45 protein-coding genes (1 of these 45 running past the window's edge) are annotated in these 47,146 nt (G+C 47.4%); 26 read left to right on the forward strand and 19 right to left on the reverse strand.

Going from position 1 to position 47,146, the window contains the following annotated elements:
* The 3 genes in view from IC229_RS21640 to IC229_RS21650 are tightly spaced (each overlapping or abutting the next) and all read left to right on the forward strand, a layout consistent with a single transcriptional unit that may run on beyond the window.
* Window positions 1-101, forward strand: the 3' end of a protein-coding gene (locus IC229_RS21640; protein WP_190889105.1) for a viral A-type inclusion protein. It extends 352 nt beyond the left edge of the window; the window shows 101 of its 453 coding nt (coding positions 353-453); its start codon lies off the left edge, out of view; it ends in the stop codon at window positions 99-101.
* The gene (locus IC229_RS21645; protein ID WP_190889106.1) at window positions 40-735 is read left to right on the forward strand and encodes an SCO family protein; all 696 of its coding nucleotides are present in this window, start codon (window positions 40-42) and stop codon (window positions 733-735) included. Before IC229_RS21640 ends, IC229_RS21645 begins: the two co-directional genes overlap by 62 nt.
* The gene (locus IC229_RS21650; RefSeq protein WP_190889107.1) at window positions 732-1,154 is read left to right on the forward strand and encodes a c-type cytochrome; all 423 of its coding nucleotides are present in this window, start codon (window positions 732-734) and stop codon (window positions 1,152-1,154) included. Before IC229_RS21645 ends, IC229_RS21650 begins: the two co-directional genes overlap by 4 nt.
* Before the next feature lie 42 nt (window positions 1,155-1,196).
* Here IC229_RS21650 and lptC read toward each other — a convergent pair whose 3' ends face one another.
* Genes lptC through IC229_RS21665 form a run of 3 tightly spaced genes read right to left on the reverse strand, consistent with a single transcriptional unit; the run spans window position 1,197 to window position 3,871 of the window.
* Window positions 1,197-1,796, reverse strand: coding sequence for an LPS export ABC transporter periplasmic protein LptC (lptC, locus tag IC229_RS21655; protein ID WP_190889108.1), 600 nt, complete (start codon window positions 1,794-1,796; stop codon window positions 1,197-1,199).
* 13 nt (window positions 1,797-1,809) lie between these two features.
* Entirely contained in the window at window positions 1,810-3,108 is a 1,299-nt protein-coding gene (locus IC229_RS21660; RefSeq protein WP_190889109.1) for a hypothetical protein, read from the reverse strand.
* Entirely contained in the window at window positions 3,068-3,871 is an 804-nt protein-coding gene (locus IC229_RS21665; protein WP_190889110.1) for a type III pantothenate kinase, read from the reverse strand. Before IC229_RS21665 ends, IC229_RS21660 begins: the two co-directional genes overlap by 41 nt.
* A gap of 632 nt (window positions 3,872-4,503) precedes the next feature.
* On the opposite strand from IC229_RS21665, the gene rho reads away from it, so the two are divergent.
* The 4 genes from rho to IC229_RS21685 all read left to right on the forward strand — a co-directional run bounded on the left by rho (window position 4,504) and on the right by IC229_RS21685 (window position 9,859).
* Window positions 4,504-6,720: a transcription termination factor Rho gene (gene rho, locus IC229_RS21670; RefSeq protein ID WP_190889111.1), complete on the forward strand. Its 2,217-nt coding sequence runs from the start codon at window positions 4,504-4,506 to the stop codon at window positions 6,718-6,720.
* A gap of 228 nt (window positions 6,721-6,948) precedes the next feature.
* Window positions 6,949-7,962: an OmpA family protein gene (locus tag IC229_RS35940; protein WP_190889112.1), complete on the forward strand. Its 1,014-nt coding sequence runs from the start codon at window positions 6,949-6,951 to the stop codon at window positions 7,960-7,962.
* Window positions 7,963-8,029: 67 nt separating this feature from the next.
* Window positions 8,030-8,905: a sterol desaturase family protein gene (locus tag IC229_RS21680; protein WP_190889113.1), complete on the forward strand. Its 876-nt coding sequence runs from the start codon at window positions 8,030-8,032 to the stop codon at window positions 8,903-8,905.
* Window positions 8,906-9,160: 255 nt separating this feature from the next.
* Entirely contained in the window at window positions 9,161-9,859 is a 699-nt protein-coding gene (locus IC229_RS21685) for a hypothetical protein (RefSeq protein WP_190889114.1), read from the forward strand.
* Between the two features lie 8 nt (window positions 9,860-9,867).
* On the opposite strand, the gene IC229_RS21690 is transcribed toward IC229_RS21685, so the two are convergent.
* From IC229_RS21690 to IC229_RS21720, 7 genes are all read right to left on the reverse strand, one after another.
* Window positions 9,868-10,173, reverse strand: a complete 306-nt coding sequence (locus IC229_RS21690; protein WP_190889115.1) for a GNAT family N-acetyltransferase — start codon at window positions 10,171-10,173, stop codon at window positions 9,868-9,870.
* Between the two features lie 165 nt (window positions 10,174-10,338).
* On the reverse strand, window positions 10,339-11,772 hold the full coding sequence (locus IC229_RS21695; RefSeq protein ID WP_190889116.1) for a TolC family protein: 1,434 nt from the start codon (window positions 11,770-11,772) through the stop codon (window positions 10,339-10,341).
* Window positions 11,765-14,965, reverse strand: a complete 3,201-nt coding sequence (locus IC229_RS21700) for an efflux RND transporter permease subunit (protein WP_190889117.1) — start codon at window positions 14,963-14,965, stop codon at window positions 11,765-11,767. Before IC229_RS21700 ends, IC229_RS21695 begins: the two co-directional genes overlap by 8 nt.
* 29 nt (window positions 14,966-14,994) lie before the next feature.
* Complete coding sequence (locus IC229_RS21705) at window positions 14,995-16,083, reverse strand: efflux RND transporter periplasmic adaptor subunit (RefSeq protein WP_190889118.1); 1,089 nt, start codon at window positions 16,081-16,083, stop codon at window positions 14,995-14,997.
* 68 nt (window positions 16,084-16,151) lie between these two features.
* Entirely contained in the window at window positions 16,152-16,445 is a 294-nt protein-coding gene (locus IC229_RS21710) for a hypothetical protein (protein ID WP_190889119.1), read from the reverse strand.
* A gap of 324 nt (window positions 16,446-16,769) precedes the next feature.
* Complete coding sequence (locus IC229_RS21715; RefSeq protein WP_190889120.1) at window positions 16,770-17,318, reverse strand: NADAR family protein; 549 nt, start codon at window positions 17,316-17,318, stop codon at window positions 16,770-16,772.
* Between the two features lie 26 nt (window positions 17,319-17,344).
* Window positions 17,345-18,106, reverse strand: coding sequence for an NrtR DNA-binding winged helix domain-containing protein (locus tag IC229_RS21720; RefSeq protein WP_190889121.1), 762 nt, complete (start codon window positions 18,104-18,106; stop codon window positions 17,345-17,347).
* Window positions 18,107-18,300: 194 nt separating this feature from the next.
* Here IC229_RS21720 and IC229_RS21725 point away from each other — a divergent pair, with 194 nt between their 5' ends.
* Window positions 18,301-19,923 carry a carboxylesterase/lipase family protein gene (locus tag IC229_RS21725; protein WP_190889122.1) on the forward strand — a complete coding sequence of 541 codons (1,623 nt, stop codon included), beginning with the start codon at window positions 18,301-18,303 and terminating at the stop codon, window positions 19,921-19,923.
* A gap of 179 nt (window positions 19,924-20,102) precedes the next feature.
* Complete coding sequence (locus IC229_RS21730; protein WP_190889123.1) at window positions 20,103-20,456, forward strand: hypothetical protein; 354 nt, start codon at window positions 20,103-20,105, stop codon at window positions 20,454-20,456.
* A 176-nt stretch (window positions 20,457-20,632) separates the two neighbouring features.
* Here the strand turns inward: IC229_RS21730 and IC229_RS21735 are convergent, their stop codons facing one another.
* Window positions 20,633-21,904, reverse strand: a complete 1,272-nt coding sequence (locus tag IC229_RS21735; protein ID WP_190889124.1) for an asparagine synthetase B — start codon at window positions 21,902-21,904, stop codon at window positions 20,633-20,635.
* A 134-nt stretch (window positions 21,905-22,038) separates the two neighbouring features.
* Between IC229_RS21735 and IC229_RS21740 the strand changes: the two genes are divergently transcribed.
* The 4 genes from IC229_RS21740 to IC229_RS21755 all read left to right on the forward strand — a co-directional run bounded on the left by IC229_RS21740 (window position 22,039) and on the right by IC229_RS21755 (window position 26,398).
* Complete coding sequence (locus IC229_RS21740) at window positions 22,039-24,597, forward strand: M1 family aminopeptidase (RefSeq protein ID WP_223834122.1); 2,559 nt, start codon at window positions 22,039-22,041, stop codon at window positions 24,595-24,597.
* Window positions 24,594-25,508, forward strand: coding sequence for a helix-turn-helix domain-containing protein (locus IC229_RS21745; RefSeq protein ID WP_190889126.1), 915 nt, complete (start codon window positions 24,594-24,596; stop codon window positions 25,506-25,508). The genes IC229_RS21740 and IC229_RS21745 overlap by 4 nt, the downstream gene beginning before the upstream one ends.
* A gap of 86 nt (window positions 25,509-25,594) precedes the next feature.
* On the forward strand, window positions 25,595-26,062 hold the full coding sequence (locus IC229_RS21750) for a hypothetical protein (protein ID WP_190889127.1): 468 nt from the start codon (window positions 25,595-25,597) through the stop codon (window positions 26,060-26,062).
* An 18-nt stretch (window positions 26,063-26,080) separates the two neighbouring features.
* Window positions 26,081-26,398, forward strand: a complete 318-nt coding sequence (locus tag IC229_RS21755) for a DUF3817 domain-containing protein (protein ID WP_190889128.1) — start codon at window positions 26,081-26,083, stop codon at window positions 26,396-26,398.
* A 172-nt stretch (window positions 26,399-26,570) separates the two neighbouring features.
* Here IC229_RS21755 and IC229_RS21760 read toward each other — a convergent pair whose 3' ends face one another.
* On the reverse strand, window positions 26,571-27,698 hold the full coding sequence (locus IC229_RS21760; RefSeq protein ID WP_190889129.1) for an esterase: 1,128 nt from the start codon (window positions 27,696-27,698) through the stop codon (window positions 26,571-26,573).
* Between the two features lie 250 nt (window positions 27,699-27,948).
* Between IC229_RS21760 and IC229_RS21765 the strand changes: the two genes are divergently transcribed.
* Entirely contained in the window at window positions 27,949-28,413 is a 465-nt protein-coding gene (locus IC229_RS21765; protein WP_190889130.1) for a hypothetical protein, read from the forward strand.
* A 77-nt stretch (window positions 28,414-28,490) separates the two neighbouring features.
* On the opposite strand, the gene IC229_RS21770 is transcribed toward IC229_RS21765, so the two are convergent.
* Together IC229_RS21770 and IC229_RS21775 are read right to left on the reverse strand one after the other, a co-directional pair.
* The gene (locus tag IC229_RS21770; protein ID WP_190889131.1) at window positions 28,491-30,497 is read right to left on the reverse strand and encodes a M56 family metallopeptidase; all 2,007 of its coding nucleotides are present in this window, start codon (window positions 30,495-30,497) and stop codon (window positions 28,491-28,493) included.
* A 6-nt stretch (window positions 30,498-30,503) separates the two neighbouring features.
* The gene (locus IC229_RS21775; RefSeq protein WP_190889132.1) at window positions 30,504-30,911 is read right to left on the reverse strand and encodes a BlaI/MecI/CopY family transcriptional regulator; all 408 of its coding nucleotides are present in this window, start codon (window positions 30,909-30,911) and stop codon (window positions 30,504-30,506) included.
* Window positions 30,912-31,090: 179 nt separating this feature from the next.
* Here IC229_RS21775 and IC229_RS21780 point away from each other — a divergent pair, with 179 nt between their 5' ends.
* Entirely contained in the window at window positions 31,091-32,629 is a 1,539-nt protein-coding gene (locus IC229_RS21780; protein ID WP_190889133.1) for a serine hydrolase domain-containing protein, read from the forward strand.
* A gap of 224 nt (window positions 32,630-32,853) precedes the next feature.
* Here the strand turns inward: IC229_RS21780 and IC229_RS21785 are convergent, their stop codons facing one another.
* Window positions 32,854-33,156: a hypothetical protein gene (locus tag IC229_RS21785; RefSeq protein ID WP_190889134.1), complete on the reverse strand. Its 303-nt coding sequence runs from the start codon at window positions 33,154-33,156 to the stop codon at window positions 32,854-32,856.
* 92 nt (window positions 33,157-33,248) lie between these two features.
* On the opposite strand from IC229_RS21785, the gene IC229_RS21790 reads away from it, so the two are divergent.
* Window positions 33,249-33,959, forward strand: coding sequence for a lysoplasmalogenase (locus tag IC229_RS21790; protein WP_190889135.1), 711 nt, complete (start codon window positions 33,249-33,251; stop codon window positions 33,957-33,959).
* 151 nt (window positions 33,960-34,110) lie between these two features.
* Window positions 34,111-36,405: a catalase/peroxidase HPI gene (gene katG, locus IC229_RS21795; RefSeq protein ID WP_190889136.1), complete on the forward strand. Its 2,295-nt coding sequence runs from the start codon at window positions 34,111-34,113 to the stop codon at window positions 36,403-36,405.
* Window positions 36,406-36,491: 86 nt separating this feature from the next.
* Here the strand turns inward: katG and IC229_RS21800 are convergent, their stop codons facing one another.
* Window positions 36,492-37,973, reverse strand: coding sequence for a ComEC/Rec2 family competence protein (locus IC229_RS21800; RefSeq protein ID WP_190889137.1), 1,482 nt, complete (start codon window positions 37,971-37,973; stop codon window positions 36,492-36,494).
* A 296-nt stretch (window positions 37,974-38,269) separates the two neighbouring features.
* On the opposite strand from IC229_RS21800, the gene IC229_RS21805 reads away from it, so the two are divergent.
* From IC229_RS21805 to IC229_RS21820, 4 genes are all read left to right on the forward strand, one after another.
* A complete protein-coding gene (locus IC229_RS21805; protein ID WP_190889138.1) occupies window positions 38,270-39,130 on the forward strand; it encodes a bifunctional transcriptional activator/DNA repair enzyme AdaA in 861 nt (286 codons plus the stop codon).
* A gap of 84 nt (window positions 39,131-39,214) precedes the next feature.
* Entirely contained in the window at window positions 39,215-39,889 is a 675-nt protein-coding gene (locus tag IC229_RS21810; protein ID WP_190889139.1) for a 2OG-Fe(II) oxygenase, read from the forward strand.
* Window positions 39,886-40,146 carry an Ada metal-binding domain-containing protein gene (locus IC229_RS21815; RefSeq protein WP_190889140.1) on the forward strand — a complete coding sequence of 87 codons (261 nt, stop codon included), beginning with the start codon at window positions 39,886-39,888 and terminating at the stop codon, window positions 40,144-40,146. The genes IC229_RS21810 and IC229_RS21815 overlap by 4 nt, the downstream gene beginning before the upstream one ends.
* A 57-nt stretch (window positions 40,147-40,203) precedes the next feature.
* Complete coding sequence (locus tag IC229_RS21820; protein WP_190889141.1) at window positions 40,204-40,827, forward strand: Uma2 family endonuclease; 624 nt, start codon at window positions 40,204-40,206, stop codon at window positions 40,825-40,827.
* Window positions 40,828-40,846: 19 nt separating this feature from the next.
* Here the strand turns inward: IC229_RS21820 and IC229_RS21825 are convergent, their stop codons facing one another.
* On the reverse strand, window positions 40,847-42,322 hold the full coding sequence (locus tag IC229_RS21825; RefSeq protein ID WP_190889142.1) for an aminotransferase-like domain-containing protein: 1,476 nt from the start codon (window positions 42,320-42,322) through the stop codon (window positions 40,847-40,849).
* A 119-nt stretch (window positions 42,323-42,441) separates the two neighbouring features.
* Here IC229_RS21825 and IC229_RS21830 point away from each other — a divergent pair, with 119 nt between their 5' ends.
* The 5 genes from IC229_RS21830 to IC229_RS21850 are packed head-to-tail and all read left to right on the forward strand — an operon-like array spanning window position 42,442 to window position 45,079.
* On the forward strand, window positions 42,442-43,065 hold the full coding sequence (locus IC229_RS21830; protein ID WP_190889143.1) for a pyridoxamine 5'-phosphate oxidase family protein: 624 nt from the start codon (window positions 42,442-42,444) through the stop codon (window positions 43,063-43,065).
* On the forward strand, window positions 43,062-43,571 hold the full coding sequence (locus IC229_RS21835; protein WP_190889144.1) for a GNAT family N-acetyltransferase: 510 nt from the start codon (window positions 43,062-43,064) through the stop codon (window positions 43,569-43,571). The genes IC229_RS21830 and IC229_RS21835 overlap by 4 nt, the downstream gene beginning before the upstream one ends.
* 35 nt (window positions 43,572-43,606) lie before the next feature.
* Complete coding sequence (locus IC229_RS21840) at window positions 43,607-44,239, forward strand: LysE family translocator (RefSeq protein ID WP_190889145.1); 633 nt, start codon at window positions 43,607-43,609, stop codon at window positions 44,237-44,239.
* Window positions 44,240-44,252: 13 nt separating this feature from the next.
* Window positions 44,253-44,594, forward strand: a complete 342-nt coding sequence (locus IC229_RS21845; protein WP_190889146.1) for a cupin domain-containing protein — start codon at window positions 44,253-44,255, stop codon at window positions 44,592-44,594.
* A gap of 14 nt (window positions 44,595-44,608) precedes the next feature.
* Window positions 44,609-45,079 carry an OsmC family protein gene (locus IC229_RS21850; RefSeq protein ID WP_190889147.1) on the forward strand — a complete coding sequence of 157 codons (471 nt, stop codon included), beginning with the start codon at window positions 44,609-44,611 and terminating at the stop codon, window positions 45,077-45,079.
* Between the two features lie 90 nt (window positions 45,080-45,169).
* On the opposite strand, the gene IC229_RS21855 is transcribed toward IC229_RS21850, so the two are convergent.
* Together IC229_RS21855 and IC229_RS21860 are read right to left on the reverse strand one after the other, a co-directional pair.
* Window positions 45,170-45,898: a universal stress protein gene (locus tag IC229_RS21855; RefSeq protein WP_190889148.1), complete on the reverse strand. Its 729-nt coding sequence runs from the start codon at window positions 45,896-45,898 to the stop codon at window positions 45,170-45,172.
* A gap of 77 nt (window positions 45,899-45,975) precedes the next feature.
* Window positions 45,976-46,920, reverse strand: coding sequence for an SPFH domain-containing protein (locus tag IC229_RS21860; protein WP_190889149.1), 945 nt, complete (start codon window positions 46,918-46,920; stop codon window positions 45,976-45,978).
* Between the last annotated feature and the right edge of the window lie 226 nt (window positions 46,921-47,146).

A 47,146-nucleotide genomic window follows, 5' to 3' on the forward strand; every position in this document is an offset into this window, starting at 1 on the left:
CGTTACGTTATCTGACTGACCAAAAAGAACAAATTACCGATGTTAACACGAAAGTTAAAACCAGCATTGATCAGGCTATGCAGTTTCTGCAAAAGAAATAGTAGCGCTACGTTACTGATTACGCTGGCTGTTCTGCTGTTACGCTGCAACTCGTCTGGCGATAAACTTCCGATTCTGGGGGAGCGGGAAGCGGTCACGAAAACAGTTGATGGAAAGCCCGTTACGGATTCAGTTGATCACACTATTCCTGATTTCAAATTTATCAGTCAGTACGGCGATACCGTAACAGCTAAAACAGTATCGGGGAAAATCTACGTAGCAGATTTCTTCTTTACGAGCTGCCCGACCATTTGCCCCAAAATGAAAGTGCAGTTGAAGCGGGTCTACGAAAAGTTTAAGGGTAATCCGAACGTAATACTCCTGTCGCATACCATCGATCCGGCCCACGACTCGGTGTCGGTGCTTAACCAATTTGCCAAGGATTTGGGCGTGACCGACCATCAATGGCTGTTTGTGACGGGCGACCGTGAGAAAATTTACGATATTGGTCAGGGTAGCTATATGGTTACGGCTCAGGAAGATGCTTCTGCTCCCGGCGGTGTTGTGCATAGTGGGGCCTTCATTCTGGTTGATAAAGAACGGCACATCCGGGGCATTTACGACGGCACTACCGAAGCCGGTGTCGACAAGTTAATTAATGACATGAACCGGCTCCTTGCCGAATACACTTCATGAAGTATACATTCCCTGGCGTTTTCGCATTCCTTCTCTTTCTAACGACGGTGTTTGCCTGTCAGAGTGAAGAGGAAATCAAGCGGCAACGCTATATTACGGAAGGAATTCTGGTATATAAAAACAACTGCGCCAACTGCCACCAACCTAAAGGCGAAGGACTGGCAGCACTCTACCCTCCGCTTGCAAAGTCTGATTATCTAGGCGATAAAAACAGTGTAATCTGTCTCATTCGTTACGGTCAGAAAGGGCCAATTGTGGTTAATGGTAAAACCTATAACCACCCCATGCCAGCTCAACCACAACTCAGCGACCTCGAAGTTGCCGAGCTGGTCACGTATATCTACAACGAATGGGGGAATGAAAAAAAGGTGACCAGCGTAACTGACGTAACGCCGATTTTGAAAGAGTGTAAAAAGTAATCGCTGACGTAACTCCGACAGCCGGAGTTGTTGGGGCCTCAATCAAATCCCCCCTTCCATATTGAAGATTCCGGTTGGCTTGCGGATGGAATATTGTGAAAAATCCTGGTTGGCGTCGAGCCCGATTCCGTAAAGTTTTTCGCCCGTTTGCTGGCTAAGCACGGTCACTCGCTTATCAGTGTAGACTTTTTTTGAGATAGGGTTCCAGGTGAGTTCGGGTGTGAGTAGCTTTTCCTGTTTTTGCTTGTTGATAACTACTACGTTACCCATCACAGTGTACAAATCTTTCGCCCGGTCGTAGCGGCCCGAATCCGAACGTAGCGTGGTGACTTCCTCACCGGCTGTCCCGTAAAACACAATATTGACAGGTTCCGGGTATTTTCGGTTGTCGTTTTCGTAGCGGTATTGCTTAGGCGTAGTCAGCTTCACTTTCACCAGAGCATTCTCGCTGTATAGCAGCTTTACGTCGTTTATTTCTTCAACCGGCCCCGTATACCGTGCTACGTTTTTGGCTTGTTTCGGCTCTTCGCAGGCAATTAATGAAAAATTTATAATGAGTAATGAATAATAAAAAATACTACGTATCCATGCAGGAGCCATTCCCCATCGACCGGTCTTCATCATCCATTTTTCATTATTCATTATGTATTACTGTTTAATCCACCACCTGCTTACGGAACCACCAGTCGTTCAGGGAGAAGCCAAGTGCAAATCGCACATACTGTTCCCGAATCTGTGTTCCGGTTAAGACTCCCCGCTGGCCTCCGACAATAGACAGCGTTACGTGGTTGACTAAATAGGCACCCAATGGTAATGATAATCCAACGCTTCCGCTGACATCAGTAATTTGGGAGCCGTTTACGCGATACGGCATTTGATTATACTGGAAACCAGCCCGGTATGTAATTAAATCCCGGTAACGCATGGAACTGGCTTTAGGCGTGTATTCGATACCAGCGGCTATGTTCATGCCGTCGACAAGGTTCCCCGGCTTATTATCGGGCGTGCGGTAGAGGCTCCACTGCTGAAACCCAACATCGACCCCAAATACCAACGTATTGTTTCTCTCCAGACTGATGCCAAAGCGAGCCTGCTGCGGCAACGTAATATGCCCATTCGAGTTGAGCCGGATTGTATCGGCAGCCGCTAAGGCCTGCCCAGACAAGGTCGTCTGATAAATATCCGTTTGACGGGCGTTGATACGTAGTTGAGGGTCATAGGTTGCACCTACATTCAGTGTCCATGCATCGCTTAGTTTCGGACGCCAGGCAGCTCCCAACCGCCACACAATGTCGCTATATGTTGTCCGGCTCAGACGATTCACCCGTAAATCTTCCGCACTAATCAAAGCGCGTGAATCAGATGAATGTGTAATGTTGCCGAACAGGAACGAAGCATCGACACCAACGTAGATATTTTTCGTCACGCGAACGCCATTGGAAACGGTGGCTTTATTTATTCCACCTTCGCCTTTGTAATTGTATTCCGCAGTGAAATTCGTACCGGGTACAAGCTCTCTCTGCTGCGTGTTGTAATTGACGAACGTATAAGGTCGTAGGCCAAGCGATATATTCCAGCGGGAATTTGCCGGAAAAGCTAGTGCCAGATAACCCAGGTTCCCACCCGAATTACGCTGGCTTTGCCGTCCATTATTGATATTCTGACTCAGCCCTTTCGATTGGGCTATCAGTCCTACTTCAAAGACAGTAAATCGCGACCGACGCGCCAGTAACGCTGGATTCTGCAAATTCAGGTAAAACGGGCTGGCATTACTTACGCCAATGCCCCCCATGCCCATGTTGGTTACGTTACCTTCACTATACATATCGCCAATTCCCAAAGCAGAATAGGGCGAATTGCCCAAACTCTGCGCCCAAACTACCGGCGATGTCGCGGCAACAGCCAGCAAACTACTACTTATTACCTGGCGTACCTGTCTGTAAATTCTCAACATTATGACGTAAAATTCGATTCAACCCAATCAGCACGAGTTCGGGAACTACAAATATCGGGGGTTTCAGACGACTTTCAAAAAACGAAGCATCACCTCCACACACTAATACCACTACATTCGGCCATCTTGACCGATAGTATTCAATGAGTCCGTTCAATTCAAACAGGAGCCCATTCAACACGCCACTTTCCATTGCCTGCCGCGTATTCTTGGCCAGCACCATTGGCCAATTCGCTGCTACGTCAATATTCGTTACCTCAAGCATCGGTAATCGAGCGGTCTGCTCATGCATCGCCCGAAAGCGCATCCGCAACCCCGGCGAAATCAGCCCACCCTGAAACGTAGCGTCGCCATCGACGAAATCGGCGGTAAGGCAAGTGCCCAGATCAATCACCAGACACGGCTCACCCGGAAACAACGTAACGGCACCTACCGCCGAAGCTACCCGGTCGGCTCCCAACGTAGCGGGGGTATCGTATGCCTTTCGTATGGGCACAGCCGTTTGCGCGTCCAGTACCCAAACATCGGTCTGCAAACCGATTAGCCTGGCACGAATTTCGTCGGCAGGCCGATTCGTAGAGGACACAATTACCTGCTTCACAATTCGTTGCTTCAGCTCAGTCAGTAACGTATCAACTGATACGTATCGTTTTGTTTCCAGCAGAGTTGATTCATCGAACCAGCCTGTCTTCAAACTCGAATTTCCCCAATCGATAACCAGATTCAGGGGTATAGCAACGGGAGATTTGTGTTCCAATTCCATGAATACTCGAACAGCCAACGCTGATTTCCGCTACAAAATTTGTAAATCTGTGGCGAATTAAGTTTTTTTAACGACAGAAACAGTTTGGGTCTGGTATTTGTATACGTATCGGTGATGGGTGGGTAGTACGTCGACGCCCGCCAAACTGGTATAGCCCTGAAAAGTGTTTATTAATTTTTGTTGATTCGGGAAACATTTGCCTAACAATAACGTTATCTTGACAAAACCGGAACAAACCAGTACATTTGTTTCCATCAAGCTAGCGCGGCAGGTAGTGCTTTTTGAAAAGCCGTAACCCATATTCAGCAGTAATACCTACGGCAGACCAGCGCAACATCGCATCGTCGTTTTCTGATTAGTTTGACAACCGGCCTGTCTGGCCCCACCAGAGCATTAGGTTCGGAATCATAAAATCATCCCAGTTTAATATTTTGGTTCTTTTTTCATCACGTAATTACCTGAATCTGTGAAGGTTAATTTGATTAACCAATCAGTGCTCCTGCTTAATAAACCGCTGCACGACCTGATTTTCCGCCAGCCATCAAAACTATCTTTTCTTATTTCAACCAGTTCCAATTTCCATCCTTACCGCTCCAACGGTCCTTTCAAGGTTTATTGCTAACCTGACCTCTATGTATAACAAGGAAGATTTAAGTATGAAACTCCTTTCGGAGCTTCAACCAATTGCCGCCGAATTCGGCATTCGCGACACAGCTAAGTACACGAAAGAAAAACTTATTCTGAAAATATTGGGCGAACAGGCACTTCGACCCGGACCGGAAGAAACGGCCCCCGTGGCCGAAACTCCGCGTAAAGGCCGTCGCACAAAAACGACCGAAACTGTTGCCGATACGCCTGCACCGGTAACTCCACCGGTCGATGCTACGTCGCCCCTTTCGGAAACCCCGAAACCGCGTGGTCGTGTCCGCAAGGAAATCACGCCTAAGGTGGCTGAAACCACCAACGTAGCACCTACAGAAATCACGGAACCCGTAGTGTCAACGCCGGTGCCTGAAGTTACCGCTACGTCTGAGCCGACGACTTCCAATCCTGAAGCGACTACGTTGCCCTCCGAAACTCGGGACCAACCGCAAACGCGTACCCCACGCACTCGTCTCGACGAACCACGTCAGCAGTCGCTACCGCTACGTAACCGTAATGAAAACGGACGTGACGGTGGTCAACAAAATTCAGGCGATACTAATACGTCATCAAACGACCGTAATTTCCGTCCCGGCGCGCCACGTAACGATCGGAATGGGCGGCCTGATTATAACCAGTCGCGTCCGTCACGACCTGACGGAAATGGTCAGCGAGACACCAATCGGCAGCGATTTGAAACCAATCGTGACCGGGATGCCGGACCACGCGATAATGGACCACGAGACGGCGGTCAACGAGATAACAATCAGCGTCGGGATCAACGCCCCCGCACTCAGCGCGTGTCTACGGATGAGTTAACGTTGAACTTTGGTACGCAACCCGAAGACGAGTTTCTGACACCAACGGTTGTTTCGGCCGATACAGCTCCCAGCATGGAGTCGACGGAAAATACTGGCAACGTCGCTGCGCCTGCCGTTGAACCGCAGGAAACGCCCGAAGGCCAGTCTGAGCAACCCGGCCAACCCGAAACGAATCAGACCGGTCAACCGAGTGTACCAGGCCCTTCGCGCGAAGCGCAGGAATACCAGAATCGCATCCGTCGTCAGTATAACCAGCACATCCGGGAGTTCGACGGCATTATTGATAATGAAGGCGTACTGGAAATTATGCAGGATGGCGGCTACGGTTTTCTTCGCTCTGCCGATTATAACTACCTGGCCAGCCCCGACGATATTTACGTATCACCCTCGCAGATCAAACTGTTTGGCCTGAAAACGGGCGATACGGTACGTGGTGCCATCCGCCCACCGAAAGAAGGCGAGAAATATTTTGCCCTGCTACGTGTCTCAACCGTAAACGGCAAAACGACAGAAGAAATCCGCGACCGGATTCCGTTTGAATACCTTACTCCGCTTTTCCCCGACGAACATCTTCGGTTGAGTAACCGCCCCGAAAATTATTCGTCGCGCGTACTGGACCTGTTTGCTCCCATTGGTAAAGGTCAGCGTGGTATGATTGTGGCCCAGCCAAAAACGGGCAAAACGGTGTTACTTAAGGAGATCGCCAACGCTATTACGCAAAACCACCCTGAGGTTTATCTGATCGTGCTGCTGATTGACGAACGCCCGGAAGAGGTGACTGACATGGCACGTAGCGTGAATGCCGAAGTGATTTCCTCTACATTCGATGAGCAGGCCGACCGGCATGTAAAAGTGTCGAGCATGGTGCTGGAGAAAGCCAAACGGATGGTTGAATGCGGCCACGACGTAGTAATTCTGCTTGATTCCATTACGCGTCTGGCCCGTGCTTATAACACTGTGGTTCCATCGTCGGGTAAGATTCTGTCCGGTGGTGTGGATGCCAATGCGCTACACCGCCCGAAGCGGTTCTTCGGTGCTGCCCGGAACGTAGAGAATGGCGGTTCTCTGACGATCATCGCTACTGCGTTGATCGACACAGGTTCGAAAATGGACGAGGTGATTTTTGAAGAATTCAAAGGTACTGGCAACATGGAACTTCAACTTGACCGGAAGCTGGCCAACAAGCGAGTTTACCCGGCTGTCGACGTACTGGCTTCCGGCACACGTCGCGAAGACTTGCTGCTGGATAAAGAGACGCTGCAACGTGTCTGGATTCTCCGCAAACACATGGCCGATATGAACCCAATGGAAACGATGGACTTCCTGCTCGAGCGCATGAGAGGTACACGTACCAACGAAGAGTTCCTGATTTCGATGAACCGGTAGTACATCTAGATTATACCTCTAACTAAAAAGCCTGACTGCTACGTAGTGGTCAGGCTTTTTTTAATCGGGAATTAATAGCGCCGGTAACACGAATGCGTTGATTTGCGACTGAACGATGCTTAACTCCGTCAGGATGAGCCCATTTTGCTATTGGGGTGACTTGATAAAGATCGTTACGTTCAGTTATTCATTCCATTCACTACGTACCAGGCCTATTACGATCTTTTCATGAAAAATTTTCTGGCGGGCATTTTCCTGCTTCCTCTCCCCTGTCTGGCACAGGATATCAAAGCGTATCAGAATTACGATTTCGTGGCCGGCGACAAAATTATTTTCGCCGACGACCTGGCCGATTCTCCGCCAGGCGAATTTGATCCGCACTGGAAGTTAATTGAAGGTCAGGCCGTTGTTAATAAAGTGAGCGATGAGAAAGCCTTTTTCATTACTAAATACTACACCAAATTGGCTCCCCGTGTGAAAACGCCAGCCTATTTGCCCAAAAACTTTACACTTGAGTTCGACAGTTACCTCGATGCGGCCTACGACAGCAACGAAGGCATTTACATTCAGTTTTTGAATGACACGGAACCCGTCGTGAACATTAGATCGAACCGCGATTATTCCGTGTTTGATGGCCCTGATACTAAACTGAATGGCGAATATCCTAAAGCGATTGCCGCCGAAAATTACTTCAATAAGTGGCATCACTACGCCATTGCCGTGAAAGACAATCAGGTAAAAATTTACTGCGATCAGTACAGAGTGCTGGTCGTACCAGAAGTGATTTTCAAGGCCACTTCGCTGTTAGTAGGTGGTGATGCCAGCGATGGCAAGAACATGATGTTCCGCAATTTCAAACTAGCCGCCGGGGGCGATATGAATCTGATCGGGAAAGCCTTTACTGACGGAAAATACATTTCGCACGGCATTTTGTTCGACGTGAATAAAGCTACGCTGAAACCCGAGTCGATGGGCGAAATCAACGCCATTGTGAACGTACTAACCGCCAACCCTAACCTGAAAGTTGATGTGAGCGGCCATACCGATGCGGATGGGGACGACGCCAGCAATCTAAAGCTTTCTGAAGCGCGAGCTAACACTGTTAAATCGCAGTTGGTGTCGATGGGCATAGAGGCTACCCGACTCACTGCCAAGGGTTATGGAGAAACTAAACCCATTGCAGACAATGCTACGTTCGAAGGGAAAGCGCAGAACCGACGGGTTGAATTTGTGAAGCAATAATGTTCGGGTGAACCTAACTTGAATCTGACGTAGTAAGACCGTAACTTGCATAAAAGTCAGAAAAAGTATGCGGGATTTAATTCAGTACGCCATTCCCGGCTTCATTATTTTGCTGGTTACCGAAGTAATTATTACGGCTAAGCAGCAGAAAGATTATTACGATGCCAAAGACACCGCCAGCAGTCTGGCTATGGGGATTGGCAACGTAATCATCGGGTTTGTCGGAAAGTTGATTGTTTTTGGGACGTATTCGCTGGTGTATAAATTTCGGCTGTTTACCATCGACATGGCTCAGTGGTGGGCGTGGGTAGCGTTGTTTTTTGCCGATGATATCAGTTATTATTGGTTTCACCGCATCAGCCACAGCAGTCGATATTTCTGGGCGTCGCACGTAGTGCATCACTCATCGATAAAGTACAATCTCGGCACGGCGCTACGTCAGACCTGGACGGGCAATATTTCAGGAGCGTTTGTTTTCTGGATTTGGCTACCCTTGATTGGCTTTTCGCCGGTGGCTGTCATGACCATGCAGTCGATCAGCCTCTTATACCAGTTCTGGATTCATACGGAACATATCAACAAATTTCCGGCTCCTATCGAATTCATTTTCAATACGCCTTCACACCACCGAGTGCATCACGGCTCTGATCTGGATTATCTGGATAAAAATCACGCAGGTATACTCATCATCTGGGATCGTCTTTTCGGTACGTTCCAGAACGAACATCAGCGGCCAACGTATGGTCTAACAACTAATATTAATACGTTTAATCCGGTACGTATCGCTTTTCACGAGTGGGCAGCCATCGGGCGCGATGTACGGCGGGCGCGATCGTTTGCTGCGGCCATCGGTTATATTTTCGGCCCGCCCGGCTGGAGTCATGACGGATCGCGCAAAACAACGAAGCAGCTACGTTCCGAACAGGCCACAGAATCCGTATAAGATGAACAAGGCAATACGAACGCTGATTGGAATCAGCATGGTAATCGTCTGGCTAGCAACGTTTATAGTTACTTTCGGTTCCCCAAGTCTTCTCGGAAAAGCGTCTATTTTAGTGAGTGGTTTAATAGTCAACGTAGCGCTGGGCATCTGGCACAGTTTCCTTACCACACGGGCAAGCAGTTTCCGCGATTGGATAAATAGGTAATCGATCAAAATTTCTAACCCAGCAGCCCCTTTTTCAGTTAGTAAGGCATTATGGTTGCTGCCTTCCTTATCGCCTGCAATTTGCTGGTTGCCAGCAATGATACGTTAACACCGGCCGATTCGGTACGTCTAAAACGGCCAAAATTGGCTCCGGCCTTCAATCTCGATTTTCGTGATTCATTTCTTGAGCGGCAACATGTCAACGTATGGGGCGTAAATGCCGGTATTCAGTTTGGGATTAAACGACATCAAATTACGCTTGGGTATTACTGGATTAACTACGCTACGTATCTGCGCCTGATCGACTGGCGACGGGCGGCCTCCCGACGTATCAACCTCGATTATTACACCCGCTCCGATATGTGGTTTATGAGCCTGCTGTACTGGTTCAATATCACCAACAATCAAAAATGGCAAGTTAGTTTACCTGTCGAATTGGGCGGTGGAGTGGCTAATGCGATTCCGTTAAATCTCCGGGAAGAAACGCCAAGAGACCGCAACCGAAAGGATTTTTTTGTGCCATTACAAGCGGGAGCTTATGCGCAGTGGCGCGCTACCCGCTGGGTTGGACTTAGCGCGCAGGTAGGTTACCGACTCTCCGTTTTTCAGACGGCCATCGATCAAAACTTTAACGGCACCTATTACAGCATAGGTATTACCATCTACCCGACCATAGCTATTGACCTCTGGCGCTGGATACGTAAAGGCGACCGGATTTCGCCCATTCACCCTCCGCAGCCTCGAAAGTAGTCAACTCGCTAGAAATCATTGACAGAATGCGTAGTAGAAACCACTCTGTTCCAGTCGGGATGCCGTTTCAGGTAGGCCGCTACGAACGGACAGAGCGGCACAATTTTAATGTTGTGATCTTCAACGTAATGCAGTACGCCTTCCACCAGTTTCGATCCTACACCGCGACCTTCCAGGCTGGGGTCTACTTCGGTGTGCGTCAGAGCTAACGTATCGTCATCTACTTTGTGATAGGCAACAATGGATAGTTTGCCATCGGTTTCTAACTCGAAACGGTGTCGTTGTGGGTTGTGCTGAATGCTGGAGGATTCCATTACGTTAGGATATTTGTTAATCTCACTACGTAAAAATGGGGCTGCTTGTTCAATTTAGACGTAGTAATTGGAAGAAAACCCTTTATCGATTTGATTGGTAAACACGAAAAACGCTTACTGTCATATCAGTAAGCGTTTTTCTGATAACAACGTAGCGTTCCGGAATTATCTCCAGCCGCCACCTAATGCCCGGTACGTATTGACAACGGCGTTCAATTGTTGCATTCGCGTTTCAATAAGTTCCATTCTGGCATCCAATACGTCGCGCTGGGTCAGCAACACCTCCATGTAATCGGCTCGGGCCGAAGTGAATAGCTTGAGCGATATATTAGTAGACTGGGTGAGCGCCTGGACCTGGTTTGTTTTCATGACGTACTTTTTATCCAGGTTACCCATATTCGACAACTGATTGACCACTTCGATGTACGCCCGCAAGACAGTACGTTCGTAATCGTAAACGGCTTGTATTTGCTTGGCGCTGGCACTTTTGTAGGTGGCCGAGATGGCATTTTTATTGACCAGCGGCCCAACTAAATCGCCTAATAACGACGCAAATAATGATTCGGGCAGGTTTGCCAGATAGATTGGGTTGTAGGCCATCACGCCCAACTCGGCTGTAAGACGTAGTGAAGGGTAGAAATTGGCTCTTGCTACAGTCACATCGATCTTGGAAGCTTGCAGCCGCAATTCAGCTTGTCTGACATCCGGGCGATTCTCCAATAACTGTGTGGGCACACCAGGCTGAACTTTAGCCGGTGTCAACGTACCAAAATTCTGGGAATCACGCTGTACGGGTTGTGGAAACCGTCCAACCAGAAAATTAATCCGGTTTTCCGTTTCGACAATCCGCTGCTGAATTTCGTATTGAAGACTTTGTGTTTTATATACTTCGGCCTCAAACCGACGTACCGCCAGTTCAGTTACCTTGGCCGCTTCCTTTTCCTGCTTGGTAATAGAAAGGGCATTGTTCAGGATGACAATGTTTTGCTGAATTATACTCAACTGATTATCAAGCGACATCAGTTCGTAATACGAATTGGCGATTTCGGAAACCAGGTTAGTAATCTGGAAGTTTCTCCCCTCAACAGACGCCAGATAATTGAGAACAGCCGATTTCTTCGCATTACGCAGTTTGTGCCAAATATCAACTTCCCAGCTGGCAAAGGCCCCAAAGTACGTATTGGGTAAAACAGCGGGTGTTGCTTTGCCAGGTTTGATCTCCGATATTTCATCGCTCGCCCCCTTACTGGTGTAGCGGGACACTTTTTCAGCGCCAGCTCCACCGCCTAACGTAACAAACGGTTGGTATTCCCCTTGTCGGGCCAGCACTTCGTTACTGGCAAGTTGAATTTCCTGTAATGTAATATTTAGCTCCTGATTGTTATGCAAAGCCGTATCAATCAGGGCTGCCAGATTGGGGTCCGGAAAATACGTCCGCCATGCCGACCGTGCGCTATTTGTCGAGTCCTGCGAGTTGTTATAACTCGCAGGCACTGCTCTATTTTCTGTTTTCAGTGCCAGCCGAGGTGCATTACAGCTGGCACTCATCAGGGCAATAAGTAGTATACCTAACCCCTTCGCTATTAATCTATTAGTCATTGATTTCGCTTTCTTCAGGTTGGGGGAAAAGATCTACTGAATGAACCAGATTATCGGTAAGCGAATCATCTTCTTCACCCTTAATCAGGTTACGGCCATCGGCCAGACTGCCAAATATGTAGTACAGGCCGGGTATGATGATAACCCCGAAAATGGTGCCGAACAACATACCACCCAGCGACGAAGCACCGATGGTTCGGTTACCAATTGCGCCAGCACCCGTGGCAATAATCAGGGGAAGAAGCCCGGCTACGAAGGCGAATGAGGTCATCAGAATTGGTCGGAAACGAACCCTGGCTCCTTCAATGGCTGCGTCCAGAATCGTTGCGCCCTGCTGGCGTTTCTGAACAGCAAACTCAACGATCAGCACGGCATTTTTACCCAGCAAACCAACCAGCATAATCAGACCGATCTGAGCGTAGATGTTGTTCTCCAGCCCCATCAGTTTTAGCACTAAGAATGAACCAAAAACCCCAACCGGCAGCGATAGCACTACCGCCATCGGAATGATGAAACTTTCATACTGAGCGGCCAATACCAGGTAAACGAAGGCCAGTACAACCAGGAAGACGTACAGCGACTCATTACCCCGGATAGATTCGTCATAGGAAAGTCCTTCAAACGCAATATCATAGCCTTTTGGCAAACCCTTTGCCACTTCCCGAATGGCTGCAATGGCTTCGGCGGTAGTGTATCCCTTCGCCGGAAGTCCCTGAATAGCAGCAGAATTATACAGGTTGAATCGAGTGATTTCGTTAGGACCCTGGCCTTTTTTAAGCTTCATGAAAGCGGAGTAAGGTACCATTTCGCCCGCATCATTCTTGACAAACAGTTTCAGCAAATCGGACGGGAGCCTTCTGTAACCAGGGTCAGACTGGACGTACACCTTGAAAAACTGGTTGAACTTAGTAAAGCCCTGTTCGTACGTACTACCAATCAGGATATTGAGATTATCCATCGCTTTGCCGATTGATACGCCTTTCTGCATCGCTAGATTGTTGTCGATTTCCAGTTCGTACTGCGGATAGTTGGCAGCAAAAAAGGTAAATAGACCCGATAATTCTTTCCGCTTACCCAGATCGGCCATGAATTTCTTATTGATTTCATCAAAATCACGGTAGTCGGTATCAGTGTTTTTGTCGAGCAAACGCATCGAGAAACCGCCTGACGTACCAAATCCAGGAATAGCCGGTGGTTCAAAGAATTCGATAGTAGCGCCAAGGCCCTTCGATTTCCCCTCCAATTCTTCCATGATTTCCTTCACGTTCTGCTCCCGATCCGACCAGGGTTTCAGGTTAATCAGACACGTACCAGCGTTGGAACCCCGCCCTTCGGTCATAATCTCGTAACCAGCCAGCGAAGAGATGGATTCGATACCTTCAACGCCCTTACAGATCTTCTGAAGGCGCTGAGAAACCTGGTTGGTTTTTTCCAACGTAGTACCGGGGGGCGTCTGGATAATGGCGTAAATCGTACTCTGGTCTTCATTCGGAATAAAGCCGGCGGGCAGAATTTCATTCTCGTAAGCTATGCTCAGACAGAATCCCCCTAATATGAGGAACGTCAGAATTCTGCGGTTGACGATCAGTTTTAACAGACTAACGTAGCGGCCGGTCAGTTTATCAAATCCCCGGTTAAAACTATCCAGGACGCGGGTAAGTATGTTTTTCTTTTTGGCTTTACCATGATTATTTTTCAACAGCATGGCACACAATACAGGGGTGAGCGTCAGCGCGATCACCCCTGAAATCACAATGGAGCTTGCCATCGTAATAGAGAATTGCCGATAGAACGTACCAACCGGACCCGACATAAACGAAATAGGTACGAATACCGCTACCATCACCAACGTAATGGCGATAATGGCCCCGCTAATTTCACCCAACACCTTTTTTACTGCATTGTAGGGGGTTATATGCGCGTCTTCCTCAAACTTAGCGTGGACAGCTTCGACTACCACAATCGCGTTATCCACCACAATACCGATGGCTAACACTAAAGCAAAGAGCGTAATCAGATTGATGGAAAGCCCAAAAAGCTGCATCACGAAAAACGCACCAACCAGCGATACCGGAACCGCCAGAATCGGTATTAAGGTAGATCGCCAGTCTCCCAGGAAAATGAAAACGACAAGGGCAACCAGAATAAAGGCATCCCGCAACGTATGCGTTACCTGTTCGATAGACGCGTCCAGGAACTGAGAAACGTCGTAGCTGATTTTATAGTCCACGCCCGGCGGAAAGGAGGCTTTCATTACGTCGAGCTTCGCTTTCACTTCTTCAATTACATCACGGGCATTACTGCCGTAGTTCTGACGTAACACAATAGCCGCCGAGGCATTCCCATCCAGGTTGGAATAGATATTAACGAATTCACTACCCAGTTCAACGCGGGCGATATCCCTCAGGTGTATGCTTTCCCCTTCGGCATTGGCCCGGATAATGATACTTTCATACTCTTTTGGGTCACTGTATCGTCCTTTATAAGTAAGCACATATTCCAGCGACTGAGCCTCAATACCAGAGCTTTGCCCAAGCCGACCCGGCCGACCAATGATACTTTGCTCGCCCAGCGCCTTCATAACTTCCTCGACGGAGATGTTATAGGCCCGCATCCGGTCAGGGTTTAGCCAAACACGCATGGCATACCGTCGACTACCCAAAATCTGTGCCCTGGCTACGCCTTTGGTCCGCTGAATTTCAGGGATCATTTTAACTGTAGCGTAGTTAAACAGAAATTTTTCATCAATAGTCTTTTCCTTGGAATAGAGGTTGATGTACATCAACATACTAGGCTGGATGGGCGTGATGATAACCCCCTCTCGTTGAACCAGTTCGGGCAGTAGCGGCATCACCTGGTCAACCCTTGTCTTTACCCGAATAACGGCATCGTTCGGGTCTGTACCGGGTTCAAAAATAATCCGGAGGGTAGCTTCACCGGCGCTGGTGGCGTCGGTCGCTATATATCGCATGTCCTGTACCCCGTTGATGGCCTGTTCCAGCGTAATCAGCGTGGATTTCACCAGTACGTCGGCACTGGAGCCGGGATAGTCGATAAATATGTTTACCGTTGTGGGAGCAATATCCGGGAATTGAGAAATAGGTAATTGCTTGATAGCCAGTACGCCAATAAACACTATCATCACCGAGATGACAATAGCAAATACAGGTCTGCGTATGAATTTACTAAACATGGTCTCTGCAGATTAAGATAATGAGTGTATTACTCGGCGTATAATTCCAAATTCGAAATAACAGACTGAGGCTGAACGAATTTGGCATGTATCTTTTCATTTTCCTTCACCTGACGTAAGCCTTCGAGCAGGATTCGGTCATTTTTATTCAGGCCGGATTTAATCACAAAAATGTGCGGCAGTTCTGCTGCAATGGTAATTTCCCTCGACCGAATCTTATCGTCTTTGTCCAGCACATAGACATACTTCTTTTCGAGCACTTCAAAGGTTGCTTTTTGTGGAATCATCATGGCACTTTTAAGCGGCAGCGTCATCTGAATATTACCGGTTTCACCGTGTCGTAAAAGCCCTTTGGGGTTAGGGAACGTAGCACGAAAGGCGATGTTGCCGGTTTCATTATTAAAATCAGCCTCAATGGTTTGAACCACACCGGGATGACCGAAAACCTGATTGTTCGCCATCAGGAGATTGACACTATTCATATTTTCCTCCTGAGCGTGGGTTTTATAGTTCAGATACTCGGCTTCCGGTACGTTGAAATACACCCACATTTTGCTGTTGTCGGAGAGCGTAGTCAGCAGATCGCCTTCATTAACCAGACTTCCCAGCCGTACCTGAAAATGATCCATAATGCCATCGAATGGGGCTTTTACCTGCGTAAATCCCAGATGAACCTGTGCCAGCGACACTTCAGCTTTTGCCTTGTCCAGCTTGGCTTTGGAGAGCGCCAACTCATTTTTCGACACGATGTTGCTGTCAGCCAGCAACTTGGTGTTTGCGTATTCAACGCCCGCAAAATTGGCTTCGGCTTCAGCTTTTTGTAGTTCTGCCTGATATTGTACAGGCATAATCTGGAACATGAGCTGTCCCTTTCGAACGTACTGGCCTTCGTCCACAAAAATTTTCTGTAGATAGCCTTTCTCCAGCGCCCTTAATTCAATGTGCTGAATGGAGTGAATCTGGCACACGAACTGATTGGTGATCGTGGTGTCCTTTTGTAGCGGATTGGTAACCTGAAATTCGGTTTCTTCTTCCTTTGCTTCTTCCTTATGCGAGCAGCTTGTAGGCCCTACTAAGGCGCAAGCACTCATTAGCATGAGCACGAGAACTCTTTTCATGATTTGTTTATTGTTGGTTGTCACAGCGTAGTATGGTAGACCACCAAGGGGTTTTGAAATTCAAAAAACTACTGTTTTGCAGGGGGATGCTGAACGAGAACTTGCTGGTTTGGAGGTGCATTGGGCACTGGTTCATACCGACGAATAAGGCTGTCTTTCAATTGATTATCACGCTGACAATCTGATAGTTGTTGTCGCCAAACCGTCGTATCTATCGGGCGGACTGCGTTGCCGAATTCATCTTCGTAAACACTCAGATGGCGACTTTTTTCATACAGCAAAAATGCGTTGAACGCCAGAGAAAGAGCCAATGCCAATCCAAAGCCGTAGAGCAAAATCAAGGGGAAACTCCGGCGTTGCATAGCTTAATGTTGAGTTACTTTGAGTCAAAGCAAACACCCAGACATTAAAATGACATGAGAAGCAAATTAGAAGATATTAGAAAAGTCTATTTACAGCATTTTTTTCATTATATGATCGCCATCCTATATCAACAAAATACTATTTTTTATCCTTAAGAGGCAATAAATAATAGCTTTAACAATTATATAGTGTGATAATTGTTGGTACTAAATCGGAGTCACCAAAACAGAGGTAAGTCCCACAAAATCAGGCAAGCTAGACCGAATGGGACAGATGTTCACTATACTATTCTGTGCCAGATAAGTTTTATAATCAATGTAGAATCACATTTTAATCATATCTCTAACTTCCATCAACGCAAAACCAAGCAGATTCAGGCCATCCCAACGTTTAGGATTTTCCGCTTTTTCGCTGTCAGCCGCTAAACCGATACCCCAGATTTTATCTACTGGACTCGCTTCTACCAGTATTCTTTCTTTTGTATTGAGTAAAAATTCTTTCAGATCTGGATGCTGACTAAACTTCTGTAAACTACCCTGAACCACGATCTCAAAGCGCTTGTCGTTCCAGGTAGCCTCATCGAAGTTACGCACTTGTCTCCCAAATATTTTGGCTTCAGCTGGCGATTTGGCAGCAATGATTTTGGTATATACTTCTTTATCGCCAAATAAGAGTGCTTTTTGAGCCATCATCCAATGTTCAGCCGTATTATACCTGACGTTGTCGACTATAAATGGCGAAGGCCACCACTGACTAAAGCAGGAAGCCGTTAAATCACCGCTTTTGCTTTTTTGATGACCCCAGAAGAAGAGAAACTTGAGTCGTTTTCCTCGTTCAACATTCTCAATAAGCCAAGCCAAACTGTATGTCATCTGAATATTTTGAAAAAGTCTTGCATTTAAGACCGGGCTTTTTCAGGCGTAAAGCGGTAGAGATACGGGGCTTTGTGTGCGCCCCCACTGTATTTTTTCTCCAGCCTTTCCAGAATTTCGGAGCCCAGTATTTTCCGTTGGAAACCGGATCGGTGTAGTTTTTGCCCTAAAATCGTTTCATAAAGATTCTGCAATTCGCCCATTGTAAACGTTTCGGGTAACAGTGGAGCCGCCCATCGGTTAAAACTAATCAGGTTGTGATCGAGGCTGATACGTAGCGTTTCCAGCGCCTTTTGAACCATAACCCCGTGGTCCTGCATCAGCGAGGGCAACTTCACAAAATCGTACCAGCCGCAGGTATCTGATAACACATCGGGGGTTGGAATCGCCTTGGTAAAGTCGACCAGTGCGTAATATCCTATTGATACAAAACGACGTAACAGCCAATGGTCTTCTGCCGATGTCAGCCCCTTGGCCCGCATGATTGCCGTCATGGGTGCTTTAGCCGCATCGTAACGTGCGTAATCGCCGAATACGTAAAACTGCTCCAGATAAATATCGTGTAATCCGGTACGTTCAACCAGAATTCGACGGGCGGCATCATTCAGATTTTCGGTCGTATGGATAAATCCACCCGGCAAAGCGAATAAGTCTGTATTCTGATATTCCAATAGTAAAACCTTCAACTGACCTTCGTGAAATCCGAAAATCACCAGGTCGATGGCTAGCCCCGGCAAAAATCCCTGACCAGTTGGGTTGCTTACTTTAGGAATCGGTGGTTCAGCCATGCGGTTCATTTTTAGGGCAATTAACAAAAATTTGCTACTGTGAAGCGAACATACTATTATTGTAACAAATTGATACAATAACAATCCGATATTTTTCAACCGAACGTACCAGCCTGTTTCTAGTGGCTAATACATACGATTTTCAACCACTAAGACAGCCAATACAAGGTGTTACGTTCAAATCCGCAAACCCTATGAAAATTACGTTTCTTCTTTGTCTACTTATGATTCAGGCAGCACCCGCCGTTCTGGCTCAGTCCAAACCACAAGCCAAAACCGTCAATGGCATGGTGGAGGGCGTTACCGAAGCAAGTGGTATTCGTGCGTTTAAAGGTGTTCCGTTTGCGCAGCCGCCAGTGGGTGACTTACGCTGGAAAGAACCACAGCCGGTTAAAAACTGGCAGGGCGTTCGTAAAACCGACCATTTTGGTCCTCGCGCTATGCAACGGCCCATCTTCGGCGATATGGGTTTCCGTTCTGATGGCATGAGCGAAGATTGCCTCTACCTGAATGTCTGGACACCCGCAAAATCGGCTAATGAGAAATTGCCGGTACTCGTTTATTTCTATGGCGGTGGCTTTGTAGCGGGCGACGGTTCCGAAGCTCGTTACGACGGTGAAAGCATGGCGCAGAAAGGAATCGTAGCGATTACAGTCAATTACCGGCTGAACGTATTCGGCCTTTTCGCACACCCTGAACTCACCAAAGAGTCTCCGAATCACGCATCGGGTAACTACGGCTACATGGATCAGGCGGCTGCGTTACATTGGGTTCAGCAGAACATTGCGGCCTTCGGTGGCGATCCTAAAAAAGTAACGATTGCCGGTGAATCGGCTGGTTCGATTTCGGTAAGTGCGCTGATGGTATCACCTCAGTCAAAAAACCTGTTTGCAGGTGCTATCGGCGAAAGCGGTTCACTGCTGGGTGGACTGCCACCAATTCCGCTGACTAAAGCTGAAGAAACAGGCGTTGCATTTGCTAAAACGGCGGGCGTCAATACGTTGGCAGAATTGCGGGCGATGCCTGCCGATAAGTTGCTCGAAGCTACGGCTAAACCGGGTGTTCCCTGGTTTTCATCAACCATTGATGGTTATTTCTTCCCCAAACAACCAATCGAAATTTTCGAAGCCGGCGAGCAGTCGCATGTACCGCTGCTTGTTGGCTGGAATTCGCAGGAAATGGGCCATCAAGCCCTTTTAGGTAAAGAAGCTCCTACCGCCGAAAATTACGCTAGTGCTGTAAAAAAATTGTACGGTGAGAAAGCGGATGAAGTCCTGAAACTGTATCCGGCAAGCAACGAAGAAGAAGTGTTACAAACAGCAACCGATTTAGCCAGCGACCGTTTTCTGGCTTACAGTACGTGGAAATGGGCTGATATGCAAGCTAAAACCGGCGGCAAACCCGTTTATCGATATTACTATTCTCGCCCTCGTCCGGAAATGAATGCTGCAATGGGTAATGCAACCGCTGGTTTAGCTGGTGGGGTTGTAAAAGGAGACGGACAACCGGCTCCCAAACGCCAACCTGATCGGGGTGCTGTTCATTCGGCTGAGATCGAATATGCGATGGGCAATCTGGCGAGCAACAAAGTGTATGCCTGGACACCCGACGATTATAAAGTCTCGAAAACAATGCAGGAGTACTTTGCTAATTTCATTAAAACGGGCAATCCAAATGGCTCTGGATTACCGAACTGGCCTGCCGCCAACAGCGGAAATAGTGTTCAGTATATGCAGATTGACGTAAACACACGACTGGAAACCGAGAAAAACCGGGGCCGCTATCTCTTCCTCGACCAGTTTTACAATAAGAAATAGAACGTAGCAGATTAAGCTTTCAGTATTACGTTTAACAAGGTTCGGGACTAGTTTCCGAACCTTGTTTATTTGGGGAGCTCAGTATAACGTAGCGTTATCCATACTTATATCGTCGATAAACGTATCATTTATTGCACCCGAATTCATGTATTCGGAACGTATCAAAAATCAATCTGTTTATGAAAATCTTTCTTACGCTTTGCCTGAGTATGTTTATCGTTTCGAATACTATGGGACAACTATTTGTCAATGACATCCCTATCGATACGCTCAATACACCCTTTTGCCAATTAATATGCGAAAATGCAGAACCATTATCGAAAGCGCGCATACTGATTGACTTTGGGCAGTCTTTCGTTGATAATGGTATAAATCGCCAGAAATTTATGGATGCAGCCAAGAAAGCGATTACGTTCAATTCAAATGTCGATGCGTTGAATTTTATGGTTCGGCACGGCTGGGAACTGGCATCCTTCAAAATGCGGGGTGATAAATTCATCTACTTGTTGCAGCGAAAAAAGCGGCCTAATTAGTGTTTACTACGTTATAAAAGTAATGGTCCCGGAACTGATACGTTCGTTCCGGGACCATTTGTCGTTTTTGTCATGCTGACGAAGGAAGCATCTTAAATTTCCCTCACGTATGAGTAAGGATGCTTTAAGATGCTTCCTTCGTCAGCATGACAAGAACGCATGAAAAAAACGTAGTGCTACGTCTTGCGTTTTTTCTTCCGGGCGGATGGAAACAGTACGTTGTTCAGGATGAGCCGATAACCGGGCGAATGCGGATGCAGATTCAAATCGGTTGGGTTACGGAAGCCACCCCCACCCCGGAGTCCTTCAGGGTCATGACCACCGTAAAACGTCCACTGCCCCCGACCCGATTCGCCGTAAATATAGCGATGCGACGATTTTCCCTCTCCCATCACTAAACTACTCGCCTTCACAGCCCCTTTGCGGAAAGCCGTCGTCTGACCAAAAAACTCTCTAATTACGTTTTCGTGATTTTGCGTCAGCATAGCCGGAATAACGTCCCATTTTGCCGAAAAATTAAACAACTCAAAGAAGCCGCCAGGTTGGTCGTAACCGCGTCCGGCTGAGGAATTGATGTCGGAGAACGTAGAGAATCCTCGGTAACCATTGTCGGATTCAAGGTTGAAGTTGCCAAAGGCGAATGTTCTGGTGAAGTCGAGTTTTTCCTGCGCATTCGGGTCAATGCCATCGCCATCGTAACTGCTGCCCACAATGTCGACACCTTCAGCGGCCAGCGCAATATCGAGAGTTTCGGCGGCTGAACACATGGCAAACAGATAGCCACCACCTGCACAAAACTCTTTAATACCTTTAGCCACAGCCAATTTCATCTGTGATACCTTCTGAAAACCATATTTGTGAGCAATGTCTTCCTGCGCTTTGATATCGGCTACCGACTGACGATGCATGTTACGTCCGAATTGACCCGTAAAATCTTCGTGGTGTAAATGAAGCCAGTCATATTTGGGTAAATCACCCTTGAGGATCTCCTCATCATAGACAAGCTCATATGGAATTTCGGCATACGTGAGCACCAGCAGCACCGCGTCTGTATTTTCGAACTCGGCCGGCCCTACTTTCACCGGCGAATACACCACAATTTTAGCCGCTTTCTGGAGTTTCACTACGTCCATATTGACGTCGGGATTTGACAGTTGCCGACGTATCGACTCCGCATTAGAGTCGGAAATGGTCTCAAACGAAACTCCGCGTACACGGCACTCTGTTTCGACCGCAGCCGTCTGTTTTGTCATAAAACTTCCACCCCGATAGTTCAGCAGCCATTCAACCTCCGCATCGTCTTTCAGCACCTTATAGGCGATTCCATAGGCTTTCAGGTGATTTGACTGTTGATCATCCATCGGAATCAGGACGAAATTGGCCAAAATGGGCGTGGCCTGACAAAGAATAGCCAGGAGTATAAGCAGAAAAGTTAGGTGCTGTTTCATTACGTACCTTATTTTTGATCCAAGACTCACGCGAAGGCGTCCCATTCAGGCTAAGTTAGTACAACCTGAAGTTTCTCCCCTGCACTTCTATGACTCGTTACGGTATTACGGCACTCTTACTTTTTCTTTCGATAATGGGCGGCAATGCTCAGACTACTACGTCTAAAAACGGGCAAATTGAAACGGGCGTATCGCAAACGTTAGCGAAAGCCCGAAAGCAAACGATTTCTCAGTTGGCCTATGCTTTAAAGTTCGACATTCCTGAGCAAAAAAACCAACCAATTCCATCGACTGAATCAATAACGTTTAACTGGGCAAAAAATGCGGCTCCACTTCAACTCGACTTCAAAGAGGAACGTTCTCATTTGCAAGCTGTTTCGGTTAATCAGAAAAGCATTCCAATTGTTTTCGAAAACGAACATCTGCTGATTTCTACCGCTTTTCTGAAGCCGGGGAAGAACGTAATTTCCATCCAGTTTACGGCTGGTAATTTATCGCTGAACCGAAACGACGATTACCTCTACACCCTGCTCGTTCCTGACCGCGCCCGAACTGTATTTCCCTGTTTCGATCAGCCTGATTTGAAAGCTATATTTCAGTTAACGCTAACCGTGCCCAAAACGTGGCACGCGATGACGAATGCCGCCGTTCAGGATTCGTCGGAGACGGGTGAGCGGAAAACGCTACGTTTCCGAACGTCGGAGCAGATTCCGACGTATCTGTTCGCCTTTGTGGCGGGGAAATTCAAATCGGTCAAACGAACGCTGAACAACCGGGCAATGACGTTACTTCACCGCGAAACTGATACGTCCAAAATCCGGCTGAGTCTCGACCCAATTTTTAATCTCCACGCCGACGCGGTACGTTTCCTTGAAGACTATACGCAGATTCCTTATCCGTTTCAGAAACTCGATTTTGCGGCCGTTCCCGATTTTCAATACGGCGGAATGGAACACGTTGGCGCCATCGATTACCGGTCATCGAGCCTGTTTCTCGACAGCGGTGCTACCCGCGACCAGAAACTGTCGCGTGCTACGTTGATTTCGCACGAAACGGCGCATATGTGGTTCGGCGATCTGGTGACGATGCGCTGGTTCGATGATGTATGGCTAAAAGAAGTGTTCGCCAATTTCATGGCTGATAAGATTACCGAGGTATCGAGCCCCGAGGCCAATTACGATCTTCAGTTTGTAGTCGATCATTTTCCGGCAGCCTACGCCGTCGACCGTACCGAAGGAGCCAATCCGATTGGGCAGCCGCTAGCAAATTTGCAGGAAGCTGGTACGTTGTATGGAGGCATTATTTACCACAAAGCGCCCATTATGATGCGGCAACTGGAGCGACTAATGGGGAAAGAAGCGCTACGTGATGGGTTGCGTGAATACCTCAAAAAATACGCGTTCAGCAACGCTACCTGGGCCGATCTTATCGCTATTCTGGACGCCCGTACACAAACTGACTTAGCCGCCTGGAATCGCGTTTGGGTAAGCGAAACCGGCCGCCCGAAGTTTACGTATCAACTGGACAAACAGGACGGAAAAATTACCCGCTTCACGATTTCGCAGCTAGGCGAAGATGGCTCGAATCGGCTGTGGCCGCAGGGATTTGAAGTTGCACTAGTCTATCCTGACCACGTTGATGAGCTAACAGTGAACATGAACCAATCGAGTGTTACGTTGATGGAAGCCGTTGGTAAAGCTGCTCCTTCATTTGTCGTCTTCAACTCATCAGGACAGGGTTACGGCCTTTTTCCGGTCGATACGTTGATGATTTCTCAATTATCCACAATAAAAAACCCAGTCACGCGAGCGGCTTCTTATATCAATTTGCACGAAAACATGCTCTCGGGCCAACTGGTGACTCCGTCGCCGTTATCGACAGTCTATCAGCAGTTATTGGGGAAAGAATCCGAAGAACTAAATCTGCGCTTACTGACAACTGATTTGTCAGATCTTGTCTGGAATTTTACCCGCCCCGAAAACCGTCCAGCTTTAGCAGCTTCGGTTGAGCAGGCAGCCTGGCAGGCGATGGAGCAGCAAACCGTTTCTGCTCCATCCAGTCCGGAACCGTCCAGTCGGGGCAAAAAGAAATTACTGTTCCGGCTGTATCAAAACATTGCTCTGAGTCGGGAAGCGCAGGGTAGATTGTACGCTATCTGGAACGACCAGAAAGCACCAACGGGCGTTACGTTGACCGAAGACGATTACACCGCTTTGGCGCTCGCGCTGGCTGTTCGCGATTATCCGGCAGAAGGTATTTTAACAAAACAGTTGGCCCGTATCAAAAACCCGGATCGGCAAAAACGACTGCAATTTATGATGCCGGCTTTATCGAGTAACGTAGCAGAACGCGACGCTTTCTTCGCATCGCTTTCCAACGAAGCCAACCGCGAGCGCGAAGCCTACGTAACGACTGCACTTGGCTATCTGCACCATCCGTTACGTAGCGCAACATCGGCGAAATACGTAGCGAAGAGTCTGGAACTGCTGGAAGAAATTCAACGAACAGGTGATATTTTCTTTCCCGAATCCTGGCTACGTTCTACGTTATCAAATTATCAAACTCCCGAAACGGCTCAGTTGGTACGTCGGTTTTTATCAGATCGTCCTACGTACAATACCCGTCTGAAAGCCAAATTATTACAAGCTGCGGATGGTACGTTCCGGGCCAGCAAACTTCTATATCATCCATGACAACTGACGACGCTTTTCCGGCGATTAGTCCGAAAATGTCCCAGGATTTATTTCTGATTAGAGATGCGTCGTGGGATGAGCGGTTTAAGGAAAACTTTAATCAGTTCATTATCAGTCGACTGGAAACCAGTTGGCGGGTGATTAAGTTACCGCTGCCGCCTTCACGGACGAGCAATCATGCGCTTTTTTTTGTTACGTCGGGGCAGATGGAAGTAAGCATTGGGCACCAAACGTATACTGTCGGTCCGCAGAGTCTGGTCATCGTACCGGCTTTACAGATTTTTACCATCCAGACAATCAGCGCCGATTCAACTGGTTTTATGTGTTTCGTCAGTCAGGAGATGATACGTAGTGCTGTTGATGAGTCTGATTTTGCCTTTTTGAAACTGACAGGGCATCCGTTCGTTACGTTGTCGGCGCAGCAAACTACGTTTATCAATAATTTATTGAGTCGATTAACTGTTGAATATCTCGAAAATGGTGCCGCTAAAACTGATTTGATTCCGCCTTACCTGCTTGTGCTTCTGACCGAAATCAACCGGGCTTATGCCGGTACGTTCCCGATAAAGACGGATGCGAGCGACCGGCTCGTGCAGCGATTTATGGATTTGCTAACGACCCAAATACGTCAGTCACGACTAACCACTACGTATGCTGAGCAGTTGAATGTCAGCCCAAATCACCTCAATAAAGTGATCAAATTTCGGACGGGCAAATCGCCTTCGGTGTGGATCGATGAACGTATCGTACTGGAGGCCAAAGTTTTGCTATTCCAATCTGATTTAACCGTTTCGCAGGTGGCGCAGCAGCTGGGTTTTGATGACCAGTCGAGTTTTGGAAAGCTGTTCCGAAAATACGCACAGGTAAGTCCGACCGAGTTTAGAAACCACTACGTTCGACCAAATGATTGATTTCGACCAATCTTCGACCGATTTCGCCTACCAACTTTCTAGTTTTCGTACAGAACTTTGTAGGAATTTATCGGTCACTGTCTTCCATGATTTATCCAATTCTTCTAGTCGTACATAACGCGTTACGGTGGCTGGTGTTAGGAAGTCTTCTGGCTTCGCTCGGTAGCAGCATTTCGGGCCTGCTACGTCACCGAACGTATCAACCCATCGATCAAACGCTACGTGTTGTTGCTACGTCGATTGCGCATACGCAACTGCTGGTTGGTTTCTATCTCTACGCCAAAAGTCCAATTGTCAGCTATTACTGGAAATCGCACCCAACGTATCAGGACGGCAGGGAATTCTCCTTTTTTAGTCTGATTCATATTGGTTTGATGCTTACTTCGGTAATCGTTATGACGATTGGATCAAGTAAGGCGAAACGTCAGAAATCGGATCAGCAGAAGTTCAAAACAACAGCTATTTATTTTGCGATTGGTCTGCTGCTTATCTTTATCGCGATTCCATGGCCGTTTTCTCCCTTTGCTAACCGACCTTTGTACCGCTCATTTTAAACCGTCAACGTACTAACCATGCATTTTTTCAATTCACCCAAAATCCGACTACGTATCGTCAGTTTTGCCGAAGGACTTTCGTATATTTTACTGTTATTCATCGGCGTGCCGTTGAAACGTATCGGCGGCCATCCTGAAGCGGTGCAGATTCTCGGCCCTATTCACGGCTTACTATTTGTGCTTTACGTTCTAACGATTATTCAGGCGAAAACGGAGTACGGCTGGCCTGCTGGCAAAACGTTCATGGCTTTGCTGGCCTCTGTGGTTCCTTTCGGTACGTTCTACGCCGATTACAAGGTCTTTCGCGATTTGCCAGCCACAACCGAACAGGCGTAACCTGATTGAGGCTTGTGTTAGCCTTAAAAGCCAGCACAGGTCGTGATAACAAATTAATGTGAATTGTTTTTTGTCATCCTGACGCAGGAAGGATCTTAAGGTTTCCTTTTAGAGTAATATGAAACCTTAAGATCCCTCCTGCGTCAGGATGACAAAAAATTTCGACAAGGCCCTATCGGAACAGCAGTGGCGCGAGGTCGGTCAGGTTTCTGCGCCACACCATGAATGTGTGACCGCCTGGCGTATTCACTTCTTTGAAATTTACCTTTTTTGCCGTCAGGTACTCTTTAAAGTTTTTGTTATTCTGAAGTAGAAAATCATCAGCTCCGCAGGAAATCCATAATAACTTTAGCTGTTTATTGGCGCTCTCATCCAGCTTTGGATAGGCTTTCGCAAAGCTATCCATCATTGCTTTTTTCTGTTCATCCGGGGAAGTTGTAGTATTGCCAGCCGAACGAGGGCCGCCGAATCCTACAGCGCTACTAAAACCACCTACATACGCAAAATGATCCAGGTTGTTCAAGCCTGTATAAAAAGCAGTACCTCCGCCCATCGATAAGCCAGCAATAGCCCGTTGAGTTCGGTCTTTGGCCGCGTTATACGTTTTTTCCAGCTGGGGTATGATCTCCTGAAGCACTTCTGCCGTGTATTTCTCATTCCCGCCGTAGCCCAACGTATTGACCATAATCATGGGTTTGGCTTTGCCTTCTGCAATTAAATTGTCTAAAATGATATTTGCCTGCGCATTCACGATCCAGGACAAAGCGGTACCAGTAGCGCCGTGCAGCAGGAAAAATACCGGATAAGGTTCCTTACGTTTGGGGTCGTAATTTGGTGGCAGATACACATAATAATCCCGGTCTTCGCCCATAACCACCGACCGATAGACATGGTGATCGATGATACCACGAGGCACGTCCTTGATCTCCCAACTCAGCGAAGCCGGACCCGGCATGTGCGCCAGACTCTGCCCGTTGCATTGATAACAAGGTTTAGCAACGGGATTTGCCGGATCAGGAATGCGAAGACCATCGACGACAAATGCATAGTCATACACATCCGGTTCGAGCTTTTTGGTAAAACTCCAGACGCCCTGAGCGTCTTTGGTCATCGTTTCCTTTGAAACACCTTCGATGTCGAGGATAACTTCTTTTGCATTTGGAGCCCGTATACGGAAAGTCAATCCACCATCAGCAACTTCCGGCGATTTTATAGGCGGCATTCGGGGCACTTGAGCCATGAGCGCTGCTGGATGGAGCAGCATACAACAGAAAAGCAGTAGCCGATTTCGTAGATTCATACGATTCGTAGAGAAAGGGTTTAGCAAAACGCTTCGAATCTACCACGCATTTCGCTCATTCCGTATTTTTTACACAAAGACTTTTGGACCTGTAAAACTTGTCGTATCGAGATTACTTTTATCTACCGTTCTTTTAGTAAAACTAACCTTGTGTAAAGCAAAATGGCCTTGTTATAAACTCACACTCTAGGACTGTTCAGAGGCTGGTAGTTTTACAGACCTAATAACGGGTGAAACAATAACAAATCGTATGAAAATCAGACGTAAAGTCTTTGTAATGGGGCTATTACTGGCAGTTTCTACTGCATTAAGCAGTTGTAATTCCGAACAAGATCAGGTGGGGCCAAGTCTTAACAAGGAGTTGATAAGCGAAGGAAAATGGAAAGTAAACGCGATCCAGGTTCAGAATGCCAATAGTGGATCTGGGCAAAATCATCCAACGTATTCCATTAATTATTCGGTTGTGTTTTCGCCCACAGGTGAAATCGTTTGTGATACGCCTGGCAAAAGCGCCTTACCAACCGATAAACGGTTTGGCTTGGACAGTCAATGGAAACTGGATGGAGATCAGCTTGTTGTTACCAAAAAATCTACGAGCGAAAAAACGGGTTTTGCAGCAAATTTAGATGCTGGTGTGGTGCTAAAACTTCGTTTTCCGTATGGAAAAATAAAAGAAGGCGACTATTCGTATACACTGGTTCTAACCCGTCCTTAAGGGAAACGTAGTGTATACATTGAACGTTAGGTTTGTAGCCTGGACGGCTCCCGGACGTGGCCCTCCAGGCTACAAACCTAACGGCTTAGATCTTCTTTATCTATAATTATCCCCTTGCCGTACATCTTGCCAGGTCCGTAATACAAGCCATAGTTTGGCGCAATACCATACTGTTCTTTCAGCCTTTTTTGTAAAACATCGGGCTGTTTTTGTCCATTCACAATGAGTTCATCTGTACTTAGGCCAAACCAATCAACTGACGTAGCGTCAGGAACAACTTTTTCGGCTACTAGTGCGGCTATAACCCCGCGTACTCGTTCCTGATCGTAGCTGATATTAGGTGGCTCAGGCAGTTTTTTCTTCGGCTGGATTTGTTGGTGAGCAATGAGATCAGTTTTGACTTCAAAAGACTTTTTCTTCGTATCCAGTTGCCATTCTTTTTTTACAAATTCGGCCTGACGAAGCTTTTTCCCTTCGGCCAGATGCGGCCAATCTTTAGACGGCATTGCCCCAGGATTTTGCTGTTTCAGACGGTCTAATTTAGTCTGTCGCGCTTCTTTTTCACGTAGCAGAAATTGCGCACGCTCGGCTTTTATTTGAGCGAACCTCCGATCTGACAATTCCTGCTTTTGCTGCCGTTTTCTGGCAAATGCCTGGTCAATCTGACGTAGCAGGCCATAGTATTCAGGCAAATCCGTTGAGGCAATTGCTACGTCGTTTACGTCAAGTGCAATGAGCTGATCATTCGCAATTTTCAGGTGGTACCGGTTTCCTTTATCATCCTTCACCCTCATCTCCCGATTAGCCATATCTGCATTTGTCCGCTCAAAAAGAATTTGAGTGAAATTCAGGTTGCTATCGATTTTAATTACTGATTTCGCACTGATAACGGGAAGCGTATCTGCCTCTAAATTTTCAGGCTGGAAGGACATTCGCAATGAAGCCGCCCTTACGTTAGCACGATTAGGCTTAGCTAAATCTTTTTTCTTAGCTATGTGTTCGCTCTTCATTTTAAGCTGTGTAGACTTTTTTCGAATGTCAGCCGTGTTACGTGGGACAAAGGCAGATGCCAGAAGAATCACCAATCCTGACAAAAGCACGAGTTTTTCGGCCACGCTTAATCGCTTGTTTTCCTGAGTAACCATCCGCCGGAGTCGATCGATGAGTTGCTGGTTGCGAAAACCCAGCGACATAGCGAAGCTTGCAGTAGGCTGAGGAGATTCCTGAAAAGCAAGCAGCGCTTCCAGGTAATTACTTTTGCGCGACGTTCTAGCCAACACGATATCATCGCAGCAGATTTCCCGTTCTTCGCGAATCAGTGCCGATAGCCACAATAAGCCCGGATTGAAAAAGAATACCGCTTCGACCAGGCTCTGAAGCAGATTCATCAGGTAATCTCTACGCCAGACATGCGCCAGTTCATGCCAGAGAATTGTATCAAGTTGCTCAACAGGCAGTTGAAAAAACAGTCCAACTGGCACCAGAATAACGGGTTTCAGCATGCCAACGGTAACCGGTACTTTTACTAACGGCGATTGCAATACAGACACCGACTGACGAATGCCCAACTGCTGGCTAAATAATTGTACCTTCTGCTGCCATTCATCATCGGCCGCAGAGATTCGATGCGTACGAATCCGACGAATATAGACCAGCCCACTGATTAGTTTCAGACTTTTCAGGGCAAAAAACAACAACCAGGCGGCAAAAATCCATTGGGCATTGTAATTGATGGTTCGAACGAATTGGTTGATAAAGGACGTACCGCGTTTAGCCAAAGCGGCTCTTTTCACCAACGTAGCACTCATTGTTGACGTAACTTTTGGTACAATCCTAGCGGCAGTCCTGTTCGACGTAGCATTAGCCAACTGATAATAAACGTATCCCGTCAACAGTACGAACAGCAGCAGGCAACCACACAAGAGCTGATACCGCAGGTGTGACGAGGTCTTTTGCGTGAGAATCATGACTAATCCGGCCAGGGCAGCCACCAGCAACCCAATCCAGAGCGAGTGAATGAGTGCCCAGCAGATTGCTTTGACCTGCGGCTCAGAAATCCAGCGAGTTAAAAACGTTACGTCCATGTTGTTCTAGTGTTTGTTGTCGTCGATTTTCTTAATGAGTTCCCGGAAAGTTTCCATATCGGCGGGGTCAATTTTCTTATTGCCCAGCAACTGCATCATCAGGCTTCCTGCCGAGCCGTTGAACAACGTATCAACCACCTTATCGAGCAGAAATCCCTTCGTTTTCGATTCTTCTACAGCAGCCCAGTAAATGTGTTTCTGCTGGCTTTCATCCTTTTTCAGCAACCTTTTCTCAACCATAATCTGCATCAGTTTCAGCGTCGACATATAAATGACCTGCCGCGTATGCTGGTTGAGGTGATCGTTCACGAACCGGGCCGTCGATGGACCAAATTCCCAGAAGATCTGTAGTATCTCCAGCTCCGATTTTGTTGGTTCAGAGGGCGTGCTATTTGGGTCTTTATTCTCTTTCATGGCTCAAATGTAAGAAAGTTTTCTTACAAAACTAAGAATTGTTTCTTATTTCAATAAATATTTCCTAACCTTGCCACAAGATTTGGGAATCAGCTGCTTAAAAGTAAGAATTTTTTCTTACATATACGTGTCTGATACACCTTTAAACGCATTAAATCGATTCAAACGGACCAATTATCATGACAACAAAAACAGTATTCCAGCACCTGCTGCTCTTTCTGAATTTTTCTGCATTAACTGTATTTGCCCAAACTGCTACATTAACGCCCCAATCAAAAATCGCCCGGATTGATTCGTTTCTAACAGTGTTAACTCAATATCATTTATTCAATGGAAGCATTCTCGTTGCCGAGAAAGGTCAGATTATTTACCAGAAATCGGCTGGGTTCGCTGATTCCAGACGACGTATTTCTAATAGCGATACCACGCATTTCAACCTGGCTTCTCTATCTAAACCGTTTACAGCGATTGCAGTCTTGCAACTGGTCCAGAAAGGGAAACTTAAACTTGATGATACGTTCGCAACACACTTCCCGGATTTTCCCTACTCAACAGTTACCATTCGCCATTTACTGACGCACACCTCCGGCCTGCCGGATCTGGAACGGCAGGAAGACAAGTACATAAGCGAACATCCTGATGAACTCCTCAGCGCCCAAACGCTGTATGCACATCTGCTTGAACAGAAAAAATCGCTCAATGGGGAGCCCGGCGACGGCTGGCGCTATAACAATATGAATTATATCTTACTGGCAAGGCTGGTAGAAAGGGTAAGTCAGACGTCGTTTGCGGATTACATGAAGAAGTACGTGTTTTTGCCAGCGGGTATGTTAACCAGCTACGTTCGCCAGGCGAAAATGCCCAATACACCCCGTTATACTCGTCCTGCGTCTTATTTTACTACGTATCACAATGTCGATTCGCTGGACCATCGTACCTATTATACGTATTACAATCTGGGTAGTGTTGCTGGTCCTGGAAATATCATCAGCACCCTTCAGGAATTATGGAAATTCGACCGGGCTTTGAATTCTGGGAAGTTACTTAATCAGTCCCTACTTGAAGCCGCTTTTACGCCAGTAACCTTAAACAACGGGAAAGTTTATCGAGCAGGAGCCAGCACGCGTTCGTATGGTCTGGGCTGGACGGTTTATCATAGTAAGACGGAGCCTACGCAAAACTTTGTTTTTCATGACGGCCATATCGTTGGCTTAACCACGTTTCTGCACCGAAATCTGACGGCCGACCAAACCATTATTTTTTACGACAATACTGATAATAATCCAATTCAGGTGATGGTTTCAGTTTCCAACATTCTGAACGGTACGTCTCCTCTGAAAATTCAGATGAAGCAGTCGTTAGTGCGGGTTTACGGGGAAGCGTTGGTGAAGAAAGGGTCTGATTATGCGGCCACTACGTTCAATACGTTGAAAGATGATACAACGAATTACTACGTCGATGAACTGGAAATGAACCGGCTTGGATTTGACCTTTTAAGTGCGCCCATACCCAACCATATCACACTTTCGCTGGAAGCTTTTAAGCTCAATACATTACTCTACCCAAAAAGCGGCAATACGTATGACAGTTATGCGATAGCACTGGAAAAAGATGGTAAAAAAGAGGAAGCCATTGCGATGTATCGAAAGTCAATTGTTTTATGGCCGGGAAACGAAGACGGAAAGCGGGCCCTTCAGAAATTGCTCGATCAGAAGTAATACTCACCCAGAAGCCAGTTCCCTATTAATCAGCGTTTTGGCTAAGTATTTTTGTCATCCTGTCGAAGGAAGGATCTTAAATTCTCCCTGCCAGAGCGTTAGGAATCTGTAAGATCCTTCCTTCGTCAGGACGACAAAAATGGGAAAGCATTAAGCTGTTATTTACGCTAAAAACACCAAAAGCCGGACGTAGTGTCCGGCTTTTGGTTATAGAGGAGGTATTATTATCGAGTTGCGTCAATAGCTGCTGCGGCTTCGATGGCTTCAATAGCTGAGCGATTTTTCTCGCCATATTCATCGCGTTTGCTTTCGAAATAGGCAAAGATTTCAGTGATGGCGTCATTGTTCTCCGCGATTTTGGAGTGCATATCGCCTAAATCTTTTTCCAGTCGTCGGTCATTCAGACCGTTCATATTGTCTACCTCAATCTGGCTGATTTTCGTGATTAAAGCGGTTTGGCTGTTTTGTAGATCCTCAAGTTCCCGAACCACTTTATTCATTAATTCGAGCTTCTGTAGTTTATCCATGATGGTTCTCTTTTGTTGAGTATTATTTTATTAACTCGCTATTGTTCGAAAGGTTTGTTAACCTTACCGAAAAACAAGTTTCTGACTGACCCATGGCGAGGCAAACCCCTCTATTTTTTACGTTCACCTTTGCGACTGTTACGTTGCTCGAAATGCTGGGCGATACGTTGTCCATCCGCTGGCTGCACTACGTTTGCAAGCCATTGATTATGGGGTTATTACTGTATTACGTTTGGCAGCAGTTTCGATCTGCTACGTATACGGGACCGCTACGTTGGCTCATGGTCGGAATGGGGTTTGCCTTGTTGGGCGACGTGTTTCTGATGATTCAGGAAGTTGATTTATTTGCCCTGGGTCTGGGCGCTTTTCTGGTGATGCAGATTTGCTATAGCCGGGCTTTCTGGCTGGAGATTCAGGCCAGTGGAAAGACGATACGTCCCCGCACCTTTTCGCTGACGGCCATTCCTTTTGTCTTGTATAATGGTATATTTCTGTTTCTACTCAAACCGCGTTTTTTTCTAAATCCGGATTTAAAGCCCTTGTGGTGGCCGGTCGTTGGCTACGTTTTCTGCCTGAGTCTCATGGGCGTATTGGCTTTTCTACGTAAGGGCTTACTAGCCTATGGCTGGGTGGCAATCGGAGCCGTTCTGTTTATCTTGTCCGACTCGGCAATTGCCATCGATAAGTTCCTACTACCCATTTCAGGTGCTACGTGGTTCATCATGACGACCTACGCAATCGCACAATACCTAATTGTCATGGGAATTGTACAGCACGAATGGACAGTAGTACAATCTGACTAGCAGGACATATAGTAATTTTCGATACGATTATCAATTAAATCAATTTGATTTATCAAAATCAAGCGTTTAATCTTGCGTCTGTAAAATCGGTTTACTAACCTTAACCATCTAAAAACACATTCTAGATAGGTTCTTACCAACAACTTGCACAATGGAAAACTATTCAGGTGACATCAGCAAATGTCCGTTTCACTCAGTACTCGCCGGTGAAGTTCAAAATACTGAAAAAATTAGTGCCGCTGGTGATGGTACACAAAATCGCGATTGGTGGCCAAATCAGTTGAAAGTAAACATCCTTCGTCAGCATTCGTCGCTGTCGAACCCGATGGGCGAGCAGTTCAATTACGCCGAAGCATTTAAGAGCCTTGATCTGGAAGCCGTGAAAAAAGACCTTCACGACCTGATGACCGACTCACAGGACTGGTGGCCCGCCGACTTTGGACATTACGGACCTCTGTTCATTCGGATGGCGTGGCACAGTGCCGGTACGTATCGCATAGGCGATGGCCGTGGTGGTGCGGGCGCTGGTCAGCAGCGTTTTGCCCCGCTCAATAGCTGGCCGGACAACGTAAGTCTCGACAAAGCCCGACGATTACTTTGGCCGATTAAACAGAAATATGGTCAGAAACTTTCCTGGGCCGATCTACTGATTCTTACAGGTAACGTAGCACTGGAATCGATGGGCTTCAAAACGTTCGGTTTTGCCGGTGGCCGGCCGGATGTTTGGGAACCTGAAGTTGATGTTTACTGGGGTTCTGAGAAAACCTGGCTGGGCAACGAGGATCGTTATTCAAAGGGGGTGCCAGGTGTAGCCGCGCAGGGCGTAGTAAGTTCTGATGAAGATGCCAGGGGCATTGTCCATTCACGCGATCTGGAAAAACCGTTGGCAGCCGCCCATATGGGTTTAATTTATGTAAATCCGGAAGGGCCCGACGGTAACCCTGATCCAATTAAATCGGCCAAAGATATTCGTGAAACGTTCGGCCGGATGGCAATGAATGACGAAGAAACGGTGGCGCTGATTGCTGGTGGTCATTCATTTGGTAAAACCCACGGTGCTTCTACGTCTGACCACGTTGGCCCTGAACCAGAAGGTGCTGATATTGAAGCGCAGGGTTTAGGCTGGTCAAATAGTTTTGGTTCGGGCAAAGGCGGTGACACCATCACCAGTGGTCTGGAAGTTACCTGGACCAGTACACCAACCCAATGGAGCAATGGCTTCTTCCAAAACTTGTTTGCCTTTGATTGGGAGTTGACGAAAAGCCCAGGGGGTGCTCACCAGTGGGTAGCGAAGGGCGCTGACAACATCATTCCTGATGCTTACGACCCATCAAAAAGCCACGCACCGACCATGCTTACTACCGACCTCGCGCTACGTTTTGACCCTGAATACGAAAAGATTTCGAGACGTTTCCTGGAAAATCCAGATGCGTTTGCCGATGCCTTTGCCCGCGCCTGGTTCAAACTGACCCACCGCGATATGGGTCCTCGCGCACGCTACCTGGGGCCCGACGTGCCACAGGAAGAATTACTCTGGCAAGATCCAATTCCAGCTGTCGATCATGAATTGATTGATGAGAACGACGTAGCGTCCCTGAAAGCTAACATTCTTGCTTCTGGTTTGTCAGTGTCTGAGTTAGTTTCAACCGGATGGGCTTCGGCTTCTACGTTCCGGGGTTCGGATAAACGGGGTGGTGCCAATGGAGCGCGTATTCGTCTGGCACCTCAAAAAGACTGGGCTGTTAACAATCCGGCTCAGTTGTCGAAGGTGCTGGGTATCCTGGAAAGCATTCAGGAAGAATTTAACAGCACGCAATCTGGCGGTAAAAAGGTTTCGCTGGCCGACCTGATTGTGCTGGCCGGTAATGCTGGCGTGGAGAAAGCTGCGAAAGATGCAGGTCAGGAAGTTACGGTTCCGTTTACACCTGGCCGGATGGATGCTTCTCAGGAGCAAACGGATGTAGAATCAGTTGGCGCGCTGGAGCCGCTTGCCGATGGTTTCCGAAACTATTTAAAAGGCAAATTTACCGTATCAACTGAAGAATTGCTGGTCGACAAAGCCCAGTTACTGACCCTGACGGCGCCTGAGCTAGCGGTTCTGATCGGTGGTCTGCGCGTTCTGGGTGCCAACTACAATGGTTCTAAAAACGGTGTGTTCACCCATCGTCCGGGCGTCCTGACCAACGATTTCTTCGTGAATCTGCTTGATATGAGCACTATTTGGAAGTCTGCGGAGAAGCACAATGAAATCTTCGAGGGTAGCGATCGTAAAACGGGTGCACCGAAATGGACAGGCACCCGCGCCGACCTCGTTTTCGGTTCGAACTCCGAACTCCGAGCGATTGCCGAAGTGTACGCAAGTTCTGACGCGCAGGCGAAGTTTGTAAAAGATTTCGTTGCCGCCTGGGCAAAAGTAACGAACCTTGATCGCTTTGATCTGGCTTGATTTTTTGAGTATTCTAAAACAGCCGAAGCCGGGTAAATTTACCCGGCTTCGGCTGTTTTAGAGTATCGAACTACAGTGGAAATGTATTAAAATGGATACTCGAACTCGCCCGTGTTCCGGTTCCAGATTAATTCGTGAATATCCCAACTACCACGGGTAGCTTCTTGCTCTAATTTCTGGGCGATTATAAGTTTCTCCCCATCGGTTCGCACGTTAATCATACCATAGACGGTAACTGTTCGTTCCTTTGCCTGGTCTGAATTCCTATTGGCGATCTCAACAAACTCTTTGCTTGAGCGGGCCAGTTCCGTTGAAAATATTAGCGAACGCTCGCCCCGGCTGTGTTTGCCAATAGTACCCAGCGTATCGGGCCGGGGGTGTACATGCGGCTCATCGTCTCCACTCGAAATAACAGTAGCCAATGGATTAATCGCCCGCATAAATTCGCTCGTAAAGTCGGCACTGCCGTGGTGGCATGACTTCGCTACTTCGACCTCAAACACAGCTCTTGCTCGCCCAATGGCATCGGTAATTTGCTGTCGAATAGCCTGTTTTTGTGCATCGGTCAGATTCTGGTTGCTTAGTTGCAGCCGAAGTGCAGCTACATCAGTGCTTGAATAATGCTGCAACAGATAATCTTCGGCAGGTTCGTTAAGATCGCCCCCCAACAGCATCCGTACTTTACCAAAAGTCAACTTCAAAATAACCGAGTGGCCATTTTTAGTTTTGCCTTTGTTGGAAAAAACGGGTAGGGCTGCCTTTCCGTTAATCGTTTGCCTCACAGGCCCTAATACTTCGATCTGCAAACCATCCTGATTGTATATCGACGGACTGCCCCGCCAGAGGCCTATTTTGGAAGCTGACGTTTTGCGGAGTGTTCGGATGTATTTGCCCACGGTTCCCGGCCCATTGGCACGCACCTGAAATGCCGCTTCATCGTCGCACAGGTCCGTAATATACTTCACTCCTCTGTCTGTAACGAGCGTACCCAATGTTTCGGCCGATTCACCGCTCATCTCAACCAGGCCATTGTGATATACTTTATCAATGGAAAATCGCTGGCGTGTATCATTTGCCGGCGTAAAAATTGCCCCAAATCCGGCATAATGATCCTCATCGGAGTGAGAAACCACAACCGTAAAAGGCGGAGGGGACTTAGATGCCCCTTTGAGATTAAACCGCCATTTCAGGAAACGGTACATATTATCACCCGCCCCAGCATCTACCAGAAAATGCTCGTCGCCGGGTGTAACAATATGGCACCCGTCGCCCTGCCCTACATCGATAAAATTGACTTCAAGAATCCGATTGGGCTGAATCTCATCCGGCAGCACGTATCCGCTGGCACCTCGACCCCGAATCTGCACATATTTCTTACCTCCAAACACCTGAAACTGGGGGGCTCCATTGGCGCGTTCCAGTTCTAGACGGTCGCCGAACAGTAGGTGTTTCACCCATGTGAATTTTTTCTTACCAGTCTTTTCATCGGTCTTTTCGGCTTTCAAAAATACCGATGGATAGGTAGCAAAGCCAAAGCCTTGCTGAATAACGGTTGCATCAAGTGCCATGATCGCTAGGAGTAGTTAAAGGGTGCTCGCAAACATATCTGTTTATACAATACACAGGCTATCAGTTACAGTTCATTTTATTAAACGTATATACAGAATCCTCTACCACCTAAAGGCGCTCTCCCACTTATAACCTCATCACAGAGTACGTCGCCCAAACGGGAAAGTATGAATAGCACTAAAAGCGTTAAAATTCATTACCTTTTACCGCTCCACATACGAAGTCAAAACTTCGCAAGAATCGGGTTTCAGGGCACTTGGTTTATGGCGAAATTTGTTCAACAATAACAGAGGCTATGAACACCAACAACACGTACACCTACGAGCAAATCGCCCGCGCTATCGAACACCTGACGGCTCATTATCAGGAACAACCTTCGCTCCGCGAACTAGCCGAAAAAGCAAACTTAAGCGAGTTTCATTTTCAACGACTATTCACCGAATGGGCGGGCGTAAGCCCCAAAAAGTTCGCTCAATACCTTACACTTGAACACGCCAAGAACCGTCTGCGTAACGGGGCTCCACTGGCCGATGCCGCTCACGATGCAGGCTTGTCAGGCACGGGCCGATTACACGATTTGTTTGTTAGTATTGAAGGGGTTACACCGGGACAGTTTAAACAATCCGGTTCGGGGCTGGAACTTACGTATGGAGTATTTGACAGCCCGTTCGGCTACTACGTACTGGGCACCATCGGTGGAAAAATTGCACTATTGCATTTCCTGAACGAAGGCGACGTAGCAGAAATCGTCCTGACATCGGCCTGGCCCGAAGCTACACTTGTTCAGGATTTGGCTGTTCTTCAACCCGTTGCAAATCAGATTTTTCCAACTGCCGACGTAGCAGCGAATGTTGCCGATAAAGCAACGTATCGGCTACCCCTATTGCTACGTGGTTCTGCCTTTCAGCTCAAAGTATGGGAAGCACTGCTTAAAATTCCCGAAGGTCAACTCGCTAGTTACGACCAGATTGCCGAAGCCATCGGACAACCGACAGCCTCGCGAGCCGTCGGAACAGCCATCGGGAGTAATCCTGTCGGTTACTTAATTCCCTGTCACCGGGTCATCAAAAAAACGGGCTTATTTGGCGGATACCGCTGGGGCTCAGATCGCAAACAGGCCATGCTCGGTTGGGAAGCTGCGAGAACAGATATGTAAATTGTTCAACGTACCAGATTTCAGGTTGGATAAAGCGAAAACAACACCCAATCTGAAATCTGATACGTTGAATCTTGAACTTCGATGATGGAACTTAATACTACGTTACTGGAAAACGGTTTTGCGGTACTGTCTAATCAATTAACTTTGGATGACTGCTATCAGTTGTCGCAGTTGTTCGATGCACCCGATTTGTATCGCAAAACCATTATAATGCAAAAGCATGGTTATGGCAGTGGCGAATACAAATACTTCAATTATCCATTACCTCCCCTCGTTAATACTCTCCGCCACGAGTTATTTACCCAATTGGCTCCTATAGCTGATGAGTGGAATGAAAAACTGGGACTGCCGCTACGTTATCCAACTGACCTCGACCAGTGGCTGGAAATTTGCCACAAAGCAGGTCAAAACCGACCTACGCCACTCATTCTGCGATACGTTGCCGGCGACTGGAACGCCTTGCATCAGGATATGTACGGTGAGTTGTATTTCCCATTTCAGGCGGTCGTGTTCCTGAGCCAGCCAGATGACGATTATATAGGTGGAGAATTTGTCATGGTGGAGCAACGCCCCCGCATGCAATCGAAAGCTATCGTTTTGCAACCCCAGCAAGGACAAATCGTAGTTTTCACCACTAAATATCGACCAGCCAAAAGTACACGCGGCTACTATAGAGCTGTTATGCGACATGGGGTCAGCGAAGTTCGTTCGGGTACACGTATCAATTTGGGATTGATTTTTCATGATGCCGCATGATACGTCATACTGACTTGGGACTAACTCCTTACGCTCAGCTGCGCACATTAGTCAAACTAGTTAGATCAGAAGCCGTTACGTTGGGAGGGCATCGTCCGGGCAAGATTTACGGTCGGCTCGACTGTAGAATCGGCAAACGCATGAAACCCGAAAATCGCGTGTTTTTCAGGGACGTAGCAGAAGCCCTTTCAGCCGGTTATCGACCTTGCGCAGTGTGTTTGCCGGAAGCTTATTTAAGATGGAAGCGTGACCGATAGTCTACTTGTCCGTCTGATGTATGTTCGTCTCGATAACAGATGAAACTCAGTACAATCATGTCCAAAATAACCGGACAAAAATCACGACGTAATGGCCTACAGTCCCGCAATATTCCTCCTTCGCTTATCTATGAAATCTGGAATGGCAAACCAGTTTACTATCAGGATTATCAAGATGTTCTGGTAGGTACGAAAACAGTTCAGGAAGTCCGCTCCTGTGTGGATATAGAAGGAGTTTTGCTTGCCCTCATAAATGGCCATCCAGGAATTACAATCAATCGAAAAGAAAACGTATTGGCGGCAAATAAAGTCGGTATTTCTATTTCAAAAAACGATATTGTTTGCTGTGATATAGTCGTCCTTGAGAAAAAGAAACTCGGCAAACTCCAGGGCAACTATGTCGACGTAGCGCCGAAGGTAGGTATTGATGTCGATACCAAAGCCGATGTATCAGACTTCCCAAATCGATTAGATGATTACCTGATTCAAAAATCGCAAAAATTGCTTGACTTCGGCGTCGAGAAAGTACGCTGGGTCATTACCAGTATGCAAAAAGTTTATATTATCGAACAGGGCAACCCAACCTGGCACATTGTCAACTGGTCTGAAAACATTCAGGTTGTTCATGATTGTCATCTTAACATCAAACAACTACTTGACGAAGAAGAAATTACGTATTAATTCTAACGTAGCATAGACCTCAAAGCAATCTCTTTAATATCGCAATGCTACGTTCCAATTCGGCTTCCGTACTCGACGCGAACCCAAATCGTGTCCCGTATAATTGTTGCTCTGGCGGGTTATGGGACAAACCATTTGAAAAAAATAGTCCGTTTTGTGCGGCACGTAGCGCCAGTGATTGCATATCCACTTTCGGGTCAAAACGTGACCAGACGGCCAAACCGCCATCAGGTTTTGTAAACTGAACTGTGTCTCCTAATTCTTGAGTCAGTAAATCGCAGAAGCAGTCCCGACGTGCCTGATACGTACGTAGCGCTTTCCGGAAGTGTCGTTTTAATTCACCCGTTTTGAATAACTGACCAATTGCAAATTCGAGCATGGGGTCGCCCTGTCGGTCGATGATACGTCGGAGTCGGGCCAGTTCATCGATCAGGGTAGTTGGTGCCACTACGTAGCCAATTCGGAAAGCGGGTGCTACGGATTTGGTCAATGACCCTACGTATACAACCATTCCTTTTCGGTCAGCGCTGGCCAGCGGCAGAATCGGTCGGCTGAGGTAGTGAAAATCATAATCATAATCATCTTCCAGCACCACAAATCCGTATTGCTCAGCGAGTTGCAGCAACCGAATACGCCGGTCGGCACGTAGCGTAACTGTGGTGGGGTAATGATGGTGGGGCGTAACAAATACGAGCCGAATCGGTTGCTTCTGGCAAATATCAGCCAATACATCCATATCCATACCGTGCTGATCGACGGGAATCGTTTGTATCGTAGCACCCGCTTTTCGGATATTCATCACTGCTCCTGCCCAGGTTGTATCGCCCGTAACGACGGTATCGCCGGGACGTAGCAACGTCTGACAGACCAGATGAAGGCCCATGATGCTGCCTCGCGTAATGAGGATATTTTCCGGTGTAGTACGGAGCCCACGCGTTTCGTTCAGGTGCTGCGATAATTGCTCACGTAGCAGCGGATGACCTTTGGTAGTTGCATAACCGAAATGCTGCTGCGGATTTCCCCACCGAAAATAAGACCGATACGCCCGACTTAACTCGTCCATCGGGGCCAGCCGAATGTCCGGAAAACCATCGTCCAGATGAAGGCCAGATGAATTTGTTAAGAGCGGACGTAGCAGAAAATCAATGGTTTCGAAAGCGAATCCGGGTACATCAACCCTTGATGGAGGCTCATTAGTCGGCAAGGAATCCGTCTCCAGCGGCTGGGGTACTACGTCCGGAAAATGAGCCGCTACGTACGTACCACTCCCCGACCGGCTTTCGAGCCACCCCTGCGCCAGGCCTTCATCGTAAGCCGCGACAACCGTTTGCCGATTCAGTTCGAGCCCCTGTGCGAGTTGCCGCGTTCCCGGTAGTCGTTGACCAGGTTTCAACGTCCCAGCACGAATAAGTTGACCAAGCTGATTACTCAGCTGCACAAATACAGGCGTTTGCGTTGCTTTTTCGAGTTGAAGTAAAGAAACGAGTGATAGCATAACTGGACTACTTATAATCTAAAAACTGGACGATTTTGATAGTCCGGCAAAGTACGACATTTGTTCTAAAATCAACGCTACCTCCTGTCGATTACCGACCATTAACTATTGACTATCCTATGCAAACCACCAGAACCACGCCCAGCCGTCTGGCCAAACGTGCCAGTTATGACGCAGCCACCATTCATCCCATTCTGGACGACGCCCTATTCTGTACAGTCAGTTACTGCCTGAACGGACAGCCGATGGCGATTCCAACGGCTTTCGCCCGAAAAGGTGATATTCTTTATATCCATGGGTCAGTAGGGAGCCATTTTATCCGTAGCATCGAAAACGGCGAGCCTGTGTGTATTTCGGTGATGCTGGCCGATGGCTTGGTACTGGCTAAATCAGCTTTTCATCACTCGGTCAATTACCGCTCGGTTGTCATTTTTGCCAACGCCGAAAAAGTAACCGACGAAAATGAGTGCATGGAAGCTCTCGCCCTGATTACCGATCACCTGATTCCAGGTCGCTGGGATGACCTCCGCCCAACGACTGCCAGCGAAATGCGAAAAACAACGGTGCTGGCGTTCTCACTGGCTGAAGCATCGGCCAAATTACGTACCGGTGGCCCAAATGATGATCCTGAAGATGAGGACTTACCAACCTGGGCGGGCGTTGTTCCTTTACAAACGGTACGTCAAACGCCTATTCCCAAAGTGGGCGACAAGGATATTACGTTGCCAGACTATTTACAATGAAACTTATTGAACTGACCGCCACCAATAATTTCGGCTATGCATCATTCATGCAAACCGGTTTTGCAGCTCATCAGGATTGCTTCCGCATCAGTCCATCCGACGCATTTGGCGAACCTTTTCCAACTACTGGTCAACCAGATAGTTTTACCCTTGGTGTTCTCTCTGATACCAACGAGTTGGCAGGTTCGGTAAGTTTTAAGCGCGAAGGCGATACACGTAAAAAGCTCCGTCACAAGGGTTTACTGTTTGCCCTGTACGTAGCCGCCGAGTACAGCGGTCAGGGTATTGGACGAATGTTACTGGAAGAAACCATTCGTCGGGCGCGGCAATTGCCCAATATGGAACAGATCAATCTGACCGTCCTTGCAGCGAATGAACGGGCTAAACGGCAGTACCAAAAATTGGGATTTCGCTCGTTTTCGTTTGAAAAAAACGCCATTAAAGACGGTGATCGTTATTATGATGAAGAGTTGATGGCACTTTTTTTAAACGATTCTGTCAAGTAATCTAAATCCATATTACCCAAATTCAGGATCATACCATGTTATCTATCAATGACGTAGTGTTTTTTGCTCTGGCTGCACTGGGACTCGTTCTGACGCCCGGTCCGAATATGATTTATCTGATTTCCCGATCCATAACACAGGGAAAACGGGCCGGTCTTGTGTCGCTGGTGGGCGTAATTGTCGGTTTTCTGGGGCATATATTTCTCGTATCGGCGGGGTTAACGGCTGTGTTTCTGGCGATACCAATGGCTTATGAAATTCTGCGCTGGCTGGGAGTCGGTTACCTGCTTTATCTGGCTTGGGAATCCGTAAAACCCGGTAGTATTTCGCCCTTTCAAACGCGCGATCTTCCGCATGATTCCGACGGAAAATTGTTTCGAATGGGTTTTCTAACGAATGCGCTCAACCCTAAAGTAGCCGTATTTTATCTGTCGTTTTTTCCACAATTTACGCATCCGGAGTACGGGTCATTATGGTTACAGAACATACAGTTAGGGTTTATTCAACTCACCATTAGTGGAACAGTGAATACACTAATTATTCTGTCGGCCACCCAACTGGCACGCTGGTTCCAGACCCGACCAACCTATATTCGAGTGCAGAAATGGATGATGGCTAGCATTTTGACAGGTTTAGCGGTACGTATGGCGGTTGATAAAGGGAAGTAGATCACATATTTCTATGAAAATTCAGTTCTCGCCGGAAGAAGGTATCAAACAACTACAAGTTAGCCCACACGAATTTGTTGAGCTGTTTGCGCATGGAAGCCTTGTCGTGGAGTATTACAAACCCGATCAGGTTGATAAACAACAACCACACCGACGCGACGAAGTGTATGTCATTACGTCGGGTAGTGCTACGTTCGATTATGCGGGCGAGAAAATGGCTGTTAAACCGAGCGATTTATTGTTTGTGCCAGCAGGAACTAAACATCGATTTGAGAACTTTACCGATGATTTTGCTACGTGGGTACTCTTCTACGGTCCCGACGGTGGCGAACAATCCGCAACCATGAATTCATAAAGACGATACGTAGCATGGCCAAACAGCATTATTATAATCTTACCATTACCTGGACTGGAAACACAGGAGAAGGCACCAGCGGCTATCGCTCCTACGAACGAACCCATATCATATCGTCAGAAAACAAGCCTGATATTCCGGGCTCATCAGACCCATCGTTTCGCGGAGATAAAACACGATACAATCCCGAAGAAATGCTGGTAGCTTCGATCTCGACCTGCCATATGCTGTGGTTTCTGCATTTATGCGCCGAAGCTGGCGTAGTGGTGATTTCCTATACCGATTCACCAAAAGGAACGATGGTTGAAACGGCTGACGGTGGCGGTCATTTTGACAACGTAACGCTTTATCCCAACGTAGTGGTTGCTGACGTAACGATGATCGACAAAGCCAATGAACTACATCATCGGGCGAATAAACTGTGTTTCATTGCGAATTCGTGCAATTTCCCGATTCACCATCAGCCTACGTGCGCTGCGTCTTAGAAGGCGTTAGCGATTAATGAAATACGTAGCAGACGCCATCATCTGAAACAATGGCATCCGCTACGTATTTCGCTATTTCTGGTTAGTCACTTATTTCTTTTCGTGATAAACCAGCACCGGTACGTCAGATTTCTCAATTAGTTTAGATACGTGGTTCGGGTGCAGCCATTCGTCCAGAAATCCTGACTTAGGGTACAATTGCATCACAATCAGATCAGTATGAACCGTTTCAAGCTTGTCTTCAGTAAGCACAGTTAGCTCGGCATCAAATGCTTCCAACAGCGATGCTGTCTGAGTCGATACCAGGTCTTGAGTGGTTTGCGACTGCATGGCATAAGCAATGGTCCTAACCTGCGCCGGTCGAATTGCTTTATCTTCTTCGGTAATCGGTACAATTAACACCGGGCAACGGGCCTCGTCTGCTACGTCGGTAACGGCACTACCCGACAAACGTGCGAAGAATGTACTCAGGTCACTACGTCCCATTACGATCAGGTCGGCCGAGTGCGCCTGTGCAGCATCCAAAATCTCATCCTCCACCGACCCCAAACGCCATTCTGTCGTAACCGAAAGCCCCTCCGCCTGTAACGTAGTCGCCAGGTTTTCAAGACGTTGCCGGCTAATATCTTCGACTTCCTGCGCCATAATAACACCCAGACCAGGATCGGCAATGGTTGGCAAGGTTGTATCAGGAATAATGGGTTGTTGAACGTGCAGCAACGTGATAGTCGCGCCGGTTTTATGCGCAAACAGACGCGCCCAATCTAGTGTAGCCTCGGTACTGTTCGAAAAATCGGTAGGGAAAAGCAGGTTTGTCATAAATAAGATTACGGTTTACGCAGGCCCTTAAAAACTCAGACCCGTGTAAAGCGTAAACCATAAATGTTGCACTATGTTCAGCGTTTGGCCGGGGGCGGTGTATCTCCGTTGTTATTAAGTTTCTGGATGGCCATTAGTTGCTGCATGGTTTTCTCCATTCCATCGGTTGAGCCGTCCAGGAAAAGGACGTTACCTTTCCCGTTCTCCGCAAAATGCTTGATGGCTTCCGTCCAGATGGAGAACAAAATGAGCGACGCATCGAGTTTAGCTTCGTTCATAACCCGGGCCGACTCGGCCATCCCTTTTGCCACTTCTTCACGGAACAAGGCCACACCCTGACCCCGCAATTGCGAAGCGGTTTTCTCGGCTTCGGCCGAAATCTGGATGGCATTCCCTTCGGCTTGGGCAGCTTTCGTTTTGGTGATAAGTAACGCCTGTCCTTCGTTTTCGGCAGCGGCTTTCAGGTTTGACGAAGCTACTACCTGCGCCATCGACCGCATGATAACTTCGTCAAAAGCAATGTCATTTAATTGTAAATCAATTAGATGATAACCCCAGGTTTCGAGTAACACATCGATTTGCGACTTTACGTGTTCAATAATTTCAGTACGTAACGACAATATTTCCGACTGTCTCTTGGTCGCTACGAAACTACGTATCGAACCTTCGATGGTACGTATCAGAGCCTGCATAAACGACGCTTCGTCGATAAACTTGAACGCTACGTTCTTAATGACTTCTTCTTCCTGGCTGAGCACGGAATACACCAGCATGGCCTTGAAATTAACATTGGCCTGGTCGGCGGTGATGGCCTGAAACGCCAGTTCGACAGAGCGGTTCTGGATCGAAATTCGTCGGTAAATGAACTCGATAAACGGAATTTTAAAATTCAAACCCGGCGTCATGACGCGGGTATACTTACCAAAAACAGTAACAACCGCCACGGTCCCCTGCCGAACAATGACAACACAGAGATACAACACGATTACACCCAGAATAACAAATACCAAAAATAAGTCCATATAATGAAGAGGTTAAGAAAAACGGATTCTGTGCCAATGTACAGAATCCGTTGAAATACTGAGGAAAATATTGTTTGATCGGCGTTTCAATTCCAATAAACCTGTATGAACTCGAGATCGTTTTTTGTCATGCTGAAGAATGAAGCATCTTAAGGGGTTAAGCAAATATTTTAGTGTATTTTAGAGGACCTTTCATCTCCTCTGCCATGCTCAAAATTACACTCAC

It is taken from the genome of Spirosoma profusum (genome assembly GCF_014699005.1).
Lineage (GTDB): Bacteria > Bacteroidota > Bacteroidia > Cytophagales > Spirosomataceae > Spirosoma > Spirosoma profusum.

Coding starts and splice junctions, on each gene's coding strand:
- IC229_RS35940 (WP_190889112.1), top strand. CDS start 6,949: ATGAAAAATTTTCTGGCGGGCATTTTCCTGCTTCCTCTCCCCTGTCTG.
- IC229_RS21750 (WP_190889127.1), top strand. CDS start 25,595: ATGATTTATCCAATTCTTCTAGTCGTACATAACGCGTTACGGTGGCTG.
- IC229_RS21815 (WP_190889140.1), top strand. CDS start 39,886: ATGATACGTCATACTGACTTGGGACTAACTCCTTACGCTCAGCTGCGC.
- IC229_RS21740 (WP_223834122.1), top strand. CDS start 22,039: ATGGGCGGCAATGCTCAGACTACTACGTCTAAAAACGGGCAAATTGAA.
- IC229_RS21690 (WP_190889115.1), bottom strand. CDS start 10,173: ATGGAATCCTCCAGCATTCAGCACAACCCACAACGACACCGTTTCGAG.
- IC229_RS21705 (WP_190889118.1), bottom strand. CDS start 16,083: ATGAAAAGAGTTCTCGTGCTCATGCTAATGAGTGCTTGCGCCTTAGTA.
- lptC (WP_190889108.1), bottom strand. CDS start 1,796: ATGAATAATGAAAAATGGATGATGAAGACCGGTCGATGGGGAATGGCT.
- IC229_RS21790 (WP_190889135.1), top strand. CDS start 33,249: ATGGCGAGGCAAACCCCTCTATTTTTTACGTTCACCTTTGCGACTGTT.
- IC229_RS21650 (WP_190889107.1), top strand. CDS start 732: ATGAAGTATACATTCCCTGGCGTTTTCGCATTCCTTCTCTTTCTAACG.
- IC229_RS21760 (WP_190889129.1), bottom strand. CDS start 27,698: ATGAATCTACGAAATCGGCTACTGCTTTTCTGTTGTATGCTGCTCCAT.
- IC229_RS21720 (WP_190889121.1), bottom strand. CDS start 18,106: ATGGCTGAACCACCGATTCCTAAAGTAAGCAACCCAACTGGTCAGGGA.
- IC229_RS21660 (WP_190889109.1), bottom strand. CDS start 3,108: ATGTTGAGAATTTACAGACAGGTACGCCAGGTAATAAGTAGTAGTTTG.
- IC229_RS21645 (WP_190889106.1), top strand. CDS start 40: ATGTTAACACGAAAGTTAAAACCAGCATTGATCAGGCTATGCAGTTTC.
- IC229_RS21810 (WP_190889139.1), top strand. CDS start 39,215: ATGATGGAACTTAATACTACGTTACTGGAAAACGGTTTTGCGGTACTG.
- IC229_RS21765 (WP_190889130.1), top strand. CDS start 27,949: ATGAAAATCAGACGTAAAGTCTTTGTAATGGGGCTATTACTGGCAGTT.
- IC229_RS21860 (WP_190889149.1), bottom strand. CDS start 46,920: ATGGACTTATTTTTGGTATTTGTTATTCTGGGTGTAATCGTGTTGTAT.
- IC229_RS21755 (WP_190889128.1), top strand. CDS start 26,081: ATGCATTTTTTCAATTCACCCAAAATCCGACTACGTATCGTCAGTTTT.
- IC229_RS21805 (WP_190889138.1), top strand. CDS start 38,270: ATGAACACCAACAACACGTACACCTACGAGCAAATCGCCCGCGCTATC.
- IC229_RS21685 (WP_190889114.1), top strand. CDS start 9,161: ATGGTTGCTGCCTTCCTTATCGCCTGCAATTTGCTGGTTGCCAGCAAT.
- IC229_RS21770 (WP_190889131.1), bottom strand. CDS start 30,497: ATGGACGTAACGTTTTTAACTCGCTGGATTTCTGAGCCGCAGGTCAAA.
- rho (WP_190889111.1), top strand. CDS start 4,504: ATGTATAACAAGGAAGATTTAAGTATGAAACTCCTTTCGGAGCTTCAA.
- katG (WP_190889136.1), top strand. CDS start 34,111: ATGGAAAACTATTCAGGTGACATCAGCAAATGTCCGTTTCACTCAGTA.
- IC229_RS21855 (WP_190889148.1), bottom strand. CDS start 45,898: ATGACAAACCTGCTTTTCCCTACCGATTTTTCGAACAGTACCGAGGCT.
- IC229_RS21745 (WP_190889126.1), top strand. CDS start 24,594: ATGACAACTGACGACGCTTTTCCGGCGATTAGTCCGAAAATGTCCCAG.
- IC229_RS21730 (WP_190889123.1), top strand. CDS start 20,103: ATGAAAATCTTTCTTACGCTTTGCCTGAGTATGTTTATCGTTTCGAAT.
- IC229_RS21715 (WP_190889120.1), bottom strand. CDS start 17,318: ATGACATACAGTTTGGCTTGGCTTATTGAGAATGTTGAACGAGGAAAA.
- IC229_RS21850 (WP_190889147.1), top strand. CDS start 44,609: ATGGCCAAACAGCATTATTATAATCTTACCATTACCTGGACTGGAAAC.
- IC229_RS21680 (WP_190889113.1), top strand. CDS start 8,030: ATGCGGGATTTAATTCAGTACGCCATTCCCGGCTTCATTATTTTGCTG.
- IC229_RS21695 (WP_190889116.1), bottom strand. CDS start 11,772: ATGACTAATAGATTAATAGCGAAGGGGTTAGGTATACTACTTATTGCC.
- IC229_RS21840 (WP_190889145.1), top strand. CDS start 43,607: ATGTTATCTATCAATGACGTAGTGTTTTTTGCTCTGGCTGCACTGGGA.
- IC229_RS21845 (WP_190889146.1), top strand. CDS start 44,253: ATGAAAATTCAGTTCTCGCCGGAAGAAGGTATCAAACAACTACAAGTT.
- IC229_RS21785 (WP_190889134.1), bottom strand. CDS start 33,156: ATGGATAAACTACAGAAGCTCGAATTAATGAATAAAGTGGTTCGGGAA.
- IC229_RS21735 (WP_190889124.1), bottom strand. CDS start 21,904: ATGAAACAGCACCTAACTTTTCTGCTTATACTCCTGGCTATTCTTTGT.
- IC229_RS21710 (WP_190889119.1), bottom strand. CDS start 16,445: ATGCAACGCCGGAGTTTCCCCTTGATTTTGCTCTACGGCTTTGGATTG.
- IC229_RS21700 (WP_190889117.1), bottom strand. CDS start 14,965: ATGTTTAGTAAATTCATACGCAGACCTGTATTTGCTATTGTCATCTCG.
- IC229_RS21780 (WP_190889133.1), top strand. CDS start 31,091: ATGACAACAAAAACAGTATTCCAGCACCTGCTGCTCTTTCTGAATTTT.
- IC229_RS21830 (WP_190889143.1), top strand. CDS start 42,442: ATGCAAACCACCAGAACCACGCCCAGCCGTCTGGCCAAACGTGCCAGT.
- IC229_RS21775 (WP_190889132.1), bottom strand. CDS start 30,911: ATGAAAGAGAATAAAGACCCAAATAGCACGCCCTCTGAACCAACAAAA.
- IC229_RS21820 (WP_190889141.1), top strand. CDS start 40,204: ATGTCCAAAATAACCGGACAAAAATCACGACGTAATGGCCTACAGTCC.
- IC229_RS21800 (WP_190889137.1), bottom strand. CDS start 37,973: ATGGCACTTGATGCAACCGTTATTCAGCAAGGCTTTGGCTTTGCTACC.
- IC229_RS21725 (WP_190889122.1), top strand. CDS start 18,301: ATGAAAATTACGTTTCTTCTTTGTCTACTTATGATTCAGGCAGCACCC.
- IC229_RS21825 (WP_190889142.1), bottom strand. CDS start 42,322: ATGCTATCACTCGTTTCTTTACTTCAACTCGAAAAAGCAACGCAAACG.
- IC229_RS21665 (WP_190889110.1), bottom strand. CDS start 3,871: ATGGAATTGGAACACAAATCTCCCGTTGCTATACCCCTGAATCTGGTT.
- IC229_RS21835 (WP_190889144.1), top strand. CDS start 43,062: ATGAAACTTATTGAACTGACCGCCACCAATAATTTCGGCTATGCATCA.